This window comes from Kribbella sp. NPDC058245 (assembly GCF_042882005.1).
In the GTDB taxonomy this organism is placed as follows: domain Bacteria; phylum Actinomycetota; class Actinomycetes; order Propionibacteriales; family Kribbellaceae; genus Kribbella.
In genome coordinates, this window is the sequence record NZ_JBHVWY010000022.1 from 1 (window position 1) to 56,583 (window position 56,583).

Below are 56,583 nucleotides of genomic sequence, written 5' to 3' on the forward strand. Positions count from 1 at the left end.
CCACCGAGCGGCCCCAGCGGGTCCGGCGGACGGCGAAGTCGGTGACGACGACCAGGACCAGGAACAGCAGGAACATCGACGAGACACCGCGGTCGCCGTTCAGGACGATCGCCGGGATGGCCAGGATCGCCGCGAGAGCGACGGCCTTGACGGCGATCATCGAGTGCGGCGCGGCCGACAGGCCTGCGGCGAGGCGGGCGCCCCGGGCACGCAGGCGGGTCAGCACGTAGGCCGCGACGACGACGGCGACCAGGGCGTAGGACAGCGCGGGCGACAGGAAGCTGCGGGCCGCGAAGCCGACCAGGGCCGAGTCGAACGGGAAGTTCAGCGTGCCTTCCTTGCCGAGCACCAGCAACTGCAGACCGAGGAAGCCGAGCAGACCGGCCAGCGTGATCACGAAGCTCGGCACACCGAATCTGGTGAAGAGCGCACCGTAGAACAACCCGATCACCAGGCCGAGGACGATGCTGACGATCAGCGAGATGATCAACGGCCAGCCCTGGTTGACGAAAGTGACCCCCAGTACGGCGCCGGCCAGGCCGCTGACCGAGCCGACGGACAGGTCGATCTCACCCAGCAGCAGGACCAGAACGATGCCGAGGGCAATGACCCCGATCGAGCTGGTCTGCAGGGTCAGGTTGACCAGGTTGCGGCTGGACAGGAACGAGCCGTTGGCGATCTGGAAGACCGCCCAGATGATGATCAGACCGATCACCACCGGGACCGAGCCCAGATCGCCCGAGCGCAGCCGGCTGGTGAAGGCGGCGACGGCGCCGCTGACGCCACGGCTGGCGATCAGGCGCTCGTCCTGCAGATCGGCGGGCAGGTTCTCGGCGCTGGTCACAGCGCCGTCGCCGTTGCCGTTACCCGTGGAGTCCTGCGGGCGGGCCTCAGATCCGTGCACGGTCATGATGCCGAGCCCTCCTCCCGCGTCCGGCGCGCCGCGCGCTCGGAGACGGCATTGTCGGTCGCGCCGGTGATGGCGGCGATGATGTCCTGGGTCTTGGTCTCACTGACCTGGAAGACGCCGTTGTTGCGGCCCAGACGCAGTACGGCGACCCGGTCGGCCACCGCCATCACGTCGGCCATGTTGTGGCTGATCAGAATGACCGCGAGGCCACGTTCGCGCAGCCGCTCGACGAGGTTCAGCACCTCGGCGGTCTGGGCCACGCCCAGGGCCGCGGTCGGCTCGTCGAGCATCACGACCTTCGGCTGACCGAGCAGGCTGCGGGCGATCGCGACGGTCTGCCGCTGACCACCGGACAGGCTGGCCACCGGGATCCGGACCGAGGGGATCTTGGCCGACAGCTGGCGGAGCAGCTCCCAGGAGGAACGCTCCATCTCGACCTCGTCCAGGACCCGGCCCTTGCGCAGTTCACGGCCGAGGTAGAGGTTCGCGACGACGTCGAGGTTGTCGCAGAGCGCGAGGTCCTGGAACACGGTGGCGATCCCGAGCTGCTGTGCCTCCGCCGGGCTCCCGACCCGCACCTCCTTGCCGTCGAACACCATGGTGCCGTCGTCGGCGGTGTAGACCCCGGCGATCGTCTTCACCAGCGTCGACTTGCCGGCGCCGTTGTCACCGACCAGGGCGAGTACCTCGCCGGCCCGGACGTCGAGCTCGATGTTCTTCAGCGCCTGGACGGCGCCGAACCGCTTGGAGATGCCCCGCAGCGTCAGCACCGTGCCGGTGAGCGGTGGGGAAGGGGTGGGAATGACAGTCACTCGATCAGCCTCCTGAGGCTTCGTCCTGCCCATGATCCCGGTGTGAGCACCGTCGGGACAGGGGCGGCAGGGCACGCATCCGTTGCCGGTACCGTCCCGACCTCACTCGGGGCGGTACCGGCAACGGGGGTCAGCTCAGGCCGGCAGCGGTGCAGGCGGCCTGGAACGACGCGGTGCAGATGTCGGTCACCTTGTAGATGCCGTCCTTGACGACGGTGTCCTTGATGTTCGCCTTGGTCACGGCGACCGGGTCGAGGATCGTCGCCGGGACGCCCTTGAAGTCGCCGGTCGACTCGGCCTTGCCACCGCCGGCCAGCGCGACGGCTGCCTTCGCGGCGGCCTCGGCCTGCGGCTTGACGGCCTTGTAGATGGTCATGGCCTGGTCACCGGAGACGATCCGCTGGATCGCGGCGAGCTCGGAGTCCTGACCGGTGACCGGCGGCAGCGGGGTCACGCCACCACCCTTGAGGGCTGCGATCGCGCCACCCGCCGTACCGTCGTTGGCCGCGTAGACGCCGACCAGGCCGTTCTTGATGGCGCTCAGTTGGCCTTCCATCCAGGCCTGGGCCTTGTCCGGGCTCCAGTCCGGGGTGTCGAACTCGGCGGCGATCTTGTAGCCGCTGGTGTCGAGCACGCTGTGCGCGCCCTTCTTGAAGTCGGCCGCGTTCGGGTCGGTCGGCGAGCCGTTGATCATCGCCAGGTTGCCGGACGTCTTGCCGGCCGCCTTCAGGGTGTCGACCAGGGTCTGCGCCTGGAGCTTGCCGACGGCCTCGTTCTCGAACGAGACGTAGTAGTTGGCGCCCTCGATGAACCGGTCGTAGGCGATCACCGGCACGTTCTGGCCCTTGGCCGAGGCGACGACCGCGGCGGCGGCCTTGCCGTCGACCGGGTCGAGGACGAGCACGTTCGCGCCCTGGGTCAGCGCGGCCTCGGCCTGCTGCTGTTGCTTGGCTGGGTCCTGGTCGGCGTTGCTGTAGATCAGCTCGCAGTCCGCGCAGGCCGCCTTCAGGGCCTCGGTGAACAGCGGCCGGTCCAGGGCCTCGTACCGAGTGGTCTTGGACTCGGGCAGCAGCAGTGCGATCTTCTTGCCGCCGCTGCCCGAACCGCTACCGGAGCCGCCGTCGTCGGAACCACAGGCGACCAGCGAGACGGCGAGGGCCGAGACGGCGATGCCGAGGCCGACGAGACGAGGTACTGACACGGACATATGCGGCTCCTTGACGTGAAGGCCCGAGTAGGCCTGACCGAAGTCAAGACCCACTCGGCGTTGACGTCAAGACTTGAATTCAACAAATAGACATATCGTTGTTACACGGCTGTCTGATTCGCGATTGACTGCGTGGCGTGACGATGGCTCAGCAGTGAGGCGAGATTGATCGCTCCCAGGACGTCGGCATCGTCACCGAGCGCAGCCGGCCGGAGCTCCACGGTGGCCGCCGCGCTGGGGATCGCACACCGATCCAGGGCCTCGCGGAGGGGGAGCAGGACCAGATCGCCGGCCTCGGCGATCAGCCCGCCGACCACGATCACCTCAGGATTCAGCAGGTTGACCAGGCCGGCCACGGCCACGCCGACCCGACGGCCCGCGTCCTCGATCACCCGGCGGCAGCCGAGGTCGTCGTCCAGCGCCCGATGCACGATGTCCTTGAGCCGCAGCGGGCCGTGCGAGGCGGCCAGGCTGTTGATCAGTGCGCGGGACCCGACGAACGTGTCCAGGCAACCGCGGTTCCCGCACCGGCAGATCGGTCCGTTCTCGTCAATCGTGACGTGCCCGATCTCGCCCGCCGTACCGGCTGAGCCGCGGAACACCTCGCCGTTCAGCACGATCCCGGCGCCGACGCCGTACGAGAACTTCAGGTAGCAACCGTTCTGGACGCCTTGCAGGGCGCCGCTGCGCAGTTCGCCGAGGGCGGCCAGGTTCGCGGTGTTGTCGAGGGCAACGGGTGCCCGGAGGTATCCGGTCATCGCCTCGGCGACGTTCACCCCACGCCAGCCCGGCAGTACGGCGTCCGAACCGGCCTGGTGGCTGACCGAATCGACCGGCGTGGGCAGACCGAACCCGATGGCCGCGATCTCCTCGACACCGGAACTGACGGTCTCGGCCAGGTCGGCGAGCAGCCTGGCGACCCGTTCCATCCCGTCGTCGGCGGCGTGATCGGCCTGCAGCGGCATCATCTGCTGGGCGAGGATCTCGCGCGACGCGTCCGCGATCGCGACCCGCACGTCCCGCTCACCGAACGCGACCCCGGCCAGCAGCCCACCGCCGGACGACAGCGAAACCAGTACGGCGCGACGCCCGTTCCGGATGCTCCGCGACAACCCGACCATGCCGGCCTGATCCAGCTCGCGAACCATGTTCGACACGGTCGCGGCCGACAACCCGGACGCAGCGGCGATCTCCACCTGCGTCAACGGCCCGTGCTGCCGGACAACTCCCAGAACGCGCGCGCGGTTGGCTTCGCGCAGCGAAGTCTGCGAGCCAGGCGCGGGACGGCTTGCGTTCATTACATAAACATAACGGATCGAGGGGTGGATGTATCCACGCACCCACCGCCAACCACGAACATCGTCCTCCGCCTCACCCTCACCAACCCACCCCCGCCCCGGCGACCCTAATGCACCGCCCCACCTTGAGCACGGTTCAACCACCCGCGCCCCCGCCCCACGGTTGAACGGTGCTCAAAGTGCGAGTCACCGCCGACCTTGTGCACGGCTCGACCATCTGGGGCCATGCAGCGTGGTTGAACGGTGCTCAAAGTGCGGGGCGCGCGGACTTTGTGCACGGCTCAGTCGTTCAGGGGGTCGCGCGATGGTTGAGCGGTGCTCAAGGTGCAGGGTGGTGTGGACTTTGGGCACGGCTCAGTCGTTTCGGAGGGCGCGGGGTGGTTGAGCGGTGCTCAAGGTGCAGGGTGGTGTGGACTTTGGGCACGGCTCAGTCGTTTCGGAGGGCGCGGGGTGGTTGAGCGGTGCTCAAGGTGCGGGGGCGTATTAGGCGGTTGCGGTGGTGGGGCGGGTGGAGGTTGGTCGCCAGATCGGAGTGTCGCCGGGGCGGGCTTGGCCGCGGCGGGCTGCGGCGCGAAGGCGCGCTACGAGGTCGGACGGTTGTACGACGTCCTCCCAGCCGAAGTGGATCAGTTCGACACCGCGATCGCTGATGCGCTGGTCTCGGCGGTAGCTGTCGCGGATCCGGCGACGGCGTTCCTCCTGCGTGTTGCCGTCGTACTTGAACAGGCCGTCGGCCTCCGCGACCAGCCGGAATTCCGGCCACCAGAAGTCGACCCGCTCGAGCATCCATTGGTATCCGTCGAAGAACTGAGCCTGCAGGATCGGAGCCGGGAGACCGGCCGTGGAGAAGAACACCCGGGCCACCGACTCCAGCGCGGACTCCGACAACGGATCACCGAAGTCGATCGCAGTCCTGGCCCCGCGGGCACCGGGCCAGCGCTCCTGTCGATCGAGAACCGTCAGCAACTCTGCCCGGGAGACGCCGGATCGCAGCGCGTCGTCAAGGGTGACGATCGATTCGCGCAGCGGCAGTTCACGGGCGAGGTCGACCGCGGTCCTCGCCGCAGAGGTCGCCAGCAGCAGCCCACTCGGTGACAGATCGGCGGCCGGCAGACCTGCACGCCGTACGACGATGTCCCGCCGCCGCTGGTTGCGCCGCGCTGACGGCGGTCGGGTCAGCCAGGTGGCGTCGTACCGCAGCGCTGGTTGGCGCGCTCCGTCGACCCAGGTATTGAGTCCGGCGAGATGCGCCGCGCTGAAATGGCTCACGACGGACCCCGGGTAGGCGGCTTGCGCACACGCGACGATCGCTTGATCACGTGGGACGCGTCCATCGAGGTAGTGACGATGGTGGAGTTGTAATTGGCCTTGCCGAACGAGTCGTCGCAGGGCGGGGTCGCTCAGACCCAGCCGAATCAGTACGGCGCGCGGCCGCGGCCGCCGTACCAGGTCAAGGGAAACCATCCCACCACGATCGGCCATTCGACCCGCTCGCCGCCACTGCGCTTCGCCGACCTGTGGATAACCACCTTGAGCACGGTTCAACCACCTGCGCGCCCGCGGAATGGTTGAGGGGTGCTCAAGGTGCGTCTCGGCCTCGACCTTGAGCACGGTTCAACCACTTGCGCGCCCCCTCAATGGTTGAGGGGTGCTCAAAGTGCGGCGGTGAGGGCGAGGGTGGTTAGGGCGATCGGGAGGGTTAGTTCGATGGCGGCGCCTAGGACGTCGCCGGTGGTGCCGCCGAGGGTGGTGCGGGCTCGGCGGGTGGTGGCTAGGGCGGCTGGGACGGTGAGGAGGACGGCGGCTGCGGTGGCGATGGCGGATGTGGGTGAGCGGGTTAGGCAGGTGAGGGCTGTGGCGGCGGCCAGTACGGCGAGGGTGGTTAGCGCAGCGGTGAGGGGGCGGACTGTGGCGGCGACGATGGCGCCTAGGCCGTCGGGGCGGGCCGAGGGGATGGTGGTGCGGCAGGTCCAGGGGAGGGTGAGGCGGCTGGCGGTGGTGGCGATGAGGATGGCTTGCCAGCCGAAGTGGGACTGGATGCAGGCGGTGAGGGCGGCAACGTCGATGAGGAGGACGGCGATGATGCTGAGGACGCCGAAGGGGCCGATGTCGCTCTGCTTCATGATGCGCAGCATGGTTTCGCGGTCGCGGCGGCTGCCGAGGGCGTCGGCGAAGTCGGCCAGGCCGTCGAGGTGCAGTCCGCCGGACAGGGCCGCCACAGCCAGTACGCCGAGGACTGCGGCGAGCAAGTCGGCGTCGGGGCGTACCAGTTGCACCAGCGCGACTACGCCCGCCGCGACACCGCCGAGTACGGCGCCGACCAGGGGCGCCAGCAGCATGGCGCGGCGGCCTACGACGCGGTCGACGTGGGATGGCATGCCGGCGGGCAGGACGCTCAGCAGGCCGAAGGTGAGCCGGATCGCATCGATCATGTGAGCGGGAGGGTTCGGCCGGCGATCGTGTAGAGGGCCTGGTCGGAGGCCAGGGAGATGGTGGTGTTCAGGCGGCCCATCAGGTCGCGGAACAGTCGGGTGCCAGGGTCGGCGGGGACGACGCCGGCGCCGATGTCGTTGCTGACGGCAACCACGTGGCGAGTGGTCGCGGACCAGGCGGCGCCCAGGGCGGCGATCTGGTTCTCGACGACGTCCGCGCGGCTCAGGTCGGACCAGATCTGGAGCGCGTCCATGGTTCGGGAGAGCCAGAGCGTCAGGCAGTCGATCAGCAACGGCGGACCGGGGGACGCGAGCAGCGGGACGAGGTCGACGGTTTCGATCAGTCCCCAGGTGGCCGGCCGCCGGGCCTGGTGCTTCGCGACGCGGGCTGCCCACTCGTCGCTACCTGAGTCGTCTCCGCCGGTGGCGACGTACAGGACGTCGGGGAAGTCGGCCAGCAGGCGCTCGGCGGCGACAGACTTGCCGGAGCGGGCGCCGCCGAGGATGAGGGTGCGGTCAGGCATGCGGACTCCTTGGTTCGAACAGCACCGGGGTGTCGAAGGCTGCCTTGCGGGCGGTACGGCGGAACGCGTTCAGCACCGGCCGACCGAGCACCAGCACCAGTACGGCGCACAGCAGCCCGCGCGGGATGTCCCAACCGAGTGAGGTCGCCACGACGAACAGCAGGTACCGGTGCAGGTTCTCGACCAGCCCGTCACCCGGGATGAAGGAGAAGTCGCTGCCGAAGGTCGCGTACGGCCAGAACCACAGGTTCATCACCACGCCGTACAACAGCCCAGCAACGAGCGAGTACGCCGCCAGCAGCAGCAACTCGAGTCGACCGCCCACCCGCGGTAGCAGGCCGGCGAAGCAGCCCACCCACGCGCAGGCGAACATCTGGAACGGCATCCACGGTCCGACCCCACCACTGATCAGTGCGCCGCCCAGCAACGACACCGACCCCAGCACGAACCCGAAGCCGGCCCCGAATGCCCGCCCGGCCAGCACCAGCAGAAAGAACCCAGGCTCCAGCCCAGCAGTGCCAGGACCCAGTGCACGCAGCGCGGCCCCGACCGCCGCCAGCATCCCGAGCAGGGACACCACCTTCGCGTCGATGCCGGACTCGGACAGCTCAGCCAGTACGACGGCCACCAGCAGCGGCAGCAGCAACACGAACAGCCAAGGCGCATCGGTCGTATGACCGATCGCCGAAGCGCCTGCCTGATCAGTCCGGTAGAACAGCGGCCACGCGAACGCCACCACGCCAACCAGCGATGCCAGCAACAGCGTGCCGGTACTGCGCGGCCGGAGCCGGATCAGATTCACGATGCGCGCTCCAGAGCGGTGGCGACCTCGCCAACCGTCAGAAACGGCAGCGGTGCCAGGATCTTCGCCACCTGCGGTGCAAAGGCGGGGGAGTCCGCCACCACGGTCGCAGTCTCGCCCTCACTCACCAGCTCTCCATCCGCGAGAACCATGACTCGAGTGGCGACCTCAGCGACCATCTCGACGTCGTGGGTCGACAGGACGACCGCATGCCCGGCCGTAGCCAGTTCACGCAGGATCTCGACCAGCCGCCGCTTGGCGCCGTAGTCCAACCCCCGCGTGGGCTCGTCAAGCAGCAACAGCGGCGGAGCACCGCACAGTACGACGGCCAGTGCCAGACAGAGCCGTTGTCCCTCAGACAGGTCGCGTGGGTGCAACTGGTCGTCCACCTCTGGCGCCAGTCGCGCCAGCACCGCCCGGCAGGTCCCAGCGGCAACCCGGAAGTCCGCATCCGCACTCGAGCACTCATCCGCGACCGTTGCCGCATACAACAGATCAGCCGGCTCCTGAGGGACTAGTCCGACCGCCTTGACCAGCTTCGCCGGTCGGGTACGCCGTGGGTCCGTCCCAGCAGCAGTCACCGTGCCGGAGCGCGGTGGGACGATGCCCACCAAAGCATTGAGCAGCGTGGACTTCCCTGCGCCGTTCCGTCCCATCAGCGCGACGATCTCACCCGCCCGGATGCTGATCGACACCCCACGCAGCGCAGTCACAGTCCCGTAGCTGACGACCAGATCGTTGCACCGCGCCAATTCGGCGCCCACGACCATAGTCCGCCGCAGCGGCCGAGCGTCGGCCAACTGGGTCCGCAACGCACCAGCGGCTCGCCGAGCGTCTCGCACCGACAGGGGCAGCGGAGACCAGCCAGCCAGCCGTCCCAGCTCCACTACAGGCGGTGCGACCGGTGCGGTCACCATCTGGTCGGCCGGCAGCCCGGTCGAGACCAGTCCGATCCCACCCGGTACTTCGATCACGCGGTCGGCGTACTGGATCACGCGCTCTAGCCGGTGCTCAGCCATCACCACAGTGACGCCCAGGTCGTGCACGAGCCGCTGCAGTGCGGCCAGCACCTCCTCGGCCGCCTGCGGGTCGAGCGCAGACGTGGGCTCGTCCAGCACGAGTACGGCCGGATGCGAGGTGAGCGCGGCACCGATGGCGGTTCGTTGCCGTTGGCCGCCAGACAGTGACGCCAGTGCACGATCCCGTACGTCGGCCAGTCCCAGCAGATCCAGCGTCTCCTCGACCCGGCGTCGCATCACATCCGGCGCCGTACCGAGCGACTCCATGCTGTACGCCAGCTCGTCCTCAACCGTGTCGGTGACGAACCCGGTCAGCGGGTCCTGCCCGACGAACCCGACCACATCGGCCAGGTCGCGCGGCCGGTACTCGCGGGTGTCCCGCCCGTTCACCAGCACCCGCCCGGCCAGCGTTCCACCGGTGAAGTGCGGCACCAGACCGTTGATCGCCCGCAGCAAGGTCGACTTGCCGGAGCCCGTCCGCCCAATCACCAGTGCCAGCTCGCCTTCCGGCACGGTGAAGCTCACATCCCGTACGGCGGGCGCGGAGGCGCCGTCGTACGTGACTGTGACTCGATCGAACTCGATCATGCGGCGGCCCCCTGTCGGACCGGCGGTGCGGCCAGTGCTGGAGCCAGTCCGATCAGTACGCCGACCACCGGCAGCACGGGGACCGGCGGTACGACGAGTGGTCCGTCCAGCAGCAGTCCGCGCACCCCGTGCACCGCGGCAACGATCATCACCGCTCCAGCCAGGGCACCGGCCGCAGTGACCAGCCACTCGGGTAGCGCCCACGGGTCGGGCCGGTACCGCGTGCGGGTCACCCGCTGCCGTCCGACGCCGAGCGCACCGACCGCCAGTAGCAGTCCGATCGCCAGAGCGGTCAGAGCGAACGGAAAGGCGAGTGAGTCGGTCAGCAACGCGTAGACGCCGAGCAAGATGCCCAGCAACCCCAGGAGCACGCACAGCCCGGTGATCTGGCGCTGTCGCCGCGGAACCTGGGCAGTGCGCCCATAGCCGCGCGAGTCCATCGCTGCGGCCAGTTCGACCGAGCGGTCGAGCGCACCTTCCAGCACCGGCATGGCCGTAGACCGGAACGAACCGCGAGTCCGTCCGCGCAGCCGTCGCGCCGCACGGATCCGGCGCGCGTCGGTCACCAGTTGCGGTGCGAACGTCAGAGCGACTACGCAGGCCACACCCATCTCGTAGAGGGCCCCGGGCAACGACTTCAGCAGCCGCCTCGGGCTGGCCAGCGCGTTGGCGGCGCCGATACAGCACAACATCACCGCGAGCTGGCCCCCGTCGTACAGGGCAGTGAGGACGGCCTCCAAGGTGATCTGCCCGCCGAGCTTGACCCCAGCAGCCCAGTCCGGCAACGGGATCTGCGGCAGCGTGAACAGCACGGTGTTGCCCTGGGAGCGCGTCGACAGCACGGCCTGCAGGACGATCCGGATCCCGATCACCACCAGGCCGAGCTTGAGGAACGCCGTGAAGCTGTGCGCCCACGGAGCATCGGTACGGCGGGCCGCCACCACGAATCCGGTCACGACCAGGATCAGTACCAGCAGCACGGGATTCCGGGTCCGGCTGGCGGCGACCGCCATCCCGAGGGCCCAAATCCACCACGCCCCGGGATGCAGTGCCCGCGGGAGTGTCAGGCGGTCAACAGCACGCACTACGTGCGCCGGCGGCGCACGAGCACCACGCCACCCGCGATCAGACCGCCGAGGATCACCACGACCGCGACGTACGGCGTCCAGTTGGTGTCTTCCTTGACCTTGGTGCTGCCCTGGTAGTGGCCCGAGACCGGCGGCGGCGCGGCCGACGAGCCGACCGCGTCCTTGATCACCAGGACCTTCGACGGGTCGCCGCCGTCCGGGAGCTTGATGTCCTTGACCGCGCCACCGCAGCCCGTGGCCGGGTATCCGTTGATCCCGCAGGTCAGGCCCTTCTCGACCCGGGTCGGGCCGATCGCCGCCAGCACCTGCGCGCCGTTCGACTGCGGTTGCGTCACCACACACGTGCCGTAGGGCTCGGCGGGCTGGGCGCCGGCCGGCGCGTCCTCCGGCGTTCCCTGGTCGACCACGATCGCGACCCGCTTCTTGCCGGTCTCGGCCGGGACGTCCCGGCAGATCGCGTCGAAGTCACCCCTGGCCCGCGGCGGTCGCGGCTGCTGGCCGGCCACCGCGTAGCGCCAGCCCTCGACGGACCCGTCCGCCGGTACGACGCCGTCCGGCCCCTTCTGGGCAAAGGCCCACTGCGAGGACGAGGCCGTCCACTGGTAGTAGCCCCAGAACCGGAAGCCGTCCTCGGCATACGCCAGAGTGGTGGCGGTCCCCGCAAGCAGGAGGCCCGCCACCAGGCTGAGAAGCAGTCGCTTAATCACCGCAGCAGCGTAACGCCTGACGCCTGTTACTCCTGCGCTTCCAGGCTCATCGGGCCGTAGACCTCACGCCCGTCCTCGAGCAGGAAGACCTGCCCGACGCCCTTGTCGACGAGCTCGCGCCAGATCTCGCCCAGCCAGCTCTCCGCGTCACCTTGGGCCGAGAACTCGGTGCCGCCGACCTCGCTCGGGTCGACGACGGCGCCGGTCGGGGTCTCGAACCGCCACACCCAGCTCATGCGCCCGGCCGGGTCTGCGGGGAGTTCTGCGCGGTCTTGGCCGGGTCGCGCTCGACGATCCCGCCGAGGGTCTCGTCGATCCGCTTCAGCAGCGAGTCCTCGAGCTTCACACCGGAGGCCTTCACGTTCTCGACGACCTGCTCGGGCCGGGAGGCGCCGACGATCGCGGACGAGACGTTCGGGTTCTGCAGCACCCAGGCGACGGCCAGCTGGCCGAGCGAGAGGCCGGCCTCGTCGGCGAGGGGCTTGAGCTCCTGCACCCGCGTCAGGACGTCGTCGTTCAGGAACCGCTTGATCATGTTGGCGCCGCCGTTCGCGTCGGTCGCCCGCGAACCCTCCGGCAGCGGCTGCCCCGGCAGGTACTTGCCGGTGAGCACGCCCTGGGCGATCGGGGAGAACACGATCTGGCCGATGCCGAGCTCCTCCGACGCCGGGACCACCTCGGCCTCGATGGTGCGCCAGAGCATGCTGTACTGCGGCTGGTTCGAGACGAACGGGATGCGCAGCTCGCGGGCCAGCCGGTGGCCCTCCTGCAGCTGCTCGGCGGTCCACTCGGAGACCCCGATGTAGAGCGCCTTGCCCTGCCGGACCACGTCGGCGAAGGCCTCCATGGTCTCCTCGAGCGGCGTCTCGGTGTCGAATCGGTGCGCCTGGTAGAGGTCGAGGTAGTCGGTCTGCAGCCGCTTCAGCGACCCGTTGATCGACTCGTGGATGTGCTTGCGGGACAGGCCGACGTCGTTCGGGCCGCCCGGTCCGGTCGGCCAGTAGACCTTGGTGAAGATCTCCACCGACTCGCGCCGCTCACCCGCCAGCGCCTCGCCGAGGACCACCTCGGCCTTGGTGTTGGCGTAGACGTCGGCCGTGTCGAACGTGGTGATGCCGGCGTCCAGCGCCGCCCGCACACACGCCTTGGCCTGATCGTTCTCCACCTGGGAACCGTGGGTCAGCCAGTTCCCGTACGAGATCTCGCTGACCTTCAAACCACTGTTGCCGAGATAGCGGAAGTCCATGTCCCCGACCCTACCGGCTCAGACCGAGGTCACGCAGGCTTCTCGCCGCGCTTGACCATCGGCTTGGGCAGCCGCCAGCGGCGCATCTGCATGGTCCGCCGGACCGCGTAGAACCCGATCCCCTTGACCGGCTCGTCGGGGAACTTCCTCGAGACCGCCTTCTTCAGCCCGCCCGAGAGCAGGAACCAGTCGCCGAGGACGAGCAGGACGATGATCAGGAAGAAGATGTTCACCAGGCCGGCCAGCCAGGGGTACTGCCGGGAGAACACGACGCCGACCAGGGAGACCACCAGCAGGATCGGCAGCGCGAACTCCATCACCGAGAAGCGCGCGTCCACGTAGTCGCGGGCGAACCGCCGTACCGGGCCCTTGTCGGCGGCCGGCAGGTAGCGGTCGTCGCCGGTCTGCATGGCCGACTGCATCTTGGCCCGCTCGGTCCGCATCTTCTCGCGGCGCAGCGCCGACGCCTCCTTGCGGTTGCGTGGCTTCTTGTACGCCGCTTTCCGGGACGCCTCGGCTTCCTTGCGCGACGGCGTCGGGCGTCCCTTGCCGCCCGGCTTGGCCTGGGGCTCAGCGGGTACGGTGGCTGTAGTTGTATCGGACTTGGTACGACGGAACACGGGGTCTGAACCTCATTCGGCAGGACGCGCGGACTCGGGGTGGTCCCCGGTCGTGAACACCACTTTATCCGGGCCCGTCCTGATGGTGTGGTGACCCGTAGGGACATAGGGTGGTTGACACGCACGCCGGGTCGACGCTCCGGCACAGAAGGGGTACGGATATCGATGAGCATCTTTAGGCGGATGTCGACGATCTTCAAGGCCAAGGCGAACACCGCCCTGGACAAGGCTGAGGATCCTCGCGAAACCCTTGACTACTCGTACCAGAAGCAGCTCGAGCTGCTCCAGAAGGTACGCCGGGGAGTGGCCGATGTGGCCACCAGCCGGAAGCGGGTGGAGCTGCAGGCATCGCAGTTGCAGGCGCAGTCGTCCAAGCTGCAGGACCAGGCGCAGAAGGCGCTCTCGATGGGCCGTGAGGACCTGGCCCGCGAGGCATTGACCCGGAAGTCCGGGCTGCAGGGGCAGATCGACGATCTGACCACCCAGCACGCCCAGTTGCAGGGCGAGGAGGAGAAGCTCACGCTGGCCTCCCAGCGGCTGCAGGCCAAGGTCGAGTCCTTCCGGACCCGCAAGGAGACCATCAAGGCCACCTACACCGCGGCCGAGGCGCAGACCCGGATCAACGAGGCCTTCTCGGGCATCTCCGAAGAGATGAGCGACGTCGGTCTGGCCGTGCAGCGGGCCGAGGACAAGACCCAGCAGATGCAGGCCCGGGCCGGCGCGATCGACGAGCTGCTCGCCTCGGGCGCGCTCGACGACGCCTCCGGCACGCAGAAGGACAGCATCACCCTGGAGCTGGAGCGGATGTCGTCCACCTCCGGTGTCGAGGACGAGCTGGCCGCCATGAAGGCGCAGCTGTCCGGGGGCAGCGCCCCCAAGGAGCTGTCCGGTGAGGCCCCGGGCGCCGCTCAGCCCGCTCAGCCAGTGCAACAGCCGGTAGCGGAGCCGGCGCGACCACAAGACGGAGACGTTCGATGATCGTTCGCATCATGGGTGAGGGCCAGTGGCAGCTCGCCGACGACAAGCTCGACCAGCTGAACGCGGTCGACACCGATCTGGAGAAGGCTGTCGCGGCCGCTGACGAGGCCGGTTTCCGGACCGCGTTCGGCGCCCTGCTGGACTTCGTCCGGTCCGGTGAGAAGGTTCCGGACGGCGACCTGCACGACTCCGACGCGATCCTGCCGCCGAGCGACAGCTCGCTGGCCGAGATGCGTGAGCTGATCAGCGGCGACGGCCTGATCGCCGGCTGAAACACCCCTTCCGTCGCAGTAGCGTCGGCAAGACCCCCGGAGACCTCTATCGGTCCTCGGGGGTCTTCTTTGTCCCCCGCCGCACGCCCACAGGACCAGTTCGCGTGCCCAGAGCCAGCTGCAGCACTTCCCGTCTCCGGCCACAACTGGTGGCCGGAGACACCAACTGGTGGTCGGAGACACCAACTGGTGGTCGGAGACACCAACTGGTGGCCGGTAGGCACCTGGCGAGGCTGCCTGAGTCGTCGGGAGTCGTCGGGAGTCGTCGGGAGTCGTCGGGAGTCGGCTTCGGCCAAGGGCAATTTGAACGGATAACCCCTGAGGTTGTCGGTTCTCCCCTCGATATTTCAGGGGATAACCGGCAACTTGGAGGGATATCCCCTGAGATGTCGGGTGACGAAAGCCGCCGGTTGGTGTCGACCGGGGCTCGGCCGGCGACGTGGGTGGCTGGTCGCCGCGTCGGCCGAATCAAGAGCCACACCGCTTTCAGTAAGCCGGCCGCGGTGGCGAGCAACCACCGCGGCCGCCGCCGGCCGCGGCCAAAGCGAACCTAACGTCCGAAAGACCGGAGTGCCCGTCTCCGGACCTTCGGACGTTAGCGGGGACGCTCACGTAACGTCCGAAAAACCGGAGTCCCGTCTCCGGACCTTCGGACGTTAGCGGGGACGCCCACGTAACGTCCGAAAGACCGGAGGGCCCGTCTCCGGGTTTTCGGACGTTGTGAATGGGGGCGTGCGGGTCGGTGGTGCGGCGGGTGCCACGCGTTAATCGGCGTACGGCGAACCCTCGGGGGCGGGGGTTGATCGGCGGGCAGGGTGGAGACACCAAAGGGGACTCTTCTGACCCATTCGTGGGTGGTGCGGCGTACGGTCTTTCTCCGTGTGGTGGGGCGGTTGACCGGTGTGCTGGCAGGGCGTTGTTCCAGCGTTGGCAGTGACCTGGTTGCGGTTGTTGGGGGTGTGGACAGGAAACGGGGGCTGTGAACAGGGCATAGCTTGTTCAAGGCCTCCGTGGGGGGTGCGCACCCCCGGGTTGTATCCGGCGCGCCCCGGGTAGCGGACCTGGGTCACCGTCTAACCTCGCGCGCGGCTGCTCGTGCGGGTGATGTTGAGCGTGAAGGGTCCGAGCCGCGCAGAGTTAGACGGTGGTGGCGGGTCCACCCCGCCCCGCCACCCCACGCCCTCCAGCCGCGTCCTCTGCCCCCTGGCGAGCACGGTGGGTTCAGTCGGCGTGCAGAGACAGCGGTCCGATGTCGAGTGGTAGGAGATTGCCGCCAGGAATCGATGTCCGGCAGCACAGTGGGTTCAGTCGGCGACATGCTCCCTACGCTTGGCCGATCAGATCGTCCGAGATCCTGCGATCGGACGGCGACCCGCCGGTCCGGCAACGCGCGAACCACACCTACGTCACAAGAGCCCCAAGTGGTGGCGGGAGACGTGTTGCGGTGGGTGTCTGGTGATCACATCGTGTCTCTGGCCAACGCAGAGTTGTCCTTGACTCGGATCGCGATGTGCCAAAGCGTTGGGCGGAGAGATAACGGTCCTCGGCGGTCTGCAATTCGCCGGGGTTCTGTCCGAAGCATGGCTGCTGATCCACGGTGCGTTGCGCAGGGGTAAACACTCGCGGTCAATACTGTTCGGCGTCGGTCTGACGTAGTACTGTCTGGCTCACGCCGTTGTGGGGGCGGCGTTGGACGACTGTCCGTGACGGGGTGTGGGTTGGTCACGGGGGTCGCTGTTCACCTGTGGGGGGTGACTGTGCGTGACTGAGTTTGTCATGTCTGAAGGGTTGGCCGAGCCGGCTGATCTTCGGCCGGCGGCTTCGGGGGAACGTCGTCGGCCGGTCTGGGTAGTACCGGACGAGGTTCAGGCGACCGTGCCGCGATCGGCACGTTTCACCGAGGCACGCTGGGTGGCCCGGTACCGGCGGGCTGCGCTCGCCGGGGATCTGTCGGCGGCGCTGGTCGGGGTCTCGGTGGCGCTGGTCGGCCGGTTCGGGGCCCAGATCAATGCCGGGTATCTGGTGATCGGGGCGGTGATCCCGGTCGCCTGGCTGATCTGTGTGGCGCTGGCGCGTGGCTACGAGAGCCGGTACTTCGGGACCGGGCCGGAAGAGTTCCGGTCCATCATCCGGGCCGCGGTGGCGTTGACCGCCGCGGTCGCCATCACGTCGTACGCGACCAAGAGCGAGGTTGCTCGAGGGTTCGTACTGCTCGCGGTGCCGATGACGTGTCTGGCGGCCATGACCGGCCGCTGGGTGCTGCACCGGCAGATCTCCTGGCGCCGGTTCGCCGGCCGGTGCATGCGCCGGGTGCTGGTGGTCGGCCGCAATGACCAGGTGGTCACGCTGCACCGGCACCTGGAAGAACGGCCCGCCGACGGATATGTCGTCGTGGCCAGCTGCCTGCCGCGCGGTGATGTGTTCGAGGAACCGGTGTCGGACCGCCTCGGCCGCACGGAGATGGACATCCTGGCGGCCGTCGACCAGTACGACGTCGATGTGGTCGCGGTCGCCTCGGATCCGGAGCTGGCCGGGCACTCGCTGCGCAAGCTGTCGTGGGCGCTCGAGCAGCGCGGGGTCGATCTGATCGTCTCGCCGGGCATCGTCGAGGTGGCCGGTCCGCGGATCTCGATCCGGCCGGTGGCCGGGTTGTCGCTGCTGCACCTGGAGCGGCCGTCGGTCAGCGGCGGTCCGCACCTGATGAAGGCCGTCTTCGACCGCGTCCTCGGGGTGCTGATGCTGCTCGCGGTGTCACCGGTCCTGCTGGCCGCCGCGACGCTGGTGAAGCTGACCAGCAAGGGTCCGGTGCTGTTCAAGCAGACCCGGGTCGGCCGCGGCGGGGAGCAGTTCCCGATGTTCAAGTTCCGCACGATGGTCGTCGACGCGGAGGAGCGCAAGGCCGAGCTGGTCGCCCTGAACGAGGGCAACGGCATCCTGTTCAAGATGCGCGACGACCCGCGCATCACCAAGGTCGGCAAGTACCTGCGCCGGTTCTCGATCGACGAGCTGCCGCAGCTGGTGAACGTTCTCCGGGGGGAGATGTCACTGGTCGGCCCGCGGCCGCCGTTGCAGTCCGAGGTCGCGCTGTACGCGATCGACGACTCGCGCCGGATGCTCGTCAAGCCCGGGCTCACCGGGTTGTGGCAAGTCAGTGGACGCAGCGATCTGACCTGGGAAGAGTCCATGCGGCTCGACCTGCGGTATGCCGACAACTGGTCGATCGCGCTCGATCTGCTGATTCTCTGGAAGACCGCCCGCGCCGTACTGGGGAGTGACGGCGCCTACTGACCACACGCGCCCGCCCACGACATGACGTGGGCGGGCGAGACACAAGAGCGGTGCATTCCCGAGGGGGGAATTCATGGTGCAACACCTCAGTGCCGATTCCGGTACTGATTCCACGTGCACGACCGAGGTTGCAGTCCGGTCCGAGGCAGCGACCCTGGTGATCCAGGCCGCGTCCGGGGACCAGGGGTCCTGGAGCCGGCTGGTCGACCATTACGCACGGCTCGTCTGGGCCGTGACGCGCAGTTTCCGGCTCAGTGACAGCGATGCCGCAGATGTTTCTCAGATGGTGTGGCTGCGGTTGCTCGAGCACATTCACCGCGTCGACCCCGAGCGGGTCGGCGCCTGGCTGGTCGTCACCACCCGCCGCGAATGTCTGCGGGTGCTGGCGTTTCGCAAGCGTGTTCTGCTGACCTACGAATCGACGGCGTTCGAGGAGCAGCCGGGGGACCAGCCCGAGCTCGACGCCGGCATGCTCGCTCTCGAGCGGGCGGCCGATGTCCGGGAAGCACTGGAGACGCTGCCGGATCGCTGGCAGCAGCTGCTCGGCATGTTGATGGCCGACCCGCCCGCGCCGTACGCGGAGATCTCGCAGAAGATCGGGATCCCGATCGGGAGTATCGGCCCGATCCGGGGCCGTTGCCTGGACAAACTCAGACTGCTGCTTGCCTCCTGAAGCAGTAAAGCGTCTGGCCCGCGACCGCCTTGATCAGAGCATGATCCAGGCGGTCCGGACCGGGCGCTGAGTGCTGTTCGGCCACTGCAGCAGGAAGCTCACCAGCCGGGTGTCGCCCGGGCCTTCGGTCCCGCGGGACTCGACCTGCACCGGTCCGGCCGGGGTCACCCGCAGCTCGATGCTCAGCTCGGCCTGCCCTTGTACGTCGACGTCCAGGCTGATGCCGTGCCCGGCGAACCGCAGGTGCCGGCAGTCATCTGCATGCTCAAAACAGCCGGGGGCATCGACCAGGCTGTCGAACACTACGTCCAGGACGTCGAGGTCACGCTCGTGCCGCCCGAACGCGGCATAGCCCACAGACCGCAGCAGTGCGATCTGTGCGCCGGCGCGCTCGGGGGGCGGGAGGGTCATGACGGGTCAGCGCTCCCCGGTGACCTTGATCACGGAGTCGTTGTCCTGGCCGTACGGCGCACCCTGCCAGGCCGCCCAGTTCACCGAGCTGCCCTGCTCGTGCACGATGAAGTTCCACGGGCCGCTGTAGGTGTTGGCGTAGAACTTGTTGCCCTGCTTGAAGGTGATCGCATCCTCGATCGTCCGGGCCTGGTACGGCGACCAGTCCGGGAACGTGCCCCAGTTCGAGAAGACGCCGTTGTACCCGCAGCCCGCGTTCGACGCGCACTTGATGCCGAGCTTGTCCGGGTTGAGGTTGAACGTGTTGCCGTGCACGCGGACGTTCTGGGTCTTCCAGCGGCAGTCGCTCAGGTAGGGCTGCTTGGTGATGTTCTGGGCGTTGCAGGTCGTGATCGTGGCGACCTTCGGGTTCACCAGGGTGCCGGAACCGGTGCTGGTGTTGGCGGGCGAGCCGGCGAACCGGTCGGCGTTCTCCCAGAGGATGACGCCGGACCAGTTGTCGGTGAAGACGTTGTCGGTCACCTCGAAGGTCTCGCCGAACTGCCCGGGTACGCGCTTGTCCGCGCCGGACTCGGAGATGTACAGCGCCGGCGCCGGGAAGCCCTCGTTCTCCGGCCCCTTGCCCAGCCCGTTGCGGATGAAGCTGTTCCGCCGGATCAGTGCGTTGTAGCTGGTCTCGTAGATCAGGCCCTCGGCGTAGTTGCCGGAGATGTAGTTGTCCTCGATCGTGAACGCCACGTTGTTCGTGTCGGCCCACAGCCCGGGGCCGTGGTTGTCGTGGATCCAGTTGCCGCGGACCGAGGCGCCGGTGACCGTCCAGAACTTGCCGCCGCCGGTACAGCCGCAGGCCGGCCGCAGGTTCTCCCAGTCGTCGGTGTTGTTCCCGGTGATCTCGTTGCGTTCGACGGTGATGCCCACGACCATCTGCGGGTTGTACGCGTTGAAGCCGTACTGGCCGTTGTCGCGCAGGCAGTTGCCGCGGACAACGTTCTTGCTGCCGATCATCAGGCCGGCGCCCGCGTTGCCCTTGATCGTGGTGCCCTCGACGGTCCACCCGGTGGCGGAGTTGTGGTTCACGACGCCTTCGTCGTTGTTGCTCTTCGGCGCGCCGAAGTTCTGGATGGTCAGATGGCTGATCGTCACGTTCGCGGCGTAGCCGGTGAAGGCGTACCGGTTCGTCCGGCCGCCGTCCAGGATCGCTCCGGGAGCACCGATGTAGCGGTTGCCTTCCTTCGGGATCACTTGCAGGAATTCACCGCCGGCCAGCCGGTGAACGCCCGCCGACAGGTAGAACGTCGTACCGGCCGCGTGCTGGGCGGTGAGGTCCTGCAGGTTCTGGCTGACGCTGACCGGTACGGCGCCCGCCGGCGCGGTGGCCGGGCCGTTGAGGGCCTGGGCGTTCCCGCAGATGGCGGCCGGCGGCTTGCCCGGCGCGGTCAGGGACTTGGCCGGTGTGGCCGCGGTCCCGTCGCTGCGGCCGATGGCGCCGTTGCCGACCAGCAGGACAGCCGCGGAGACCAGCCCGACCAGCGCGACAGCACTCCCGGCGACGACAAGGCGTCGCGAGCTGTACCACTTGGGTGTGCGCTGTTCCATGATCTTCCTTCGGGGGCCTGGCGGGCTGCTGAGGGACTAGCGGCTCGGCACCGGGTTCGCGACGGCGAACCGGTACACATCGAGCAGTTGCTGGAGATTGGACTGCGGATCGTGCGTGGTCTCGTACGTCGTCCGGGCGTTGCGGCCGAGGTCGACGTACTTGTCGGGACAGGCGTCCACGTCGAGCAGGAGCTTGGCCAGCTCGTCCGGACGACCCGGATCGAACAACGCTCCGTCGACACCGTCGGTTACGAGTTCACGGAAGGAACCGTGTGCGGACGCCAGCAGCGGGACGCCGACGGCCATCGCCTCGACCACCACCAGACCGAAGGTCTCCTCCCATTCCGAGGGCAGCACGACCGCGCGCGACTCGCCGATCAGGCTGAAGATGTCGGGCTTGCCGAGCATCCCGCGCAGTTGCACCGAAGGCCGGTCCGCGGCCCACGCGGTCACCTCGTCGAGCATCGGACCGCCACCCGCGATCGCCAGCTGCAACGCGTCGTCACCCGCGATCGCGCGGTACGCGTCCCAGCCCTTCATCAGCAGCGGCGCACCCTTGGCCGCGTCGAGCCGGCCGACGTACGTGACCTGACGACGCGGGTCCTTCGCGGCCGGATCGATCACAGGTCCGTCGTACGGGACGTAGTTGTAGCGGACGAAGCTGCGGTCGGCGTCGAAGTCCATCCCGGCCAGCAGCGTGCGCTGCGACTCGGAGATGAACAGGTACGCCGAGACGAGGTTCTGCCAGGTACGCCGATGCGATCGCGTGTTGAGCACGGTCGTTGCCGTGGCCAACTTCGAACCGCGATAGCAGCTGTTGCGGACCGCGGGCAGCGGATTGCCGCCGGCGCAGTCGTGGCAGACCGAGCCTTCGCGATAGAAGTCACCACTTGCACAGAGCAACTTGTAGTTGTGCAAGGTGATCACCACGGGCACACCGGCATCGCGGCACGCGTACAGCACCGACGGGCTGAGCACCGGGAACGTGTTGTGCACATGCACCACGTCCGGCTGGAACTCGCGCAGCTCCACGCTCAGGTCGCGCTTAGTGGTCGGGTTCCAAATCACCCGCGCGGGCAGTGTGGCCTTCTTCCAGGCCGGCCATTCCTCGATCTCATCGCTCTGCCGCTCGAAGAGCCGGACGTCGTGGCCGAGCGTCGCGAGGGCCTCGCGCTCCTGGTCGACGACTCTGTTCTCGCCGCTGGGCGCGGTCGACCGGTACCTGTTGTGGACCAGCAGGATCTTCATCAGATGCCTTCCCGGGACGGTCTCGGGTACACCAGCGATGCGGCCAGCGTCAGCTCCAGCAGGTACGGCGATGCCTCGCTCAGCCCGGTCTCGGTGAACGACGCCACGACGCAGTACGCGACGATGAACAAGGCGAGGGCGCGGCGCGGACCCTGCGGGGTGAACCAGGCGCCGACGAAGACGAACAGCAGCATGGCGATGTTGAACGCGGCGCCGAGCAGACCGACGTCGTAGTAGGTGCCGAGCCAGTTGCTGTCGATCGGCAAGCCGGTGAACGACTTGTTGGACAGGCCGAAACCGAACAGCGTCTCGAACGTCGTACGCGGTTGGGCGAGGATCGCGTCCCACACGAGCTTGCGCCCGGTCAGCGCGGCGACCTGCTCGGTGTCCTGGCCACGCGCCAGCCAGGTGGTCACCGCGGAGCCCGCTGTCAGCGCTCCGACGGAGAAGACCCCGATGGCGATTGCGAAGGTGCGACGGGCGCGGGCGCGGGCCGTGAACAGGCTGAGCCCGGCGATGATGCCGCCGACCAGCAAGGCGATCAGGGCGGTGCGGGTGTGGGTGAGCAGCAGCACTGGAATCGCGACCATCACGCTGACCAGAGCGATCTCGCGGCGCAGCAGCCCGGCCATCCACAAGACGGTGGTCAATCCGGTGGCCATGGCGGCGTAGTGACCGACCTGTGTCGCCGGGATCGGCCACAGAATGCCGGTCAGGCGGTCGTCGACCATCGCGCCGCCGGGCGCCACGAGGAAGCCGAGGACGACCGTCCCGATCACCGCCCACAGCACCATCAGGTGTGTGCGGATCAGCAGCAGATCACGTCGCGTCCACCACGGTGACAGCATCCAGAGGACCAGCACGAAGATCAGCAGCCGGCTCGACCGGTACAGCGCGCCGACCAGGAACTCCGCCCGCAGGCTGGAGATGACCGCCTCGGTGACCAGCAGGCTGGCCAGGAAGGCATAGACGCTCGGCCGGACCCGCAGCGGCCGGTTGACGGTCAGGACCAGCAAGAGGGCCAGCGGCAACGAACCCTGCGCGATCAGCCGGCCGAGTGCGCTCGGGATCGGCAGCAGCAACCGTGAGTCGGGGAAGAACGTGAGCACGTTCATCACCAGCAACGCCCAGACAAGCTGGACGCGGCGGCGCCGGCGGCGCTCGGGCGGGACTACGCGGAAACCGGGTCGTATCGGGCGCCGTGCCGCGAGTGCGGCAAGTGGGGTCATCGCGAGAACATCCCGACGTCGGCCGTGACGTCGGCGGTCTCCGCCTCGGTCACTCCGACACCTTCGTCGGTCTTGTCCGCGTGCAGGACGATGGCCGTGTCGATCTCGAGGCCGGCCAGGCGCAGCATGTCGCCGGTTGCCTTGAGCGTGGTCGCCGACGACCGGCCGGCCGTCGCGACGACCGCGGCCCGGGACGCCCAGGAGCCGAGGTGCTCGGCGCCGAGGGCCGGTGACAGAGTCGCCAGGGTGAGGACCAGATCCGCGTCCTCCCAGGCAGCGTCCAGCTGGACGTCACCGGAGCCGGACGGACGGTTCGTGTCGCCGATCCGCAGGTAGCAGCCCTCGGGCAGCAACGCGTCCTTCGCGGGGAGATGCACCGAGATCATCCGGCCTTCGCCGTTGAGGGCCGAGTCGTGCGTGCCGGGTTCGGTGACGCCGAGCTTCGTGGCGAGCGCCCGCTGCCCGGTCAGGTCGGCGACCAGCACGTTCTTGCCCTGATCGGCCAGCGCGACCGCGAGCGAAGCCACAGCCAGCGCGCAGGTCCGGACGTCGTCCACGCTGATCACGGCCATCGACGGTGACGGTCGCTCGGCCCAGACGATCCGGGTGCTGAGGTGCTGGGTCAGCAACTGGATCCCGCGATGCTTGGATTGCGTGGGCCGCAGCAGCCGGCTGAACGGGAGCAGCCGGTGCGGCGGCCTGCCCGTGCTGAGCCGGACCCGGGCGCCGAGCGCGCTCGCGATGTCCTGGCGCTTCCACAGCCGGTCCGAGATCAGCGCCCGGACCACGACGAATCCGAGCCCGAGGAAGAGACCGGCGATCAGGCCGGTACCGGCCTTGAGGACCAGCATCTTCTTGGCCGACGTGAGCACCGGCGCGGGTGCGTCGAGCAGGCGGCTGCTGTTCATCTTCGACGCGATCGTGGTCGAGTCGAGCAGTTGCTGCTGGACGAACTTCACCTTGTCCTGCGCGGCGTTCAGCCGGGTCATCTCCGGGCTGCCCGGACGCTTGGGCTCGACCGGGTCGTCGCCGGCGGCCACCACGCCCTGCCGGGCCAGCGTGGCCTCGTTCTGAGCGGCCGTGAGGTCGCGACGCAGCGGAACATCCTGCAGCGCGATCTGCTCGCGCCGGAACTTCAGGAAGGTCGAGGCGATCGTCGAGGCCAGCGCCGTGGCCTCGACGTCGGACTTCGCGCCGGCCTTGATCTCCAGGATCCGGCTGGTGACCGGTACGACGGTGTACCGCTTCAGCAGGACGTCGGGGGTGTCGGTCAGCTTCAGCGAGTCGATCACCCGGCTCGCCACGGTCCTGGTGGTGGCCAGGCTGACCTCGGTGGCCATCGCCTTCGCCGGGTCCTCACCCTCGCGGGTGGTGACCAGGATCCGGGCGGTCGCGGAGTGCGCCGAGGGCAGGCCGAACTGCGCCGCCACGCCGCCCACCAGGCCGAGAACTGCGAGCAGCAGCCACACCCAGCGGTGCCGGACGAGCGCGTCCCGCAGGAAGCGGAAGGTGACAAGGCTGTCGGGTGGGTACGCCGCCGAGTGCTCGCCGTCGAACAGGCCGTCCTGGTCGTCCCACGTGCTGGCGGGGCTGGTCCGCTCCTGGAACTGCTGGTTCGTCATCGAGTCCGCCTTGCCGTTCCGGTGAGCAGCGTCGGGAACCGGGATCCGGACCGCCGCTGAGACTGTGCAACCCGTCCGATGGTCCGGTCGAGAGGATCGGGATCGGTGACCACGATGCCGTCGATGGTGCGGTCGTCCGCGGTGGTCGCGACGGCCAGCCGGGCCAGTTCCTCGGCCGTCACGGTGCCCGCGGAGAGCGCGATGATCGTGCGGGTGGTTCGTTGGTCGCCGGCCAGCTGCGGATCCTCGCGGTCGACCAGGTTCAGATGGATGTCCAGGGTGGCCGAGCCGTGGATGTCGGAGCGGATCTGGTCGATCACCAGCGAGCTGGCGACACCGAACGTCGACGCGAAGGCCGCGAGTTGCGGGCCGAGCGAGCGCGCCTTGGTGTCGTCGGCGAACGAGATGACGGTCAGCGAGGTCGCCTGGCCGCCCTTCTGGTCCAGCTCGAGGTGATGCAGCGTCTTCCGCAGACTCCACGCGTCGACCGCCGTCGGGTGGTAGTTCTCCAGCAGTTCGGCCCAGTCCGAGGGATCGCGGGCCGGGTACGACGAGACTGACGCGAGCACCGGCAGTCCGACGGCGTCCGCGATCTCGTCGCGCAACCGCAGGCGGCGGTCGCCGCGCGCCCGGGCCAGCACGAAGATCGCTCCGCCGATAGCTCCGAGCAGCGCGCCCAGGCCGCCGTACGTGCCGCTGTGCAGGAGCATGCTCCCGCCGTGTGCCTCGGTGGCGGCCTCGAGCATCCGTGCGCCCGTGCGCTTGCCGAGGTCACCGGGCAGCTGCTTGTCGGTGGTGACGAAGACCAGATAGACCTGTGCGACCGCATTGGCCAGCTGGACCGACTGCTTCGCCGAGGTGCCCTTGGCATCGATCCGGATCACGTCGTCGGTGACCGCGCTGGCCTTCACCCGGTCGCGCACCACCTCGGTGGTCAGGGTCGGCTGCAGGTTCTGGCCGGCGCTGTGCAGGACCGGACCGCTCTCGGCGATGTAGACCTGGGTATCGATGCTCTGTGAGCCGGTCGTCGTTCCGGCCACCACGGGCGGCGGCGGAAGCACGACCAACGCACCGGCCGTGTACATCGGCGGCCGCACGAAGGCGTAGACGACGCCGAGCAGCAGGCCGATGGTGGCGCCGATGATCACAAGTAGCCGGTGCCGCCGAATTGCCTGCCAAGACTTCTTCACGTCGAGCTGCTGCGCGCTCATGCCGTTACGGCCCCCCTCAAGCGAACGACGTACAGGTGTTCGCAGTAATAGAGGCGCTAGGGCGTGACCTGATACACCGGTCGGCGGAAACGGAAGGTGCTGACTGCCGGCGTGTCCGGCCCGATCCGCCCGGCGCCGATCAGTGTGGTGACCGGGACCTTACGGCCGAATCGCGGGGAGTACCACCCCAGTAGCGGATCGTCACTTCCGCGGTGCGCGGTCCACGTCAATCCCGTCGGCAGTTCGGCGATCGCCGTACCGTCAGGCCAGGTCAGGCGGGCGGTCGATGCGTCGAGATCGGCGGTGACGTCCGGGCCGAGATGCCAAGCGATCCGTACGTCGGCCGCCGTGTCGAGGTGGTCCTCGACCTTTAGCGTTCCGGCATCCAGTACGGCGTTCCGCCGGTGCGTGACCGGGGTGTCGCCGACTCGGTAGCCGTCGTGTTCGGCATCCCAGGTACCCGTGGAGGCGTCGTACTGGCGGACCTGTCCGGTGGCGCCACGCAGCCAGAGGAATGCGCCGCCCCAGATGGACTGCTCGGCGCCGTTCACCTCGACGGTGTTGTGGCCGACCGTGGAGCGGAAGTAGTTCCGCCACTCCTCTTCACCGTGGTAGCAGTATGTGCCCGGGTCGGCGAGGACGTCGACGCCACCGACGCGGACCTCGAGCGAGAGCGCGTCGCAGTGAGCGTGCGCGGCGATCGAGAGGAAGCCGTGCGGACCGGCATCGCCGCGGACCCAGATCTCCGGGCCTTCGTCGTGGCTGCGCAGGATCGTCAGGCCGGCGTCGTTGAAGTGGCCGGGGCGTTCGGCTGGGCGATCGCCTTGGCTGCCTTGGAGCAATGCGCTGACCAAGGTTGATGTGGCGGTGCCTGGGACCTCGGGCCACCAGTCCGCTGGGCCGACCGCGGCTGCACTGAGTGCTAGGTACGCGGACCAGCTGTGGATGTTGGGCGGGTCGAGTACCAGGACCATGCCCTCGTCGTCGTCACCTTGCCGGGGTGGTCTGAGGGTGCTGTCCACGATCGCTGCCGAGACGTCGGCGGTTCGGGTCAGCAGGGCCCACGTGGAGGGCGTGAGTGGGTGTCCGGCTAGGTCTGCCTCCAGAGCGGCGTACAGGCCGAGCTCGGAGACGAAGCGGTGGTAGTCCGTCGCTAGCTCGCGGTTCACGCCGGAGGGGAAGGTGTTGGCGTCGAGTTCGCGCTCGAGCAGCGCGGCAGCGTCGGTGCGCCACTTGGTGCTCTCGCGGAACCACGGGAACGCGCTGGCGCCGACGAGTTGTCCGGCTGCCTCGGCGATCACGTGATTGTTGGCTGACGAGCCGCGGCTCTGGAAGGCGGCGAGGTAGCGCTGGTGCCAGTAGAGCTGGTTCAGCGCGAGTTCGTTGTGCTCGAACAGGTCGGTGATGTCCGGCCAGTCGTTGAGCAGCCGGCGGATCCACGTCCAGCTGATCAGCCGGATGCCAACCTCGATCCCGCTGGCCCAGTGCACGCCGGACAGGAACGGGTTCGTCCGCCACCAGTCGGTGAGCTGCTCCGCGACGCGGTCGGCGTACTTGTCGTCGTGCGTCAGATACCAAGCAGCGGCGAGCTGGGTCAGGTGGTGGTGGCGGGACAGCTCCCACACCTGCTTGATGTTGCCGACCAGGTCCTCGTTGCGGTGGTTCAGCTTGAACGTGTACTGCGCCGGGTCGGATCGGCGACCGGTGATCGGGTCGCGGAACCAGTCCGGTGCGGCCAGATCGGTTCGGTCGGTGCCGAGGACCTCGAGGTTGCCGGCCAGGATCGCGTCGGCGGTCTCGATGACTGCCTGGCGGGCTGCCTCCGGTACGGCGCAGGCCGCGTGCGGCGGGAGCGTCGTACCGAAGGTGAGGTCTTTGCGCAGGCTCGACGGCGCTTCAGGGTTCTGCCCGGGCTTCACTTGCTGATAAGCCCAGGCAGTACGTCGTGCGTGGTCGGTGCTGCGCCAGATCAGTTCGGTGGGGGACATCCGGCGGAGCCGCCGGAAGTACCAACCCAGTGGCTGACGGCTCATACCTTTTCCGGCGAACCGGAGGCGAGGCTGCGGTCGACGGCGATGGTGGCGCGGGTGGTGGCGATGATCGAGTCGAAGGAGATCGGCATCTTGGTGCCGTTCTTGACGGCGCTGACGAAGGCCTCGAGCTCGGCGCGCTGCCCCTTGTCGGTGCCGCGAGCCTTCTTGGTGGAAGGCTTGCGGCCGGTCCAGACCGAGGCGCTCGCGAAGTTGTCGAGGCGACCGTTGCGGCCGCCGCCGGTGATGTCGATCGTCTCCTTCGGGAACCGCGTGTTGCCGCCGGCAACATAGTTGATGCTGCCGACCGAACCGTTGGCGAACTTGATCGTGACGATCACGTCGCCGGCGTCCGGTCCCGGTACGGCGTACACATCGGTCGGAAGGCTGTCGAGCCACCAGCTCAGGGTGTCGATGAAGTGCCCACCCTCACCCGCGAACCGGCTGCCCTCCTTGCCCTGGTCCAAGTACCAGCTCGACGGATCGAGCTTGCCCGCGTTCACGAGGTACCGGAGCGACTGGGCTCCCTGCTGCCCGAACCGGGTTCTGAGGTCGGTGAGGAGCGGTGCGAAGCGACGGTTGAACCCAACCATCAACCGGTCGTTGCCGGTGGCCTCCACCGTGGCGACGATCCGGTCGACGTCCTCGTACGTGAGTGCCAACGGCTTCTCGACGAAGACCGCCTTACCGGTCTCGAGCGCGCGGCAGGTGAGATCGGCGTGCGAGCTGTGCCGGGTCACCACGAAGATCGCGTCGAGGGTCTCGTCGGTCAGCACCTCGTTGGCGTCGGTCGAGATCTGCTCGAAGCCGAACTTCTTCTGCGCGTTGGCTGCGGACAGGCTCTTGTTGGTCGCTACTCGGGCCAGCGTCGCCTCGGCATTGGTCTGCAGGTGCGGCAGCAGCATGCTGGAGGCGTAGTTGCCCGCACCGATGAACCCAAGCCGAGCCGCACCACTCGTGCTTGATGCCTGCGATGCGACGTGCGGCGCGACCTGCTTCAACTCTTCAGTGGGTACGTCGGGGTATTCGAAGAGGAAGCCGACGCCGGGCAGTGAACCGCTGCTGAGCTTGGCGTAGGCGTCGGTGGCGTCGGCGATGGGGAAGGTGCCGGCGATCAGGGAGGCGATGTCGATCTGTTCGCGGGCGATCAGGTCGACGAAGCACTCGAGGTTGCGGCGTTCGGTCCAGCGGACGTAGCCCGCGGGGTAGTCGATGCCTTGGAGCTCGTAGCGGTCGTCGTACCGGCCGGGGCCGTAGGAGCGGGAGAAGCGGACGTCGAGTTCTTTGTCGTAGTAGGCGTTCCACGGGAGGTCGAGGCGGGTCTTGCCGATGTCGACGACGCGGGCGCGGTCGCGGGCCAGGCGGGCGGCGGTTTCGACGGGGCCGTTGGAGTGGCCGCCGGCGGCGAGCAGGATGTGGTCGGCGCCGAGGCCGTTGGATGCCTCGAGCAACGAACGCTCCAGCGACGCGACGCCGGCTTCGTCGGGGGAGGAGCAGGCGAGGGCGCCGGCCTTCTCCGCCATCCGGCAGCGGTCGTCGACGGTGTCGATGCCGAAGACGCGGACGCCGGCCGCAACGAGCAGCCGCACGCAGAGCTGACCGACCAGACCGAGGCCGATCACCACGGTGGTCTCGCCGAGCTGGACCTCCGCCTGCCGCACACCCTGCATCGCGATCGCACCGACGGTCGAGAACGCGGCCTGCTCCGGCTGAACCCCATCGGGCACCGGCACGCACAGATTCACCGGCACCCAGTTGTACTCGGCGTGCAGCGCGAACTCGTTGCCTGCGGCAGCGACCAGCTGGCCGACGCTGAACTCCTCAGCCCCGGCGCCAACCTCGACGACGACACCGCACAGCGAGTAGCCGAGCGGCGTGTAGGAGTCGAGCTTGTTCATGACCTTCTGGTAGGTGCTCCGCAGACCCTGCTGGGCGACGGTGTCGAGAACCTTCTTCACCTGGTCCGGCCGGGCCTTCGCCTTGCCGACCAGGGAGAGCTTGGCCTCGCCGACCTTCATCAGCTCGGTACCGGTCGAGATCAGCGAGTACAGCGACCGCACCAGCACCCCACCGGGCTGGCAGCCGGGCGGCGGTACGTCGAGCACCGCCAGCTCACCGGACTTGTAGTTCTGCGCGACCTGCTTCATATTCTCTAAGTCCTTATGAGGTGATCGAGACACCCAGCGACCGCATGTTGCGGGTCCAGGTCTCCAGGGTCAGCAACTGCCAGATCTGCTTCGAGTAGTCCTCGCGCCCGGCCCGCTCGTCGTCCACGAGACGTTGTACGGCGGCCTGCTGCAGGAATCCGCTCCCGACGAGCTCACCGCGGAGCAGCGTGTCGTCGACCAGTTCGCGCAGGTCGTTCCGGATCCACGCCCGCAGGGGAGCGCTGAACGACGCCTTCGGCCGGTAGATGATCTCCTTCGGCAACCAGGCCTCCGCCGCCTTCTTCAGCGCCAGCTTGCTGACCCGGCGATGGATCTTCTGACTACCCGGGATCGAGAACGCCGCCCGCGCGACGATCGGGTCCACGAACGGCGTCCGCACCTCGGTCGACGCGGCCATGCTGGCCCGGTCGGTGTAGGCGAGGTTCAGCCCCGGCAGGAACATCCGCGAGTCGGCCAGGCACATCCGGTTCACGTGATCGTCGAGGGTGGTGTCGTGGTAGATGTCGCTGTGCTCACCGAGCAGCTTGCCGACGTACGGCTCCAGATCAGGACTCAACAATCCCGCCAGCTGGTCCCCGTCGTACATGGTGTAGCTGCGCCGGAACGCCTCTTCCTCGGGCAGGTTCGCGAACGTCTCGAACCGCTTCGCCCACCGCGCGTACCGCAGGCCGCGACCGCGCACGGTCACCGGCAACCGCCGTACCGTCGGGCCGATCAGGCCGTTCCGCACCACGCCGGGAAGGGATTGGTACTGCGCTCCCATCACGCACGCGAGGTGTTTGCGGTAGCCACCGAACAGCTCGTCGGCGCCCATGCCGGAGAGCAGCACCTTGACGCCGGCATCCCGCGCGGTGTCGCACATCAGCAGCGTGTTGATCGCCGCCGGGTCACCGATCGGCTCGTCGAGGATGTCCACGATCCGCGGTAGCAGGTCGACCACGTCCGGAGCGATCTCGATCTCGTGCAGGTCGATGCCGAACTGCTTCGCCACCTTGCGCGCGTAGATCGCGTCGTCCGGCATCGCTTCGAGCTTCTGGTCCTCGGACCGGAAGGTGATCGTGTACGAGTCGACCGCCGAGTCCATCTGCTTGGCCAGCACGGTCACCAGGCTGGAGTCCAGCCCACCGCTCAGGAACGTCGACACCGGTACGTCGGCCACCATGTGCGCGGCGACCGACTCCTCGATCACCTGACGCAGGTCAGCCGGCGGACCCGCGGCGGCCTCGGTCGCGACATCGGTCACCCGCCAGTACGTGTCGTGCCGGCTACTGCCATCTGGCCGGAACTCGGCCCACGACCCCGGCGGCAGCTTCTCCACGCCATCGATCGAGCAACGCTGTTCCGGCAGCCAGTAATAGAGCATCGACGAGATCAACGCGCCCGGCTCGGTCCGCAGCTCAGACCCGAGAGCCGTGACCAGCGCCTTCAGCTCGGACGCGAAGACGACACCACCCTGGCGACGCAGGAAGAACAGCGGCTTGATGCCGAGCGGATCGCGGGCCAGGAACAGGCTGCCGCTCTCCTCGTCGAGCATCGCGAACGCGAACATGCCGCGGAAACGCTGCAGCGCATCCGGACCCCAACGACGCCAGGCCTCCAGCACCACTTCGGTGTCGGAGTTGGTCCGGAACGAGACGCCCGACTTCGCCAGCTCGGACCGCAGTTCCTTGTAGTTGTAGAGCTCGCCGTTGTAGCAAAGCGTCAGGCCACGCTTGCTGAACGGCTGATCCGCGCTGGACGTCAGGTCGATGATGGAGAGCCGTCGATGCGCCAGTACGGCGAAGACGTCGTCCTCCTGGAACCGGTACGTCGCCGTCGCGTCCGGACCGCGATGAGCGATCCGATCGCTCATCGCCTCGGCGAGCGCCGTACCGTCGTGCTGCTGGTAGCAGCCGGCGATCCCGCACACGTCAGGACCCCGTGGCCCGGACGACGCTGATCGGCGTCACATGACCGGTCAGCTGCCCGAACACTCCGAGGTACGCCTTCTGCTGGTGCTTCCAGGCGAGCACCTGCTCGACCCGCTCGCGGCCGAACCGGCCCATCCGGCGCCGCGCGACCTCGTCGTCGAGCAGGTCGACGATCGCCTGCCCGTACTTCGTGACGTCGTTCGGCTCGACGTAGACGGCGGCCTCGGCGGCCGACACCTTGGTCTCGATCAGGTCGAAGGCGACGACCGGCAGCTCGAACGCCATGTACTCCATCGTCTTGTTCATCGTGGAGACGTCGTTCAACGGGTTCTTCGGGTCCGGCGACAGACCGAGGTCGGCGGTCGACATCACCGCGCGCACGGTCTCGTCCGGCACCCGGCCGGTGAACTCGATGTGCTGCTGCAGCCCGAGCTCGTCGCGCAGGGCGACCACCTCGTCGAACGAGTCGCCGCCGCCCATCAAGGTGAACTTGATGTCGGTGCGACCGAGCTGGTTGACGATGTGGTCGGCCGCCCGGACGACGATGTCGACGCCGTCCTGCGGGCCCATCACACCGATGTAGGTGACCAGGTAGCGGTGACCGTCACGGAGCGAGTCATCCGCCTGGACGCGCTGCAGCTTCTCCGGGTCCGGCCCGGTGCGGACCACTGTCACGTCGTGGTTGGCCTTGCCGCTGCGGGTGATCGCGATCCGCCGGTACGAGTCGTTGGTCGACGTCACGTGGTCGGCGGTCCGGTGCGTCATCTTCTCCAGCCAGCGCAGACCCTTGTACGGGAGCGACGTCGTACCGCCGAAGCGGGACTGGAACAGCTCGGGGCACAGGTCGTGGTGGTCGAAGACGAACTTCGTCCGGTCCAGCCGGCGCAACAGGATCGCGATCGGCCAGAAGATGTCCGGCGGGTTGCACGCCTGCATGACCTTGAACCTGCCGGCCTTACGCGCGCGCAGAACGAGCAGCAGCGTCATCAGGAACGAGTACGCGTACTCGACGATGAACCCGAGCTTGCTGCCACCGGGTGCGTACGCCTTGTACTGGTGGACGGCGACACCGTCGATCACCTGGTACGACGGATCGCCCGGTCCCTTGGGGCAGACGACCGTCACGTCGTACCCGGCGCCCTTGAGCGCCTTGCACTCCTCCCAGACCCGGCGGTCGAACGGGACCCACAGGTTCTGGATGATGATCAGAACGCGGGTAGCGCTCACCAGCCGACTCCTTCGTATCCGTGCAACGCCTCGACGGCGTCGCCGAGGCGGCCGCTGAGGTCGATGGTCCTGGCGGGTGGTGCGGCCAGCAGGGCCTCGATCGCCGCGGGGTCCGTGGCACTGACCAGCGCGACATCAGCGCCACGCAGCGCCTGGGCCGGGTCGTCGGTGAGCACGCGCTGCAGGTGCGGCAGCTTGGACTCGACATGCCGCAGGTTCGCGCCGACCAGGCGGCTCGGGTTCACGATCGCGTCGTAGATGCGCAGGTTGTAGCCCTTGCCGATCAGCCGCTCGGCGAGCTCGACGTTCGGGCTCTCGCGCAGGTCGTCGGTCGAGACCTTGAAGCTCAGGCCGAGCAGTGCGACCTCGCGGCCGGGACCGGCGATGACGCGGTCGACCACGTCGGAGACCGACCGCTCGTTGGTGGCCAGCGTGCCGGCCAGCAGCGGCAACTCGGTGTCGTTCATCCGGGCCAGGTGCAGCACGGACCGCAGGTCCTTCGGCAGGCACGAGCCGCCGAAGGCGAACCCGGGCTTCAGGTAGTACGGCGAGATGTTCAGGCTGGTGTCCTGGACGAACAACCGCATCACCTCACGGGAGTCGACCCCGTAGTTGCGGAAGATCCGCCCCATCTCGTTCGCGAACGAGACCTTGGTCGCGTGGAACGCGTTGCAGGCGTACTTGAGCGCCTCCGCGGTCCGCACGTCGACCACCTGAACCTCTTGCCCGAGACTGCTGTTGGTCAGGAAGGCGAAGAGCTCGGCCAACTGCTTGCCGACGGCCGGGAACTGGGTCCCGACGACGACGAACGGCGGGTCGTAGAAGTCGGCCAGTCCGGACCCTTCCCGCAGGAACTCCGGACACATCGCCGTACCGAACGTCAGTCCGGCCGGCGGCGGCACGTCGGCCAGCACCTTCGCGACCACCTCGTCCACCGTCCCCGGCGGCACGGTCGACCGGATCACGATGCTGTGGAACCCGGACTCCGGCGGTACGACGACATGCGCGGCCTCCGCGATGTCGCGGACCGCACGCTTGATGTAGGTCAGATCCGTACTCCCCGCCGGAGTCGACGGCGTCCCCACACAGATCAGCGAGACATCGGCCCGATCCAGCGCGAGCCGAGGATCGGTCGTGGCATGCAGCCGCCCCCCGGTCACCCCTTCCGCAACCAACTCGTCCAGCCCGGGCTCGACCACGGGACTGTGGCCCTCGGTGATCGGCCCGACCTTGGCGGTGTCCACATCGACACCCCACACGTCATGCCCGGCCGCGGCCAGACAAGCCGCAGTCACCGACCCCACATACCCAAGACCGAATACGGCAACCTTCATAACGCCCCCCACAGGCTCAGAACACGGCAGCGCCCAAAAGAGCACCCACCCCCACCCCCTGATACATCCCGCCCACAAATTGGCCGAAAGTATCCTCAGTCACATGGAGTCCCTCTACCCCCTCCCCAACGGCGACCGCCTGCACGTAGCCGACGCCGCGACCGTCGTCGCCGCCCTCCCCGGAATCCTCCAGACCTTCCGCGACGGCGCCACCGAACCGGTCTTCTTCGGTGACGGCCGCCCCGACGGCGTAGTGATCTCCTTCGGCCAATGGACGCAATACGAGGCCTACCGCACCGATGCCGAGGAAGAGGAACGCCGGTTGGAGATCGTCCGCCGGCACCTCGCCGAGACCGGCGAGCGGCTGTCCCCAGAGGAGGCGGCTCGCCTGAGCGATGCCATGCCCCGCCCCACCAGCGAGCGCCTCCAGACCGTCCCCACCACCACCGCCGCCGAGACCATCACCCGCCCGGCTCTGCTCACGGGCCCCCTCTTCTTCGGCGACCACTCCACCCCCGAAGCCGTCCTCCTCCCCTTCGACCAATGGATCGACTTCGACGTGCAGATGGACGAGTTCGAGTTCGAGGAGCGCACCCTGCAGCTCGCCCGGGAGCGCATCGCGAATTCACGGATCGAGGACTCCGTCTCGTTCGAGGACATGATGGCGGAATTCGGCCTCGACCCCGACACCGGCGAACCGGTGGATCCGGACAGCGGCAAAGCGTGAGCTACCACCTGATCGTCGGCGCCGAGCTCAAGCAGGACATGGCTCGGATGCACGCAGCGTGGAAACAGGGCAGCAACAGCCCGGCCGGCCGGGAGTTCCAGGCTGCCATGGACGCGATGCGCGCCTTGCGGGAAGGGCGCGAGAGCGAGTACGAGGGCAAGCAGCTCGGCTCCGGGCCTTCCTCCTACGACCTTCGTGATGCCGCGCAGCTCAAGGTGCCGGTCTTCCGGGAGTACACCGACCGCGGCAGGCCGCTCGGGCCGTCCCATCGGCTCATCTACCGCGAGTTCGAGCCGCTCCCGAAGGTCGAGGACGGCAGAGTCGTGCCAGATCCGAACGCTCAGGCCTACCGCCACGCTGTCGCGTTCGTCCATCGCGGCGACGACCCGGCCGCCGTCGCCGGAAGGCGACTGGGCCGCGAACGAGGAAGGCTGCAACCCGAGCTACATGGCCTGGCCGGTGGTGGCCGCCCGTCGGTTGGCCCGGATCGGCGGGAGGGCATCCAGACGACGCCGCACCGCATCCCCGTGCCGCCGGATCTCATCCGGCAGGCGGCGATCCTGCGCGACAGCCCGCCGCCCACGGCCCGCCCGCCCGCAGGCCCACCGACGGCAAGTGGCCCACGCCCCACCAACCCCGGCCAAGCCCGCGAACGAGACCGCTGACAGATGGGTCAGGCGCAAAGCCAGTTAGTTAGTGGGTCAGGGTTGGTGTCAACCGGCCTGCCGCCGAGCTGACGTCCGAAGCCCTGCACACCTGGTACAGCACACCTGGTACGGCGTGTCTTCGGACGTAACCGGTTCCTGGGGAGGATCCGGGTCGGCATTCAACCAGTGTGGGGAGGATATGGGACCGATTCGGGGGCAAAATCCTCCCCACATCTCGTTTCGGGCCGGGCTAACTCTCCCCAAACCGGTTTGGGGAGCCACCGCGCGCCAGCCACCGCGACAGCAGCACTCCGCAAACCGGACCCAACCGGGCCGCTTGATACCGCCGCCGACCCGCTAACTAACCGGCTTTGGGGTCAGGCGGCGTCGATGGTGTGGGCGACGAACGAGACCTCGGTCTTGTCGTCGTCGAGCGCGATGTTGAGGGTCGCGTCGAGGGCTTGTGCGAGGCGAGCGAGCAGGGGCAGCGTCGGGACGGTGTCGGACCCCTCGATCCTGGAAATCTTCGCCTGCGTCAGCCCGGAGCGCGTGGCGAGTTCGGTCTGCGTCAGGCCGAGCTCTGTACGCCGCTCGTAGACCGCCTGCGCCAGTGCCATCGAGAGCCGGATCTCACGCCGGGCGTCGGCGACATCCGCGGGCTCGGTGAATCCCTCAGCAAGCTTGCGTTCACGCAACGTCTTCCAGCGACTGTGACTCACGATTCCACCTCGCCAGAACGGTATATGTCGTTGGCGACATGGGCAATCTGCGTCAGGGGAGGGGGAGGGGTTTCCTTTGGTAGTCGTCGAGGACTAGGGAGGTGCTGGCGGGGCCTAGGCGGCCTACGGTGTCGACTACGCGTTGGAGGGTCGCGGTGTCGGGGGTGTGGACGTCGATGAGGAAGCAGTCCTCGCCGGTGAGGCGGTAGGCGGCGGTCAGTTCGGGGAGGTCGCGGAAGAGCGCGAGAGCTTCGGGGATTCTGGCGTGGGTCGTGCGGAGCCGGATCACCGCGTGGATGTGCAGGCCGACCTGGGTGGGGTCGACGAGGGCTGTGTAGCCCTTGATCACGCCCTGGCGCTCGAGGCGCTGAATCCTGGCTGAGACGGCCGGCTGGGAGAGGTTCACCTGGCGGCCGATGTCGGCGCCGCTGAGCCGACCGTCCTGCTGGAGGATCGTCAGGATCTTCCGGTCGATGTCGTCCAATGGATCAGTCCTGTCCGGCGCCGGATGCTTCGGAATCATCGGGACGCCGGTGTCGCGATGCGGGAGTCGGTCACGATGTCAGCTCGACCGATCGACGAGGGGAACTCACCCATGCATTACATCATCGTCCCGGGCTGGAACGGCTCGGATTCCGCCCACTGGCAGTCGGTCTGGGAGGCGGACTGGTTGCCTGGCGCAACCCGGATCGCACCGGCGTCGTGGACGCATCCGGAACGCGACGACTGGGTCGACGCCATTGGGCGGGCCGTCCGGGCGAGCGATGGTGACGAGGTGGTGCTCGTCGCGCACAGCCTCGGCTGCTACGCCGTCGCACACTGGCTCGCTTCGGCTGCCGGCGATGATCGTGCCTCGGTTCGTGGCGCCTTCCTGGTCGCGCCACCCGACCAGGACGCCGAGACGTATCCCGCTGAGCTCCTGTCCACCTTCCTGGATTCGGAGCCAGTGGCCGTGAGCGTTCCCGCCGTACTGGTCGCGAGCGACGACGACCCCTACTGCACGCTTGATGCCGCTGCGCGCAAAGCCGATGACTGGCAGCTACCTCTCGTCAGCACCGGCCCGCTCGGGCACATCAACTCCGACAGCAACCTGGCGGACTGGCCCCTCGGCCGGCGCCTCCTGACCACCTTCACCGCCGGCATAGGACGCCCCTGACCCGCCAGCTCAGTTCTTGCGCAGGAGGTAGTAGGCGTAGCGGTGGTCGAGATTGTTCTCGGGGACCAGGTGGACGGCTTCGGGAGTGAGGCCGAGGTCGGTCATCTGGGTCCAGAAGACGTCGATCGGGTACGACGTCATGCTGGCGGCTACTGCCTCGCGGTAGCGGTGCCGGCGGGAGGCCGTACGCCAGTCGGTGGTCTGGTACTTGATCTGGACGAAGGCCAGGCCGCCGTCCTTCAGGACGTCACGGGCGATCCGCATCAGGCGTAGCCCGTAGTCAGGGCTGGGTACCAGTTCGAGGACGTAGAGGCAGAGGAACAGGTCGGCCTCGCCGACCTGGGCCACCGCGTCCTCGGGGTCCACGAGGTCGGCCTCGACGGCGGTGAAGGTGGCTCCGCCGACGGCGTCGACCTGCCGGGCGCACTCGATCAGGCTTTCCTTGTTCACGTCGACGCCGATGAACTCCCGGCAGTGCGGTGCGAAGGCCACCGCGTTGGAACCGCCACCGCATCCCCACTCGACGACGCGGTCCAGTGGCGCGCCCGGGACGGACGTCCGGGCGAGCCGGGAGAACAGCTCCCAGTGATCCGTGCCGACCGAGGACCAGTCGACCTGCTCGAACACCTGCGCGTCGCGGAAGTGTGAGTTGCCCCGCCAGCCGGGCTCGTGCACGGCTCCGGTCCAGTACGACCGCGCATCGTGCGCGAGCCGTTCTTCTGAGTGGCCGAGTCCGAACCGGACCGCGGCGCTGTCGACGGCCTGGCGAACCAGGACCTTGGCATCTCCGAACATCGTCATGATGCCTCTCTTGCGCGGCCCCGCCCGGGTCGCGACGTACAAGAGAGGGGCGGCAGTGGCCGGGTGATACACGGCGCGCCCGAAACCCGATCCCGATCGGCTGTATCAGGAGGGCTTGAGGCTGATCTGTAGAGGCGACAGGGGAGTGTCGGGGCGAGGGAGCGTACGGATGAGAGTGCTGGTCACTGGCGATCGGGGTTACATCGGGGCCGTGATGGTGCCGTTCCTCCGGGGTGCGGGTCATGTGGTGGACGGGCTGGACACCGGGCTGTACGAGGGGTGCGACCTGCTGGGCGGGCCGGAGCCGATCGGGGACCGGAAGCCGCGGGACATGCGCGATGTCACGGCGAAGGAGCTCGAGGGGTACGACGCGGTGGTGTGTCTGGCCGCTTTGTCGAACGACCCGCTGGGCAACCTCGACAAGGAGGCGACGTACTCGGTCAACCTGCGCGGCACGCTGAACGTGGCCCAGGCGGCCAAGGACGCCGGCGTCGAGCGGTTCCTGTTCGCGTCGAGCTGCAGCCTGTACGGCGCGGCCGGGTCCGAGGCGGTCGGTGAGGACGCCGAGATGTTCCCGGTGACGGCGTACGGGGAGACCAAGGCGCTGGCCGAGCAAGAGCTGTCGAAGCTGGCCGACGACAACTTCAGCCCGACGTACCTGCGAAATGCCACCGCGTACGGCGCCTCGACCCGCCTGCGGCTGGACATCGTGGTGAACAACCTGACCGCGATCGCACTGACCACCGGCCAGGTCCGGTTGGAGAGCGACGGCACCCCGTGGCGGCCGCTCGTCCACATCGAGGACATCAGCCGGGCTTTCGGCGAGGTACTGGAGTCGCCGCGGGACGTGATCCACGACGAGGCGTTCAACGTGGGCCGGTCCGAGGACGTCGTCCAGGTGCGCGACATCGCCGAGATGGTTCGTGCGGTCGTGCCGGGCTCGACGCTGTCGATCGCCGACGGCGCCGGCCCGGACCTGCGCAACTACAAGGTCGACTTCAGCAAGCTGAACGACACCTTCCCGAGCCTCAAGCTCGAGTGGACCGTCCGCAAGGGCGTCGAGGAGATGTACGACGCCTACCAGCGGCACGGTCTGACCTACGACGACTTCACGTCGGCCCAGTTCGTCCGGCTGCGCCGGATCCAGCAGCTGCTCGACAAGAACCTCGTCGACAGCCAGCTCGTCCGCCAGACCGATGAGCAGTTCCCCGGCCCGAAGGCCGACTTCTTCCTCAAGGAAGGCAACTGACATGGCCGACGCCATTGCCTGCCGCCTCTGCGGCGAAGATCTGAACCGCACCTTCGTCGACCTCGGCATGTCGCCGCCGTGCGAGAGCTTCCTGCGCGCCGACCAGATCGACGCCGGGGAGACCTTCTACCCGCTGAACGTGCGGATCTGCGACAACTGCCTGCTCGTCCAGCTCCCGGCGTACGTGGCCGCTGACGACGTCTTCTCCGACTACCTGTACTTCTCGTCGTACTCGACCAGCTGGGTGGAGCACGCCCGCCGGTTCGTCGTCGACATGCAGGAGCGGCTGAACCTCGGCGCGGACAGCCTGATCGTCGAGGCCGCCAGCAACGACGGCTACCTGCTGCAGCACGCGGTTGCCCTCGGCATCCCGGTGCTCGGGATCGAGCCGGCCGGCAACATCGCCGAGATCGCGAACGAGAAGGGCATCCGGACCGAGAGCTACTTCCTCGGCGAGGCGACCGGCACCGACGCGGCCGCCCGGCACGGCAAGGCCGACCTGGTTGCCGGGAACAACGTGTTCGCGCACGTCCCGGACATCATCGACTTCGCCAAGGGCCTGCGTGCGCTGGTGAAGGACGACGGCCTGGTGTCGCTGGAGTTCCCGCACCTGCTGCGCCTGATCGAGCGTCGCCAGTACGACACGATCTACCACGAGCACTATTCCTACCTGAGCCTCAAGACCGCTTCGCTCGCGCTGGAGAAGGCCGGCCTCAAGGTCGTCGACGTCCAGGAGCTGGCCAGCCACGGCGGCTCGCTGCGGGTGTTCTCCCAGCCGATCGACGGTGCGCCAAAGGACGGGCCAGGCGAGCCGACCGAGCTCGTCGGCAAGGTCCTGAAGGACGAGGCCGACGCCGGCCTGCACACGGTCGAGGGTCACGCCGGCTTCGCGAACGAGGTCTTCACCATCAAGGCCGAGCTGGTCGAGTTCCTGATCCAGGCCCAGCGCGAGGGCAAGACGGTCGCCGGGTACGGCGCTCCTGGTAAGGGCAACACGCTGCTGAACCATTGCGGCATCCGCGAGGACCTGCTGCCGTACACGGTGGACCGCAGCCCGCACAAGCACGGGCTGTTCCTGCCGGGGACGCACATCCCGATCCACGCTCCGGAGCACCTGGCCGAGACGCGTCCGGACTACATCCTGATCCTGCCGTGGAACCTGCGCGACGAGATCGTCCACCAGCTCGGCTATGCACGGGAGTGGGGCGCGAAGTTCGTCGTCCCCATCCCGCGTCTCGAAGTCATTTAAGAAAAGCAGTGGGGGGAAGGAAACAGAGATGAAGGTCGTGATCTTCTGCGGGGGCTTCGGGCTGCGGATGCGCAGTGGCGTCGACTCCGCACCGAAACCGATGATGACGATCGGCGACCGGCCGGTCCTGTGGCACGTGATGCGGTACTACGCGCACTTCGGCCACACCGAGTTCATCCTCTGCCTGGGCTTCGGCGGCTCGGCGGTCAAGGAGTACTTCCTGCGCTACGAGGAGACGGTCTCCAACGACTTCGTGATGACGAAGGGCGGGCAGCGGATCGAGCTGCTCGACTCCGACATCAGCGAGTGGAAGATCACCTTCGTCGACACGGGCATCGACACGAGCATCGGGGAGCGGCTGCGCCGGGTCCGGCCGTACCTGGAGGACGACGACGTCTTCCTGGCCAACTACGGTGACGTGCTGACCGACGCGCCGATGGACAAGATCGTCGACCACGTCATCAACAGCGACGTGACGGCGAGTCTGCTCGCGGTCCCGCCGCAGGCGTCCTTCCACGTGGTCGAGTTCGGGACCGACTCGCGCGTCACCGGGCTGCGCTCGGCGGCCGATCTGAACGTCTGGATCAACGGCGGCTACTTCGTGATCAAGAAGGAGATCTTCGACGTCCTGAACGAGGGCGAGGATCTGGTCGGCGACGCGTTCCCGCGGCTGTCCGCGGTCGGCAAGCTCGAGGCGATCCCGCACCACGGGTTCTGGGCGCCGATGGACACCCTCAAGGAGCGCAGTCAGCTCGAGGAGCTGTACCGCTCGGGCAAGAAGCCGTGGGCGCTGTGGGCGCACGAGAACCGTGAGCAGCACAAGCAGAACCGCGTCCTCGGTGACGACCCGGTCGTGGTGGCGCTCTGATGCTTCCGTTCCAGCTCGGCCTGATCGACGGGCCGGTTCACATCGTCGCGCTCGGCGCGCACCCGGACGACATCGAGATCGGCTGCGGCGGCACGCTGCTCAAGCTGGCCGAGTCGGTACCGGAGCTGACCGCCGAGTTCGTGATCGCGACCGGTACGCCGCAACGCCTCGAGGAAGCCCGCCGGGGGGCGGAACTGTTCCTGCCCGAGTGCGAGGTGACCGTCACGTCGGCCGAGCTGCCGGACGGCCGGCTGCCCGCGCACTGGAACGAGACCAAGGAGTTGCTCGAGGCAACGGCTCGGGGAGCGGTCCGGACGCCGGACCTGGTCTTTGCCCCCAGCAAGCACGACGCGCACCAGGACCACCGGCTGATCGCCGAGCTGGCTCCGACGGTCTGGCGCAACCACCTGGTGCTGCACTACGAGATCCCGAAGTGGGACGGCGACCTCGGCCGCCCGTCCCTGTACGTCGACCTGTCCGAGGAGCAGATGCGCGAGAAGGTCGCTCGCCTGCACAAGGCTTATCCCTCGCAGGTCCCGCACGACTGGTTCGACGAAGAGACATTCACCGGACTCGCCCGGCTGCGCGGGATGGAATGCCGGGCCCGGTACGCCGAGGCCTTCACGACCGGCAAGGCGATGCTGACATGGTGACTGGGGACAATGCGTCTGTTCATCAAGGGGACATGAGCTTCAGATGTCGCGGCTGCACGGGAGAGAACGTCGTACAGGTGGTTGATGTTGGTGACCAGCCGACCGCCGACCTCTTCCCGACGGTCGACACGCCTGGTCCGGATCCGCGTCACCCGTTGTCGTTGTGGCTGTGCCGCGACTGCACGCTGGTGCAGCTCGGCCCGGTCGAGGCGCAGATCGCCGAGGAGCCGCTCGCGGTCGAGTCGGCGACGAGCCTCGCGCACGCCGAGTCGTCGGTGAAGGAGATCCTCCGCGACTATCCGAACCTCGCCGGTGCGGTGGTGTTCGAGTTCGGCAGCCCGCACGGCGGCTCCTGGCTCGACCACCTGTACGCCGCTGGGTCGCGCCTGGCCGGCGCCGGCGAAAAGGCTGACCTGGTCGTCGACGTCCACGGCATCGTGCACGACGAGCAGTTCGGCGAGTCCTTCAAGCAGCGGGCCGAGCGGCTCGCACCCGGCGGCCTGCTGGTGATGGAGTTCCACCACCTGCTCCCGCTGTTCGTCGGCAACCAGTTCGACACGATCCGGCACGGGCACTGGTCGTACCAGTCGCTGCGCGCGGTCGGGAACATCGCCAAGCTGAACGGCTTGACGGTCGAATCCGTCAAGCAGGTGGACATGTACGGCGGCAGCCTGATGGTGATGCTGCGGCACACCGCGGACGCCAAGCCGGATGCCTCCGTCGACGTTGTCCTGGCCGACGAAGAAGCAGCCGGTATCGCGGACGAGATTCAGCTGGCCAGCCTGCAGGAGGCCGCGTGGCACGCGGCCGGTGCGCTGCACGAGGAGCTGACCCGGCACAAGGCCGCCGGTCGCAAGGTCCTCGGGTACGGCGCTCCGTCGAAGGCGCCGGTCCTGCTCGACCTGAGCAAGGTCGGCACGGATCTGCTGGAGTTCACCGTCGACAAGGCGCCGGGCAAGCACGGCCGCCGCATCCCCGGTGGCTGCATGGTCCCGATCCGCCCGGTCGAGGACCTGAAGGCCGCCCGGCCGGACGTCGTACTGGTGCTCACCTGGGACATCGCCGAAGAGGTGATCGCCCAGCTCGAGGCCGACGGCGGTTGGGGTGCGACGTACCTGGTTCCGCTTCCCGAGCCCCACGAGCTGAGGAGGTGAGCTCATGCAGGTAGAACAAGTCGCCGGTATCGCCGGTGCATTGATCTTCCGGCCGACGCCGCATGTCGACGAGCGCGGGTTCTTCTCGCGCACGTTCGACCGCGACGTCGTGAAGCAGGCCGGTCTCGATCCCGACGCGTTCGTCCAGGACAGCATCTCCCGGTCGCGCCGCGGCGTCGTACGGGGCATGCACATCCGGGCGGGCGCGGGCGAGGCCAAGCTTGTGCGGTGCTCGTACGGCGCGGTGCTCGACGTGGTCGTGGACCTGCGCCCGGACTCACCGACGTACCGGCAGCGCGAGACCTTCGACCTGACCGGCGAGAACCAGGTCACGGTCTACGTACCGGCCGGGTGCGCGCACGGGTTCCAGGCGCTCACCGAGCCGGCTGACGTGTCGTACCGGATCGACCGGGCGCACGACCCGTCCGAGGACGTCTCGATCCGTTGGGACGACCCGGATCTCGACATCCACTGGCCGCTGCCGGTCACGCTCATGTCCGAGCGCGACCTCGCGGCACCTTCCCTGGCCGAGGCCATTGCGAGGCTGACATGACCAAGTCGTTTGAGAAGTCGATCGCGGCCAACGCCCGGCTGCACAAGGCGATCCCCGGCGGCGCGCACACCTACGCCAAGGGTGACGACCAGTATCCCGAGGACATGGCGCCGGTGATCGAGCGCGGCCTCGGCGCCCACGTCTGGGATGTCGACGGGAACGAATACATCGAGTACGGCGCCGGCCTGCGGGCGGTCAGCCTCGGCCACGCCCATCCGCGTGTCATCGAGGCGGTACGGCGTGAGCTCGACCGCGGCAGCAACTTCATCCGGCCGAGCATCATCGAGGCGGACGCGGCCGAGCGGTTCCTCGCGTCAGTTCCCACGGCCGACATGGTCAAGTTCACGAAGAACGGTTCCGACGCCACGACCGCCGCGGTGAAGCTGGCCCGCGCGATCACCGGCCGGACCAAGGTCGCGATCTGCTCCGACCACGCGTTCTTCTCCACCGACGACTGGTTCATCACCCGGACCCCGATGGCCGCCGGTATCCCGGACGCGATCGGCGACCTGACGGTGGCCTTCCCGTACGGCGACCTGGCCGCGACCGAGGAGTTGCTCCGCCGGTACGACGGTGAGATCGCCTGCCTGATCCTGGAGGCCGCGACCCAGCAGGAGCCGCCGGCCGGCTACCTGGAGGGTCTGCGCGACCTCGTGCACTCGTACGGCGCCTTGCTGGTCTTCGACGAGATGATCACCGGCTTCCGCTTCTCCGAGGCCGGCGCTCAGGGCATGTACGGCGTGACGCCGGACCTGTCCACCTTCGGCAAGGCACTCGGCAACGGGTTCGCCGTGTCGGCGCTGGCGGGCAAGCGCGAGTTCATGGAGCGCGGCGGTCTGCGCGACACCAATGAGCGCGTCTTCCTGTTGTCGACCACGCATGGCGCCGAGACGCATTCACTCGCCGCCGCGATGGCCGTCATGGACGTGTACGCCGAAGAGGGCATCGCCGTGCGGTTGCACGAGCGCGGTGAGAAGCTCGCGGCCGGCGTACAGGAGGTCGCGTTGGCGGCTGGTGTCGAGGACCACGTGCTCGTTCGCGGTCGGGCGAGCAACCTGGTCTTCGCGACCCTGGACGAAAGCTTCGCACCTTCGCAGCCGTACCGGACGCTGTTCCTGCGCGAACTGCTCCTCGGTGGGGTGATCGGCCCGTCCTTCGTGGTGAGCAGCGCGCTCACCGACGCCGACATCGACAAGACCGTCGACGTGGTGGCCCAGGCCTGCACCGTCTACCGCAAAGCCCTTGAGGCACAGGACGTCTCAGCCTTCCTGCCGGGCCGACCAGTTCAGCCCGTTTTCCGCAAGTTCGCTTGAAGGAGCAGCGTGAGTTCGAAGTTGTCAGTGGCGCGCCGGTGGGCACTCATCTGCCTGGCGGCGTTCCTGGCGTTGGCGGTGTTCGTCACCCTCGAACCGACCGACAGCTTCGACCGCACGCTGCGCGAAGTGTTCCGACCCGATGACGTCTGGGGGCCGTGGCAGCTGGTCTTCGGCAACGTCGTCGACGGTGCCGGCCCACCGGTCGCCCTCGCCGCGCTCGCGGTGGCCGGTGTGGTCGCATCGGTACGGCGGAAGTCGTGGTGGCCGCTCTTCTACGTCGGCCGGCTCGCCGTGGTGACCGTGCTGATCACGCAGGTCGCCAAAGCCGTGTTCAGCCGGCCGGATCCGCACAACGACGTCGGCATGTTCAACGGTTCGTACCCGTCCGGCCACATGGTCATCCTGCTCAGTTGCCTGGGCGGGATTCTGTTCGTCTGGCGGCAGCGTCCACCGCTCTGGGCCTGGTGGCTCGTGCTGGTGGCCGAGCTGACCATGGGCTTCTCGCTGCTGCTGCTGTCCATGCACTGGTTCACCGACGTGATCGGCGGCGGACTGCTCGCCGTGACGATCGTCGTCGTCGCGGCATCGCCGCGGTTCCTTCGTCCGGTGCACCGGACACAAGCCAACGCCGTCGACTCGGTTGGGAGCCCGACATGACGTACCCCAGACTCAGCATCGGCCTACCGGTCTACAACGGCGAGGAGTACCTCGCGCAGTCGCTGGACGCGGTGCTCGGCCAGACGTACACCGACTTCGAGCTGGTCCTGTCCAGCAACGCGTCCACCGACAGCACGGACGACATCTGCCGGGACTACGCCGCGCGCGACGAGCGGATCACGTTCTACCGCCAGGACCACAACGTCGGGGCCGCACCGCACCATGACTTCGTCTTCCAGAAGAGTCACGGCGAACTGTTCAAGTGGGCCTCCGGTGACGACCTGTGGGGTCGCGACTTGGTTGCCAAGTGCATCGAGTTGCTGGACGCGAACCCGGATGCCGTCCTGACGCACACCTACACCGCGGCGATCGACGGCGAGGACAACGTCATCCAGGCGCTGAAGTACCCGCTGCACACCGATGCGCCGGAGGCGCCTGAGCGGCTGCGGAGCCAGCTGCGCGACGCCGACCTGCCGGGCGCCATCCAGGCGGACGACTTCTACGGCGTGATCCGGTCCGACGTGCTGCGCAAGGTTAAGCCGCACGGCAGCTTCTACCACGCCGACCAGGTGTTCATGGCCGAGCTGGTGCTGCACGGCCGCTTCCTCCAGGTGCCGGAGTGGCTGTACTTCCGCCGGCATCACGACGGCCGTGCCCTCCAGGCGAACCCGACGATCAGCAGTTGGTCGCGCAACCTGGACCCGAAGCGTTCCAACAAGCTCATCCACCCGCCGGTCCGGCTGGTCGCCGAGTACATCCTTGGCTACTACGCCGCCGTACGACGGTCGCCGCTGAGCGCGGCGGACAAGCAGGCGTGCAACCGGCACATCCGCGACTGGCTGACCAGCCGCGTCACCCGTCGCCTGCCGGGTGCAGAGCGGCCGGAGCCGATCCAGCACTTCGGTGCGATCGACACCTTGTCGGTCCAGGCCGTCGTCGCCGGATCCGAGGGACGCTGACGTGCGGATCGGATTGTTCGGCCGCCTCGGCTCGGGGAACATCGGCAACGATGCCACCCTCGAAGCCGTCCTGGCCTATCTCAAAGCCGAGCGGCCGGACGCGGAGCTCGACAGCCTGTGCTCCGGACCGGAGCGAGTCACCGAACGGTACGGCGTACCGGCGGCGCAGTTGGGTTGGCTGGACGGCTCAGGACCGGTCACCGGTCCGACGCCGGTCCGCCTGGCGCTGACGCTGGCGCGACTCGTGCTGGGTTCGGTGATCGACACCTGGCAGATCGCCAACTGGGTACGGCGTCATGACGTCGTGATCGTGCCGGGGATGGGCGTCCTGGAGTCGACGCTGCCGCAGCGGCCGTGGGAGCTGCCCTGGGGGCAGTTCGTGATGTCCCTTGCTGGCAAGGTCTTCCGGGTCAAGGTCGCGTTCGTCAGTGTGGGCGCGAATGTGGTCCGACAGCGCGCCACCGGATGGTTGCTGACCAAGTCCGCCAAGCTGGCGTACTACCGGTCGTTCCGTGATGAGCAGTCGCTCGGCGCCGCGCAGAAGATGCGGATGGCCGGACCGTCCGATCACGTCTTCCCCGACCTCGTCTTCGCCCTGCCGTCGCCACCGGTGCCGACGGGCGACTCCATCGGTGTGGGCGTGATGGCGTACTCCGGAGGCACGGAAGACCGGGCTGATGCCGAGCGCATCCAGGAGTCCTACACGGCCGAGATGACGCGGTTCGTCGAGCGTCTCCTGGCGGACGGTCGGAGCATCCGGCTGCTGATCGGCGATGAGGCCGACGAGGCCGTCGCCCTGGACGTGCTGGCTCGAGTCCAGTCTGCGCGCGTGGTGTACGAATCGTTCACCTCCGCCGACGAGCTGATGAACCAGCTCGGCACGGTCGACACCGTGGTCGGCACCCGCTTCCACACCGTGCTGTTCGGGCTGAAGCTCGGCAAGCCCACCATCGCGATCGGCTACGGCCGCAAGCACCTCGCGCTGATGGAGCAGTTGGGCGTCGAGGAGTGGTTCCAGGACATCCGGGCCCTCGACGCCGACCGTCTGTACACGCAGTTCGTGGCGTTGCAGGGTGAGCGCGATCAGGTGGTCAGCACCATCGACCAACGCCTGCAGGTGATTCGTGATCGGCTGGACGAGCAGTTCGCCGAGCTGAACGCCGTACTGTTCGGAGGACGCTCGTGAGCCGGGTCAACGTCGTACGGCGACAGGTCCTTGGCCGGCTGAGCTGGGGGATCGCCGATCAGGCGGTGTCGAGTCTCGGCAACTTCCTGCTCGGCGTCTTCGTCGCCCGCCTGATGGGCGCCGCGAGCCTCGGCGCGCTCGGCCTGGCGTTCGTCGCCTACGCCATCGCGCTGAACTGCTCGCGCGCCTTGTCCACGGACGCGGTGATGGTTCGCTTCAGTGCCGCGGGCAAGGAGAACTGGCGCGACGCCGTTTCGGCTGCGGGCGGTGTGGCCTTGATGGTCGGCGCGGTGACCGGTGCGATCTGTGTCGTGCTCGGACTCGTGCTCAAGCACGTCACCCCTGGCTCGGAGGCCGGTGCCGCGTTCATTGCCCTGGGCATCGTTTTGCCAGGGTTGATGTTCCAGGACAGCTGGCGCTCGGCGTTCTTCGCCGCCGGTGAAGGTCACAAGACCTTCCTCAACGACACGGTGTGGAGTGTCTTGATGGTCGCCGTCCTGGCGGCCGGCTACGCCGCGAACATGCGCGGCATCACCTTTGCCTTGCTCGTGTTCGGCGGTACGGCGTGGATCGCGGGACTGTTCGGGATCTGGCAAGCACGGATCATGCCGCGGCCGGCGCTCGCGATCGGCTGGCTGCGCAAGCACCGGGACCTGGGTGCACGGTTCCTGGTGGAGAACGTCGTACTGGGTGCCGGTGGTCAGATCCGGGCGCTCGTCGTCGCCGCGACCGGCGGCTTGGCGGCGGCCGGTGCGATCCGTGGTGCGGAGATGGTGATCGGTCCGGTGGCCGCGCTGCTGATGGGGGTCGGCCAGGTAGCGGTTCCGGAGGCGGCCCGGGCGTTGATCCGCGGGCAGCGAGCCTTGCTGCGTCTCGGTGCTGTGCTGAGTGTGGGGTTGGCGACGGTCGCCCTGGCGTGGGGAGTGACCGTGATCCTGACCTTCCCGCTGGGGATCGGACGGTTGGTGCTCGGCGACGTCTGGACCGAGGCACGTGGCCTGGTGCTGGGCGTCGTCATCAGTTGTGCGGCGGGTTGCACCCAAGTGGGTCCGTCCGCCGCCCTGCGTGCACTGGGTCGCGCCGACCTGACGATGCAGTGCCAGATCGTGGTGACCACTTTGTTCGTCGGTATGGCGACCGCCGGTGCCGTGCTGTGGGGCGCCCACGGCGCGGTTTGGGGGACGGCGATCTCGTCGATCCTCGGCGGCGCGATCTGGTGGAGCCGGTTGCTGAAGGCGCAGCACGCACACTTCGCGGCAGCGAACCTGGAGCCTGAAGGAGCGCCGGCATGAGTGAGGTGGTCATCGCGACGCTGATGCGGCTCGAGGGGCCGTCCGGTCTGCAGAGCCACGTCCGCACCTTTGACACCTATCTCCAGGATCAGCACGAGCCGGTGACGGTGGTCAGCCCGTTCTCCGCACGGTCGCCGTTCGTGCTGCCGATCTTCGCGGCCCGCATCGGCGTCCGGCGGATCAGCAAGCCGGCTGCCATCCGCTGGCACGAGTACTGGCACGCGCACTACCTCGAAGCAGCCTTGCGCAGGCACCTGTCCGCGCGGCCGGATGCCGTCATCTACGCCCAGTGCCCGATCAGCGCCGGGGTCGCGCTGCGCGTCCGCACCACCCAGCCGGTGGTGATGGTCGCCCACCTGAACATCTCCCAGGCCGACGAGTGGGCCGACAAGGGCGAGATTCCACGGGACGGCGCGCTGTTCCGGGCGATCCGCGACCATGAGGCCGACGTACTGAGCCGGCTGGACGGGATCGTCTACGTCTCCGGATTCAACAAGTCACAGCTCGAAGAGCGGATCCCGGCGCTGCGGAAGGTGCCGAACGAGGTCATCCCCAATCCCGTGCCGGACAGCACGCAGTCGGCCGCCGCGACCGTCGTCGCGGACCTGGTCACCGTCGGCGGCCTCGAACCGCGGAAGAACCACAGCCACCTGCTCCGGATCCTCGGTGCCGCCGCGGATCGCGGGCACCGGTACACGCTCTCCATCGTGGGCGACGGTCCCGAGCGTGGTGCGTTGCAGAAGCAGGCGGCCGACCTGGGGATCACGGACCTGGTCCGGTTCCTCGGCTACCAGTCCGACCCGCGGCCGATCCTGCGGCAGCACCAGGTCTACTGCCACACCGCCACGATGGAGAGTTTCGGCATCGTGCTCGTCGAGGCGATGGCCGAAGGTCTTCCGGTTCTGACGGCTCCCGTCGGCGGGATCCCGGACGTCGTCCAGCCGGGCGTCGAGGGCCTGTACTGGCCCCTCGACGACGCGGCTGCGGGCGCCGATGTCCTGATCGGGTTGATGTGGGACCCCGCTGCCAGGTCCCGGATGGCCGCCGCGGCCCGCACCCGCTTCGAGAGCGACTTCGCCGCTGAGGTGGTCGGCCGCCGGCTGCACACCTTCTTGCAGCAGACAGAGCTCAGTACGACCGCGCCGGTGCGAAGCGAGCGATCGGGTTCGTGAGGTTCCCGGCGAACTGGAGTGCGCCGGCGGGGTCCTGAAGGTCGAGCATCTGCTGGTTGTTGCGCAGTTGCAGCCGGTTCAGGCAGGAGAGCTCGAACTCCTCAGCGAACAAGTCGTCTGCAGCGAAGCGGTCGGCGAGCTCGGGTGCCGACTCCTGGTAGTCGCGGATGCAGGCGGCGACGGTCGCGAAGAATTCGTCCTGCGACAGCACGCCCTCGGTGTGCAGGGTCGCCGACAGGAAGCGGAAGAAGCAGTCCACGACGTCGGTGAAGATCGACAGCACCCGCATCTCCTGCGGCACCTCGGCCTGGATTCGGTCCACACCCGGCGGCAGCTTGACCGCGGTGTTCAGCACTGCCACCTCTTCGCCGATGTCCTTCATGATCACCCGCTGTACGGCGCCTGCCTCGTCCAGCACCAGAATGACGTTCTCACCGTGCGGCATGAAGACGAGGTCATGCCCGTAGTAGCACTGCAGCAACGGGACCAGGTACGCATCGAGGTACTGACGCAGCCACTCGTTCGCCGGTAGTCCCGACTTGGTGATCAATGCGCCCGCGAACGAGGCACCGTCCTGGTCAACGTGCAGTAGCGACGCCATGGTGGCCAGCCGCTCACCCGTCTGCAGTTGCGGGATCGGGCTCTCTCGCCAGAGCGCAGCGAGCATCTTCAGGTACGGCGACCCCTTGGCGCACGCCTTGAGGTACTGCTCGTGGTGATACCCGATCGCGGCCTGCTCGCGCAGTACCGAAACCTTGGTCCGTCCCAGGACCTCATCACCCGCGACCAGGTCCGCGACCCAGTCGTTGATGGCAGGCGTGTCCCGCATGTACTCCGACGACAGTCCGCGCAGGAAGCCCATGTTCAGCACGGACATAGCGGTCTTCACGTAGCGGCGGTGCGGCGCGGACGTGTTGAAGAACGTGCGGATCGACTGCTGGGCCTGGTAGCCGTCGGCACTCTCGCCGAGCAGGACAAGGTTGCGCTTGGCAAGCTCACCGGCGAACGTCACTGCAAGCCGGTTCGCCCACTGCCACGGGTGCACCGGGATCAGCAGGAAGTCCGCCAGGTCGAGGCCGCGCTCGGCCAGCGTCCCCTTGAACCGGGCCAGGGTCTCCGGCCCGAGCTCTTCGGAGAGCAGCGTGTCGTAGTCGAGGTCGGCGCAGCTGGAGAACGTCGCCAGCTCTCGCCGCGCGGCCAGCCAGATCAGTCGCACCGGCGCACCCGCCTCGGGCGCATAGGCGTGGTACTCGTCGATGCTGAAGCCGATCCGGCCGTTGTTGGCCACGAAACAGGGATGCCCCTCGGTCATCCCGCGCTCGATCGCCTGGAAGTCCGCTGCGGCCAGCTCGGCGGCCGACGTCCGCGGTCCGGCGAGTTTGAACGCCGTACTGGCCAGTGTGCTCGTGATCTCTTCCAGGTACGTCGGCAGGACCTCGGCGCTGAGGCCGAGGGTCTCGCGCAGCTCGATCACGAAGTCGAGCATGTCGAGAGGCAGCGCCTTGCCGTCGCGAGTGCGGTTGATGCTGTCGGCAACGACTGCCCAGTGGTTCAGCTGCAGGAGCTCCGCCGCGAAGCCGTACTCGGTCTGGCCGTCGTCGCTGGACACGACGTACCGGCCCGGGCTGCTCTCCGCCGGGGTCAGCAGCCGCTCGTGGCTGAACTCGGCGAGAGCCTTGCGGACGAGCAGGCGGTTGGCGTGGTCCCAACGCTCGGGGGTGAGGTGGTCTGTGGTGCTCATGCTGCTCCTCGCTTGGTCAGATACTGATCGCGCGTACATACGGACAGCAGGGCTGTCTTGCCGGGCAGTGCTACCTCGCCGAGAACCTCGAAGCCGACCGCCGCATTCAGCGCGTGGACAGCCGTGTTGCGGACATCGGGCTCGACCACAACCCGCCGTACCGACGGATCAGCGAACAGCGACTCCATCACCGTGGTGATCACCGCGCGGGTGAAGCCGTGCACGGGTCGCGTCGTCGGCGCGGTCAGGAAGTGCATGCCGACGTCACCAGGCTTGTGCGCGTAGTGCGCCCCGAGCTCGCCGTGTGGGTCGTACCGCTCGACGAGGAAGTCGGGCGTGCCGTTGCGCAGCCCGAGGAACGCCTGGTGGGTCGGGTGCGCCGCGATCGACTGCGACTCCTTCAGTACGTCGTCCCGGCTCGCGTCCTGCATCATCCAGTACGACGCCTTCGGGTCGGTCACCCAGTGATGGAGCAGCTCGTTGTCGCCGACCGGGTCGACCGGGCGCAGGGCGAACTCACCCAGCACCGGGTCGTCGTACCGGAAGACGATGTCGTCGGTGCGCGCCGTCATGACCGAACCGCCGCCAGCGGCGCTCGGTCGGCGGCCGGGGCACCGAACTCCTGGAAGGCGATCGACCGCTCGATCGGGTAGTACTCGCGCCCCAGCAGATCGCGGATGATCCACGAGTTGCGGTACGCCGCCATCCCGAGGTCCGGCGCGACGAAGCCGTGGGTGTGCAGCTCCGCGTTCTGCACGTAGATCGCGCCGCCTGACCGGTCGATCCGGTAGTCCCGCCGTACGGCGAAGCGACCGGCCTCGTCGAAGTCGAGGTGCTCGCGGATCGCGTCGAGGAAGGCCGGCACATGCTGCGAGTAGCCGGTGGCCAGCACCAATGCGTTGGAACGCAGGCTGAACTCGGTGTCCTGCTCCTCCTGGTGCAGGTCGAGCGTGAACGTGTCGGTGCCGGCGTCGTACTCGGCACCGGTCAACGCGGTGCAGGTGAGCAAACGCGTGCGGCAGGGCCCGGCGAGGTTCTTCTGGTAGAGCAGATCGAAGATGTCGTCGATCAGGTCGGCGTTGATGCCCTTGTAGAGATTCTTCTGCGACTTGTTCAGCCGGTCGCGGGTGCCGGCCGGCAGCGCGTGGAAGTAGTCGGTGTACTCCGGCGACGTCATCTCCAGCGTGAGCTTGGTGTACTCCAGCGGGAAGAACCGCGGCGACCGCGTGATCCAGGTCAGCTCGTAGCCGTAGGTGTCGATGTCGCTCAGCAGGTCGTAGTAGATCTCGGCCGCGCTCTGGCCGCTGCCGAGCACGGTGATCCGCTCCTTGGTCTGCAACGCGGCCTTGCGCGGCAGATATGCGCTGGAGTGCGCGATCTCGCCGGGCAGCTCGCGGCACGCCTCGGGGATGAAAGGGGGAGTGCCGGTCCCGAGCACCAGCCGCCGGCCCCGGTACGTCGTGATCTCGCCACTGCCGATCGCCCGAGCCTGCACGTGGTAGACGTCGTCGACGTACTCGACCGAGACGACCTCCTGGCCGAACCGGATCGTGTCGAGCTTGGAGGCTGCCCATTGGCAGTAGTCGACGTACTCGCTGCGCAGCGGGAAGAACTTCTCCCGGATGTAGAACGAGTACAGCCGGCCGGACTCCTTGAGGTAGGCCAGGAAGGACAGCGGCGAGGTCGGATCGGCCAGGCTGACCAGGTCGGCCAGGAACGGCGTCTGCAGGGTGGCGGACTCCAGCATCATGCCGGGGTGCCAGTCGATCCCGGGTTTGCGTTCGAGGAAGACTCCGGACAGGTCCTCGATCGGCGCCGTGAGGCAGGCCAGACCGAGGTTGAACGGGCCGACGCCGATCCCGACGAAGTCGAGGACCTCGGGGCGCATGACTTCAGCCTCAGGCTCAGCAGGCTGCAGGGACAAGGGTTTCTCCGAGGTAGTCGCGGGCGTGGGCGGCGATCAGGTCGAGGACATCGGCGATGTCGTCGAGCGTGGTCGCCGGATTCAGCAGGGTGAACTTCAGGTAGTGCCGGCCGTCGACGACCGTGCCGGCCACGACGGCCTCGCCGGAGGCGGCCAGCGCCTTGCGGGCGTGCCGGTTGGCCAGGTCGATCTCCGCGTCCGTGTAACCACCGGTGGCCGGCAGATAGCGGAAGACGAGCGTGCTCAGCCGGGGCCGCACCAGCACCTCGTAGCGGCGGTCGGCGTCGAGGAGCGTCCAGGCATCGGCGGCCCGGTCGATCACCTCGTCGAAGAGCTGACCGATCGCGTCGGCGCCCATCGTCCGCAGCGTCAGCCACAGCTTCAGTGCATCGAACCGGCGCGTGGTCTGGATGCTCTTGTCCACCTGGTTCGGGATCTGCTCCGCCCGGGTGTGCGCCGGGTTGAGGTAATCCGCGTGGTAGGTGACATGACGCAGTACGTCGGCCTCGCGGACGATCAACGCACTTGCGGAGACCGGCTGGAAGAACGACTTGTGGTAGTCGACGGTCACCGAGTCGGCGGCCTCGATCCCGGCGAGCAGGTGCCGCCGACGCGAGACCAGCAGGCCGCAGCCGTAGGCCGCATCGACGTGCATCCAGACGCCGGCCTCCGCGCAGATCGCTCCGATCCGCGGGAGTGGATCGATGCTGCCGAAGTCCGTCGTACCGGCGGTGGCGACGACTGCCATCACGACCTCGCCGCGAGCACGGCAGCCGTCGATCGCCTCCTGCAGCGCGACCGTCGACATCCGCTTGTCCGCGTCACAGGCGACCTCGATCACCGCGTCCGTGCCCAGGCCGAGCATCGTCGCGGCCTTGGTCACGCTGAAGTGCCCGCAGGACGAGGCGAGAATCCGCAACCGGGACAGCTCCGCTCCGGTCTCCTCCTGCACGTGTTGCCGGGCGAGCAACATCGCCTGCAGGTTGGACTGGGTGCCGCCGCTGGTGAAGACACCGTCGGCCGACAGGCCGAACCCGATCCGGGCGGCCGTCCAGTCGACGAGCCGGCGCTCGATCAGCGTGCCACCCGCGCTCTGGTCCCAGGTGTCCATCGAGGAGTTGATCGCGGACAGCACGGTCTCCCCGACGAGCGCCGGGATGACGATCGGGCAGTTCAGATGTGCGAGGTAGCGCGGATGGTCGAAGTAGACCGCGTCGCGCAGGTACACCTCGCCCAGCTCGTCCAGGGCGGCCGAGGTATCGCCGAGCGGGGCGTCCAGGTCGATCGCGTCGATCTCCTTGGCCAGCTGCTGCGGCGTCGTACCGGTGAAGGGTCTCTGGTTGGTTCCGATCCGGTCGGCGACGACCTCGACAGCCGCACCGACGAGTTCGCGGTAACGCTGGGCGTTCTGCTCGTTGAGCAGGTGGGTCGTAAGGGAGAGCTGACGGGGATCCGCAGAGGTTGCGGTCATCGCTCTTTTTCCTCCTGAGGGAGAGCAGGGGCCTGAGCGATGATTAGGTTAGGCTTCCCTTACTGCGCGCGTCCATTCAATGTTGGCTGGCTCACGTCCTGGGCGGCCCCGGAGTCTGCCCCAGCTGCTGCCCGATGGGGCTGTGCAAGTTCTCTGCAACGGTTCCGCGTCGATGGTCGCCCTACCTCGCGGCGCGTAGTAACCTGCCGTGACTCGCCGTCAACGAGCGGGTGAATTTTTAGGAGTGAGGAAACCAGGATTTCACCGTCACTTAGTGCGGTGATCACCGTTTGACAGGTATGACGCGCAGACACGAGGAAGCGGAGTGAGCGGAGCTGAGGCGCCGGACGCGGTCGACGGCCGTCGTCCGTTCTGGGTCGTTCCGCACGAGGTCCCCGCGATCGTTCCGCGCTCGTCGCGCTCGACCGAACCCCGCTGGGTCGGGGTGTACCGGTGGGCTGCCGTCGGTGGTGACTTCCTGGCCGCGATGCTCGGTGTCTTCGTCGCCCTGCTGGCCCGGTTCGGTTCCGGGGTCGGCAGTGGGTACCTGATCGTGAGTGCGTTGCTGCCGCTGGCCTGGGTGGCCGCGGTCGCGCTGTCCAAGGGCTACGACCCCCGGTACTTCGGAACCGGGCCGGA

At 68.1% G+C, this 56,583-nt stretch carries 52 protein-coding genes (1 of these 52 only partly in view); 20 read left to right on the forward strand and 32 right to left on the reverse strand.

Going from position 1 to position 56,583, the window contains the following annotated elements:
* The 14 genes from ACFVWG_RS37195 to ACFVWG_RS37260 form a co-directional block, all read right to left on the reverse strand.
* The coding region (locus tag ACFVWG_RS37195) for a sugar ABC transporter permease (RefSeq protein ID WP_391548194.1) at window positions 1-910 on the reverse strand (910 nt) is incomplete at its 3' end.
* Window positions 907-1,722, reverse strand: coding sequence for an ATP-binding cassette domain-containing protein (locus ACFVWG_RS37200; RefSeq protein ID WP_391548195.1), 816 nt, complete (start codon window positions 1,720-1,722; stop codon window positions 907-909). The genes ACFVWG_RS37200 and ACFVWG_RS37195, both read right to left, overlap by 4 nt.
* Before the next feature lie 130 nt (window positions 1,723-1,852).
* The gene (locus tag ACFVWG_RS37205) at window positions 1,853-2,929 is read right to left on the reverse strand and encodes a substrate-binding domain-containing protein (protein ID WP_391548196.1); all 1,077 of its coding nucleotides are present in this window, start codon (window positions 2,927-2,929) and stop codon (window positions 1,853-1,855) included.
* 101 nt (window positions 2,930-3,030) lie between these two features.
* The gene (locus tag ACFVWG_RS37210; RefSeq protein ID WP_391548197.1) at window positions 3,031-4,227 is read right to left on the reverse strand and encodes an ROK family protein; all 1,197 of its coding nucleotides are present in this window, start codon (window positions 4,225-4,227) and stop codon (window positions 3,031-3,033) included.
* A gap of 483 nt (window positions 4,228-4,710) precedes the next feature.
* Window positions 4,711-5,691 (reverse strand): hypothetical protein, encoded by a 981-nt coding sequence (locus ACFVWG_RS37215; RefSeq protein ID WP_391548198.1) that lies wholly within the window; start codon window positions 5,689-5,691, stop codon window positions 4,711-4,713.
* Window positions 5,692-5,879: 188 nt separating this feature from the next.
* On the reverse strand, window positions 5,880-6,659 hold the full coding sequence (cobS, locus tag ACFVWG_RS37220; RefSeq protein ID WP_391548199.1) for an adenosylcobinamide-GDP ribazoletransferase: 780 nt from the start codon (window positions 6,657-6,659) through the stop codon (window positions 5,880-5,882).
* Entirely contained in the window at window positions 6,656-7,183 is a 528-nt protein-coding gene (locus ACFVWG_RS37225; RefSeq protein ID WP_391548200.1) for a bifunctional adenosylcobinamide kinase/adenosylcobinamide-phosphate guanylyltransferase, read from the reverse strand. Before ACFVWG_RS37225 ends, cobS begins: the two co-directional genes overlap by 4 nt.
* Complete coding sequence (locus tag ACFVWG_RS37230) at window positions 7,176-7,985, reverse strand: ECF transporter S component (RefSeq protein WP_391548201.1); 810 nt, start codon at window positions 7,983-7,985, stop codon at window positions 7,176-7,178. The genes ACFVWG_RS37225 and ACFVWG_RS37230 overlap by 8 nt, the downstream gene beginning before the upstream one ends.
* A complete protein-coding gene (locus tag ACFVWG_RS37235; protein WP_391548202.1) occupies window positions 7,982-9,592 on the reverse strand; it encodes an ABC transporter ATP-binding protein in 1,611 nt (536 codons plus the stop codon). Before ACFVWG_RS37235 ends, ACFVWG_RS37230 begins: the two co-directional genes overlap by 4 nt.
* Window positions 9,589-10,677: a CbiQ family ECF transporter T component gene (locus tag ACFVWG_RS37240; RefSeq protein WP_391548203.1), complete on the reverse strand. Its 1,089-nt coding sequence runs from the start codon at window positions 10,675-10,677 to the stop codon at window positions 9,589-9,591. The genes ACFVWG_RS37235 and ACFVWG_RS37240 overlap by 4 nt, the downstream gene beginning before the upstream one ends.
* The gene (locus tag ACFVWG_RS37245) at window positions 10,677-11,387 is read right to left on the reverse strand and encodes an SCO2322 family protein (protein ID WP_391548204.1); all 711 of its coding nucleotides are present in this window, start codon (window positions 11,385-11,387) and stop codon (window positions 10,677-10,679) included. Before ACFVWG_RS37245 ends, ACFVWG_RS37240 begins: the two co-directional genes overlap by 1 nt.
* A gap of 26 nt (window positions 11,388-11,413) precedes the next feature.
* Window positions 11,414-11,623, reverse strand: a complete 210-nt coding sequence (locus tag ACFVWG_RS37250) for a hypothetical protein (protein ID WP_391548205.1) — start codon at window positions 11,621-11,623, stop codon at window positions 11,414-11,416.
* Window positions 11,620-12,633 carry an aldo/keto reductase family protein gene (locus ACFVWG_RS37255; RefSeq protein ID WP_391548206.1) on the reverse strand — a complete coding sequence of 338 codons (1,014 nt, stop codon included), beginning with the start codon at window positions 12,631-12,633 and terminating at the stop codon, window positions 11,620-11,622. The genes ACFVWG_RS37250 and ACFVWG_RS37255 overlap by 4 nt, the downstream gene beginning before the upstream one ends.
* Window positions 12,634-12,662: 29 nt before the next feature.
* A complete protein-coding gene (locus ACFVWG_RS37260) occupies window positions 12,663-13,253 on the reverse strand; it encodes a DUF3043 domain-containing protein (protein WP_391548207.1) in 591 nt (196 codons plus the stop codon).
* Window positions 13,254-13,418: 165 nt separating this feature from the next.
* Here ACFVWG_RS37260 and ACFVWG_RS37265 point away from each other — a divergent pair, with 165 nt between their 5' ends.
* From ACFVWG_RS37265 to ACFVWG_RS37280, 4 genes are all read left to right on the forward strand, one after another.
* Entirely contained in the window at window positions 13,419-14,231 is an 813-nt protein-coding gene (locus ACFVWG_RS37265; protein WP_391548208.1) for a PspA/IM30 family protein, read from the forward strand.
* Window positions 14,228-14,503, forward strand: coding sequence for a hypothetical protein (locus ACFVWG_RS37270; RefSeq protein WP_391548209.1), 276 nt, complete (start codon window positions 14,228-14,230; stop codon window positions 14,501-14,503). The genes ACFVWG_RS37265 and ACFVWG_RS37270 overlap by 4 nt, the downstream gene beginning before the upstream one ends.
* Window positions 14,504-16,279: 1,776 nt before the next feature.
* Window positions 16,280-17,791 carry a sugar transferase gene (locus tag ACFVWG_RS37275; RefSeq protein ID WP_391548210.1) on the forward strand — a complete coding sequence of 504 codons (1,512 nt, stop codon included), beginning with the start codon at window positions 16,280-16,282 and terminating at the stop codon, window positions 17,789-17,791.
* Between the two features lie 73 nt (window positions 17,792-17,864).
* Window positions 17,865-18,464 (forward strand): RNA polymerase sigma factor, encoded by a 600-nt coding sequence (locus ACFVWG_RS37280; RefSeq protein ID WP_391548211.1) that lies wholly within the window; start codon window positions 17,865-17,867, stop codon window positions 18,462-18,464.
* Between the two features lie 33 nt (window positions 18,465-18,497).
* On the opposite strand, the gene ACFVWG_RS37285 is transcribed toward ACFVWG_RS37280, so the two are convergent.
* The 11 genes from ACFVWG_RS37285 to ACFVWG_RS37335 are packed head-to-tail and all read right to left on the reverse strand — an operon-like array spanning window position 18,498 to window position 34,450.
* Window positions 18,498-18,875, reverse strand: coding sequence for a hypothetical protein (locus tag ACFVWG_RS37285; protein WP_391548212.1), 378 nt, complete (start codon window positions 18,873-18,875; stop codon window positions 18,498-18,500).
* Between the two features lie 6 nt (window positions 18,876-18,881).
* Window positions 18,882-20,471 carry a right-handed parallel beta-helix repeat-containing protein gene (locus tag ACFVWG_RS37290; protein ID WP_391548213.1) on the reverse strand — a complete coding sequence of 530 codons (1,590 nt, stop codon included), beginning with the start codon at window positions 20,469-20,471 and terminating at the stop codon, window positions 18,882-18,884.
* Between the two features lie 36 nt (window positions 20,472-20,507).
* Window positions 20,508-21,719 carry a glycosyltransferase gene (locus ACFVWG_RS37295; protein WP_391548214.1) on the reverse strand — a complete coding sequence of 404 codons (1,212 nt, stop codon included), beginning with the start codon at window positions 21,717-21,719 and terminating at the stop codon, window positions 20,508-20,510.
* A complete protein-coding gene (locus ACFVWG_RS37300) occupies window positions 21,719-22,948 on the reverse strand; it encodes a hypothetical protein (protein WP_391548215.1) in 1,230 nt (409 codons plus the stop codon). The genes ACFVWG_RS37295 and ACFVWG_RS37300 overlap by 1 nt, the downstream gene beginning before the upstream one ends.
* The gene (locus ACFVWG_RS37305; RefSeq protein WP_391548216.1) at window positions 22,945-24,570 is read right to left on the reverse strand and encodes a Wzz/FepE/Etk N-terminal domain-containing protein; all 1,626 of its coding nucleotides are present in this window, start codon (window positions 24,568-24,570) and stop codon (window positions 22,945-22,947) included. Before ACFVWG_RS37305 ends, ACFVWG_RS37300 begins: the two co-directional genes overlap by 4 nt.
* Window positions 24,567-25,781 carry a Wzz/FepE/Etk N-terminal domain-containing protein gene (locus ACFVWG_RS37310; protein ID WP_391548217.1) on the reverse strand — a complete coding sequence of 405 codons (1,215 nt, stop codon included), beginning with the start codon at window positions 25,779-25,781 and terminating at the stop codon, window positions 24,567-24,569. The genes ACFVWG_RS37305 and ACFVWG_RS37310 overlap by 4 nt, the downstream gene beginning before the upstream one ends.
* A 56-nt stretch (window positions 25,782-25,837) precedes the next feature.
* Window positions 25,838-27,814 (reverse strand): alginate lyase family protein, encoded by a 1,977-nt coding sequence (locus ACFVWG_RS37315; RefSeq protein ID WP_391548218.1) that lies wholly within the window; start codon window positions 27,812-27,814, stop codon window positions 25,838-25,840.
* Window positions 27,811-29,958, reverse strand: coding sequence for a bi-domain-containing oxidoreductase (locus tag ACFVWG_RS37320; protein ID WP_391548219.1), 2,148 nt, complete (start codon window positions 29,956-29,958; stop codon window positions 27,811-27,813). The genes ACFVWG_RS37315 and ACFVWG_RS37320 overlap by 4 nt, the downstream gene beginning before the upstream one ends.
* A 13-nt stretch (window positions 29,959-29,971) precedes the next feature.
* Window positions 29,972-31,888 carry an asparagine synthase (glutamine-hydrolyzing) gene (gene asnB, locus ACFVWG_RS37325; RefSeq protein ID WP_391548220.1) on the reverse strand — a complete coding sequence of 639 codons (1,917 nt, stop codon included), beginning with the start codon at window positions 31,886-31,888 and terminating at the stop codon, window positions 29,972-29,974.
* 1 nt (window position 31,889) lies between these two features.
* Entirely contained in the window at window positions 31,890-33,116 is a 1,227-nt protein-coding gene (locus ACFVWG_RS37330; RefSeq protein ID WP_391548221.1) for a glycosyltransferase family 4 protein, read from the reverse strand.
* Window positions 33,113-34,450 carry a UDP-glucose dehydrogenase family protein gene (locus ACFVWG_RS37335; RefSeq protein ID WP_391548222.1) on the reverse strand — a complete coding sequence of 446 codons (1,338 nt, stop codon included), beginning with the start codon at window positions 34,448-34,450 and terminating at the stop codon, window positions 33,113-33,115. Before ACFVWG_RS37335 ends, ACFVWG_RS37330 begins: the two co-directional genes overlap by 4 nt.
* A gap of 103 nt (window positions 34,451-34,553) precedes the next feature.
* On the opposite strand from ACFVWG_RS37335, the gene ACFVWG_RS37340 reads away from it, so the two are divergent.
* Window positions 34,554-35,177 (forward strand): hypothetical protein, encoded by a 624-nt coding sequence (locus ACFVWG_RS37340; protein WP_391548223.1) that lies wholly within the window; start codon window positions 34,554-34,556, stop codon window positions 35,175-35,177.
* Window positions 35,174-35,842 carry a hypothetical protein gene (locus ACFVWG_RS37345; RefSeq protein WP_391548224.1) on the forward strand — a complete coding sequence of 223 codons (669 nt, stop codon included), beginning with the start codon at window positions 35,174-35,176 and terminating at the stop codon, window positions 35,840-35,842. Before ACFVWG_RS37340 ends, ACFVWG_RS37345 begins: the two co-directional genes overlap by 4 nt.
* A 359-nt stretch (window positions 35,843-36,201) precedes the next feature.
* Here the strand turns inward: ACFVWG_RS37345 and ACFVWG_RS37350 are convergent, their stop codons facing one another.
* Entirely contained in the window at window positions 36,202-36,543 is a 342-nt protein-coding gene (locus ACFVWG_RS37350) for a helix-turn-helix domain-containing protein (RefSeq protein ID WP_391548225.1), read from the reverse strand.
* 52 nt (window positions 36,544-36,595) lie between these two features.
* Window positions 36,596-37,066 (reverse strand): Lrp/AsnC family transcriptional regulator, encoded by a 471-nt coding sequence (locus tag ACFVWG_RS37355; protein ID WP_391548226.1) that lies wholly within the window; start codon window positions 37,064-37,066, stop codon window positions 36,596-36,598.
* A gap of 36 nt (window positions 37,067-37,102) precedes the next feature.
* Between ACFVWG_RS37355 and ACFVWG_RS37360 the strand changes: the two genes are divergently transcribed.
* The gene (locus tag ACFVWG_RS37360) at window positions 37,103-37,699 is read left to right on the forward strand and encodes an RBBP9/YdeN family alpha/beta hydrolase (RefSeq protein WP_391548227.1); all 597 of its coding nucleotides are present in this window, start codon (window positions 37,103-37,105) and stop codon (window positions 37,697-37,699) included.
* 9 nt (window positions 37,700-37,708) lie between these two features.
* Here ACFVWG_RS37360 and ACFVWG_RS37365 read toward each other — a convergent pair whose 3' ends face one another.
* Complete coding sequence (locus ACFVWG_RS37365) at window positions 37,709-38,500, reverse strand: class I SAM-dependent methyltransferase (protein ID WP_391548228.1); 792 nt, start codon at window positions 38,498-38,500, stop codon at window positions 37,709-37,711.
* Window positions 38,501-38,669: 169 nt separating this feature from the next.
* Here ACFVWG_RS37365 and ACFVWG_RS37370 point away from each other — a divergent pair, with 169 nt between their 5' ends.
* Genes ACFVWG_RS37370 through ACFVWG_RS37425 form a run of 12 tightly spaced genes read left to right on the forward strand, consistent with a single transcriptional unit; the run spans window position 38,670 to window position 50,808 of the window.
* On the forward strand, window positions 38,670-39,749 hold the full coding sequence (locus ACFVWG_RS37370) for an NAD-dependent epimerase/dehydratase family protein (protein WP_391548229.1): 1,080 nt from the start codon (window positions 38,670-38,672) through the stop codon (window positions 39,747-39,749).
* A 1-nt stretch (window position 39,750) separates the two neighbouring features.
* Window positions 39,751-40,998: a methyltransferase domain-containing protein gene (locus ACFVWG_RS37375; protein ID WP_391548230.1), complete on the forward strand. Its 1,248-nt coding sequence runs from the start codon at window positions 39,751-39,753 to the stop codon at window positions 40,996-40,998.
* A gap of 28 nt (window positions 40,999-41,026) precedes the next feature.
* Complete coding sequence (locus tag ACFVWG_RS37380; RefSeq protein WP_391548231.1) at window positions 41,027-41,866, forward strand: sugar phosphate nucleotidyltransferase; 840 nt, start codon at window positions 41,027-41,029, stop codon at window positions 41,864-41,866.
* Entirely contained in the window at window positions 41,866-42,519 is a 654-nt protein-coding gene (locus ACFVWG_RS37385; RefSeq protein WP_391548232.1) for a PIG-L deacetylase family protein, read from the forward strand. The genes ACFVWG_RS37380 and ACFVWG_RS37385 overlap by 1 nt, the downstream gene beginning before the upstream one ends.
* Window positions 42,520-42,551: 32 nt before the next feature.
* The gene (locus tag ACFVWG_RS37390; RefSeq protein ID WP_391548233.1) at window positions 42,552-43,673 is read left to right on the forward strand and encodes a hypothetical protein; all 1,122 of its coding nucleotides are present in this window, start codon (window positions 42,552-42,554) and stop codon (window positions 43,671-43,673) included.
* 4 nt (window positions 43,674-43,677) lie between these two features.
* Window positions 43,678-44,226, forward strand: a complete 549-nt coding sequence (rfbC, locus tag ACFVWG_RS37395) for a dTDP-4-dehydrorhamnose 3,5-epimerase (RefSeq protein ID WP_391548234.1) — start codon at window positions 43,678-43,680, stop codon at window positions 44,224-44,226.
* Window positions 44,223-45,539 carry a glutamate-1-semialdehyde 2,1-aminomutase gene (locus ACFVWG_RS37400; protein ID WP_391548235.1) on the forward strand — a complete coding sequence of 439 codons (1,317 nt, stop codon included), beginning with the start codon at window positions 44,223-44,225 and terminating at the stop codon, window positions 45,537-45,539. Before rfbC ends, ACFVWG_RS37400 begins: the two co-directional genes overlap by 4 nt.
* 9 nt (window positions 45,540-45,548) lie before the next feature.
* Window positions 45,549-46,199, forward strand: coding sequence for a phosphatase PAP2 family protein (locus ACFVWG_RS37405; RefSeq protein ID WP_391548236.1), 651 nt, complete (start codon window positions 45,549-45,551; stop codon window positions 46,197-46,199).
* Window positions 46,196-47,158, forward strand: a complete 963-nt coding sequence (locus ACFVWG_RS37410) for a glycosyltransferase family 2 protein (RefSeq protein ID WP_391548237.1) — start codon at window positions 46,196-46,198, stop codon at window positions 47,156-47,158. The genes ACFVWG_RS37405 and ACFVWG_RS37410 overlap by 4 nt, the downstream gene beginning before the upstream one ends.
* Window position 47,159: 1 nt before the next feature.
* Window positions 47,160-48,344 carry a polysaccharide pyruvyl transferase family protein gene (locus tag ACFVWG_RS37415; RefSeq protein ID WP_391548238.1) on the forward strand — a complete coding sequence of 395 codons (1,185 nt, stop codon included), beginning with the start codon at window positions 47,160-47,162 and terminating at the stop codon, window positions 48,342-48,344.
* The gene (locus tag ACFVWG_RS37420; RefSeq protein ID WP_391548239.1) at window positions 48,341-49,636 is read left to right on the forward strand and encodes a hypothetical protein; all 1,296 of its coding nucleotides are present in this window, start codon (window positions 48,341-48,343) and stop codon (window positions 49,634-49,636) included. Before ACFVWG_RS37415 ends, ACFVWG_RS37420 begins: the two co-directional genes overlap by 4 nt.
* On the forward strand, window positions 49,633-50,808 hold the full coding sequence (locus ACFVWG_RS37425; RefSeq protein WP_391548240.1) for a glycosyltransferase: 1,176 nt from the start codon (window positions 49,633-49,635) through the stop codon (window positions 50,806-50,808). Before ACFVWG_RS37420 ends, ACFVWG_RS37425 begins: the two co-directional genes overlap by 4 nt.
* Here the strand turns inward: ACFVWG_RS37425 and ACFVWG_RS37430 are convergent.
* From ACFVWG_RS37430 to ACFVWG_RS37445, 4 genes are read right to left on the reverse strand one after another with little or no spacing between them, the layout of a single operon-like run.
* Complete coding sequence (locus ACFVWG_RS37430; RefSeq protein ID WP_391548241.1) at window positions 50,765-52,549, reverse strand: IucA/IucC family protein; 1,785 nt, start codon at window positions 52,547-52,549, stop codon at window positions 50,765-50,767. The genes ACFVWG_RS37425 and ACFVWG_RS37430 overlap by 44 nt on opposite strands.
* Window positions 52,546-53,121 carry a GNAT family N-acetyltransferase gene (locus tag ACFVWG_RS37435; RefSeq protein ID WP_391548242.1) on the reverse strand — a complete coding sequence of 192 codons (576 nt, stop codon included), beginning with the start codon at window positions 53,119-53,121 and terminating at the stop codon, window positions 52,546-52,548. The genes ACFVWG_RS37430 and ACFVWG_RS37435 overlap by 4 nt, the downstream gene beginning before the upstream one ends.
* Complete coding sequence (locus ACFVWG_RS37440) at window positions 53,118-54,437, reverse strand: lysine N(6)-hydroxylase/L-ornithine N(5)-oxygenase family protein (RefSeq protein WP_391548243.1); 1,320 nt, start codon at window positions 54,435-54,437, stop codon at window positions 53,118-53,120. Before ACFVWG_RS37440 ends, ACFVWG_RS37435 begins: the two co-directional genes overlap by 4 nt.
* Window positions 54,438-54,453: 16 nt before the next feature.
* On the reverse strand, window positions 54,454-55,944 hold the full coding sequence (locus ACFVWG_RS37445; RefSeq protein WP_391548244.1) for a pyridoxal phosphate-dependent decarboxylase family protein: 1,491 nt from the start codon (window positions 55,942-55,944) through the stop codon (window positions 54,454-54,456).
* Window positions 55,945-56,269: 325 nt separating this feature from the next.
* Between ACFVWG_RS37445 and ACFVWG_RS37450 the strand changes: the two genes are divergently transcribed.
* Window positions 56,270-56,583 carry the start of a sugar transferase gene (locus ACFVWG_RS37450; protein WP_391548245.1) on the forward strand. The gene runs 1,177 nt beyond the window's last position, so only the first 314 of its 1,491 coding nucleotides appear in the window; the start codon lies at window positions 56,270-56,272; its stop codon lies off the right edge, out of view.

Bases quoted from the DNA above. Each gene is read 5' to 3' on its own strand.
- ACFVWG_RS37205 (WP_391548196.1), bottom strand. From the start codon at position 2,929: ATGTCCGTGTCAGTACCTCGTCTCGTCGGCCTCGGCATCGCCGTCTCG.
- ACFVWG_RS37210 (WP_391548197.1), bottom strand. From the start codon at position 4,227: ATGAACGCAAGCCGTCCCGCGCCTGGCTCGCAGACTTCGCTGCGCGAA.
- ACFVWG_RS37215 (WP_391548198.1), bottom strand. From the start codon at position 5,691: ATGGTTTCCCTTGACCTGGTACGGCGGCCGCGGCCGCGCGCCGTACTG.
- cobS (WP_391548199.1), bottom strand. From the start codon at position 6,659: ATGATCGATGCGATCCGGCTCACCTTCGGCCTGCTGAGCGTCCTGCCC.
- ACFVWG_RS37225 (WP_391548200.1), bottom strand. From the start codon at position 7,183: ATGCCTGACCGCACCCTCATCCTCGGCGGCGCCCGCTCCGGCAAGTCT.
- ACFVWG_RS37235 (WP_391548202.1), bottom strand. From the start codon at position 9,592: ATGATCGAGTTCGATCGAGTCACAGTCACGTACGACGGCGCCTCCGCG.
- ACFVWG_RS37250 (WP_391548205.1), bottom strand. From the start codon at position 11,623: ATGAGCTGGGTGTGGCGGTTCGAGACCCCGACCGGCGCCGTCGTCGAC.
- ACFVWG_RS37255 (WP_391548206.1), bottom strand. From the start codon at position 12,633: ATGGACTTCCGCTATCTCGGCAACAGTGGTTTGAAGGTCAGCGAGATC.
- ACFVWG_RS37265 (WP_391548208.1), top strand. From the start codon at position 13,419: ATGAGCATCTTTAGGCGGATGTCGACGATCTTCAAGGCCAAGGCGAAC.
- ACFVWG_RS37270 (WP_391548209.1), top strand. From the start codon at position 14,228: ATGATCGTTCGCATCATGGGTGAGGGCCAGTGGCAGCTCGCCGACGAC.
- ACFVWG_RS37275 (WP_391548210.1), top strand. From the start codon at position 16,280: ATGTCTGAAGGGTTGGCCGAGCCGGCTGATCTTCGGCCGGCGGCTTCG.
- ACFVWG_RS37280 (WP_391548211.1), top strand. From the start codon at position 17,865: ATGGTGCAACACCTCAGTGCCGATTCCGGTACTGATTCCACGTGCACG.
- ACFVWG_RS37285 (WP_391548212.1), bottom strand. From the start codon at position 18,875: ATGACCCTCCCGCCCCCCGAGCGCGCCGGCGCACAGATCGCACTGCTG.
- ACFVWG_RS37290 (WP_391548213.1), bottom strand. From the start codon at position 20,471: ATGGAACAGCGCACACCCAAGTGGTACAGCTCGCGACGCCTTGTCGTC.
- ACFVWG_RS37295 (WP_391548214.1), bottom strand. From the start codon at position 21,719: ATGAAGATCCTGCTGGTCCACAACAGGTACCGGTCGACCGCGCCCAGC.
- ACFVWG_RS37300 (WP_391548215.1), bottom strand. From the start codon at position 22,948: ATGACCCCACTTGCCGCACTCGCGGCACGGCGCCCGATACGACCCGGT.
- ACFVWG_RS37305 (WP_391548216.1), bottom strand. From the start codon at position 24,570: ATGACGAACCAGCAGTTCCAGGAGCGGACCAGCCCCGCCAGCACGTGG.
- ACFVWG_RS37310 (WP_391548217.1), bottom strand. From the start codon at position 25,781: ATGAGCGCGCAGCAGCTCGACGTGAAGAAGTCTTGGCAGGCAATTCGG.
- ACFVWG_RS37315 (WP_391548218.1), bottom strand. From the start codon at position 27,814: ATGAGCCGTCAGCCACTGGGTTGGTACTTCCGGCGGCTCCGCCGGATG.
- ACFVWG_RS37320 (WP_391548219.1), bottom strand. From the start codon at position 29,958: ATGAAGCAGGTCGCGCAGAACTACAAGTCCGGTGAGCTGGCGGTGCTC.
- ACFVWG_RS37335 (WP_391548222.1), bottom strand. From the start codon at position 34,450: ATGAAGGTTGCCGTATTCGGTCTTGGGTATGTGGGGTCGGTGACTGCG.
- ACFVWG_RS37340 (WP_391548223.1), top strand. From the start codon at position 34,554: ATGGAGTCCCTCTACCCCCTCCCCAACGGCGACCGCCTGCACGTAGCC.
- ACFVWG_RS37355 (WP_391548226.1), bottom strand. From the start codon at position 37,066: ATGATTCCGAAGCATCCGGCGCCGGACAGGACTGATCCATTGGACGAC.
- ACFVWG_RS37360 (WP_391548227.1), top strand. From the start codon at position 37,103: ATGTCAGCTCGACCGATCGACGAGGGGAACTCACCCATGCATTACATC.
- ACFVWG_RS37365 (WP_391548228.1), bottom strand. From the start codon at position 38,500: ATGACGATGTTCGGAGATGCCAAGGTCCTGGTTCGCCAGGCCGTCGAC.
- ACFVWG_RS37370 (WP_391548229.1), top strand. From the start codon at position 38,670: ATGAGAGTGCTGGTCACTGGCGATCGGGGTTACATCGGGGCCGTGATG.
- ACFVWG_RS37375 (WP_391548230.1), top strand. From the start codon at position 39,751: ATGGCCGACGCCATTGCCTGCCGCCTCTGCGGCGAAGATCTGAACCGC.
- ACFVWG_RS37380 (WP_391548231.1), top strand. From the start codon at position 41,027: ATGAAGGTCGTGATCTTCTGCGGGGGCTTCGGGCTGCGGATGCGCAGT.
- ACFVWG_RS37385 (WP_391548232.1), top strand. From the start codon at position 41,866: ATGCTTCCGTTCCAGCTCGGCCTGATCGACGGGCCGGTTCACATCGTC.
- ACFVWG_RS37390 (WP_391548233.1), top strand. From the start codon at position 42,552: ATGAGCTTCAGATGTCGCGGCTGCACGGGAGAGAACGTCGTACAGGTG.
- rfbC (WP_391548234.1), top strand. From the start codon at position 43,678: ATGCAGGTAGAACAAGTCGCCGGTATCGCCGGTGCATTGATCTTCCGG.
- ACFVWG_RS37400 (WP_391548235.1), top strand. From the start codon at position 44,223: ATGACCAAGTCGTTTGAGAAGTCGATCGCGGCCAACGCCCGGCTGCAC.
- ACFVWG_RS37410 (WP_391548237.1), top strand. From the start codon at position 46,196: ATGACGTACCCCAGACTCAGCATCGGCCTACCGGTCTACAACGGCGAG.
- ACFVWG_RS37425 (WP_391548240.1), top strand. From the start codon at position 49,633: ATGAGTGAGGTGGTCATCGCGACGCTGATGCGGCTCGAGGGGCCGTCC.
- ACFVWG_RS37430 (WP_391548241.1), bottom strand. From the start codon at position 52,549: ATGAGCACCACAGACCACCTCACCCCCGAGCGTTGGGACCACGCCAAC.
- ACFVWG_RS37435 (WP_391548242.1), bottom strand. From the start codon at position 53,121: ATGACGGCGCGCACCGACGACATCGTCTTCCGGTACGACGACCCGGTG.
- ACFVWG_RS37440 (WP_391548243.1), bottom strand. From the start codon at position 54,437: ATGCGCCCCGAGGTCCTCGACTTCGTCGGGATCGGCGTCGGCCCGTTC.
- ACFVWG_RS37445 (WP_391548244.1), bottom strand. From the start codon at position 55,944: ATGACCGCAACCTCTGCGGATCCCCGTCAGCTCTCCCTTACGACCCAC.